The 55,229-nt window shown below is 66.3% G+C and carries 57 protein-coding genes, 1 tRNA gene and 1 pseudogene (2 of these 59 running past the window's edge); 36 read left to right on the forward strand and 23 right to left on the reverse strand.

Going from position 1 to position 55,229, the window contains the following annotated elements; genetic code table 11:
* The 3 genes from ASG27_RS17015 to ASG27_RS17025 all read right to left on the reverse strand — a co-directional run.
* Positions 1-1,330 carry the 5' portion of a tripartite tricarboxylate transporter permease gene (locus ASG27_RS17015; protein WP_056418778.1) on the reverse strand. 182 nt of this gene lie to the left of the window's left edge, so only the first 1,330 of its 1,512 coding nucleotides appear in the window; the start codon lies at positions 1,328-1,330; its stop codon lies off the left edge, out of view.
* 12 nt (positions 1,331-1,342) lie between these two features.
* Positions 1,343-1,861: a tripartite tricarboxylate transporter TctB family protein gene (locus ASG27_RS17020; RefSeq protein ID WP_056418780.1), complete on the reverse strand. Its 519-nt coding sequence runs from the start codon at positions 1,859-1,861 to the stop codon at positions 1,343-1,345.
* Between the two features lie 109 nt (positions 1,862-1,970).
* Entirely contained in the window at positions 1,971-2,930 is a 960-nt protein-coding gene (locus tag ASG27_RS17025; RefSeq protein ID WP_056169924.1) for a Bug family tripartite tricarboxylate transporter substrate binding protein, read from the reverse strand.
* Between the two features lie 277 nt (positions 2,931-3,207).
* On the opposite strand from ASG27_RS17025, the gene ASG27_RS17030 reads away from it, so the two are divergent.
* Genes ASG27_RS17030 through ASG27_RS17040 form a run of 3 tightly spaced genes read left to right on the forward strand, consistent with a single transcriptional unit; the run spans position 3,208 to position 5,821 of the window.
* Positions 3,208-3,906, forward strand: coding sequence for a response regulator transcription factor (locus ASG27_RS17030; protein WP_056169927.1), 699 nt, complete (start codon positions 3,208-3,210; stop codon positions 3,904-3,906).
* Positions 3,903-5,396 carry a sensor histidine kinase gene (locus ASG27_RS17035; RefSeq protein WP_056418788.1) on the forward strand — a complete coding sequence of 498 codons (1,494 nt, stop codon included), beginning with the start codon at positions 3,903-3,905 and terminating at the stop codon, positions 5,394-5,396. The genes ASG27_RS17030 and ASG27_RS17035 overlap by 4 nt, the downstream gene beginning before the upstream one ends.
* Positions 5,393-5,821 (forward strand): RNA-binding S4 domain-containing protein, encoded by a 429-nt coding sequence (locus ASG27_RS17040; RefSeq protein ID WP_056418791.1) that lies wholly within the window; start codon positions 5,393-5,395, stop codon positions 5,819-5,821. The genes ASG27_RS17035 and ASG27_RS17040 overlap by 4 nt, the downstream gene beginning before the upstream one ends.
* A 318-nt stretch (positions 5,822-6,139) precedes the next feature.
* On the opposite strand, the gene ASG27_RS17045 is transcribed toward ASG27_RS17040, so the two are convergent.
* On the reverse strand, positions 6,140-6,319 hold the full coding sequence (locus ASG27_RS17045; protein WP_056418794.1) for a CsbD family protein: 180 nt from the start codon (positions 6,317-6,319) through the stop codon (positions 6,140-6,142).
* A 435-nt stretch (positions 6,320-6,754) separates the two neighbouring features.
* On the opposite strand from ASG27_RS17045, the gene ASG27_RS26020 reads away from it, so the two are divergent.
* Positions 6,755-7,324 carry an IPTL-CTERM sorting domain-containing protein gene (locus ASG27_RS26020; protein WP_235504076.1) on the forward strand — a complete coding sequence of 190 codons (570 nt, stop codon included), beginning with the start codon at positions 6,755-6,757 and terminating at the stop codon, positions 7,322-7,324.
* 377 nt (positions 7,325-7,701) lie between these two features.
* The gene (locus ASG27_RS17050; protein WP_056418797.1) at positions 7,702-7,950 is read left to right on the forward strand and encodes a hypothetical protein; all 249 of its coding nucleotides are present in this window, start codon (positions 7,702-7,704) and stop codon (positions 7,948-7,950) included.
* Positions 7,951-8,575: 625 nt separating this feature from the next.
* On the opposite strand, the gene ASG27_RS17055 is transcribed toward ASG27_RS17050, so the two are convergent.
* The 7 genes and pseudogenes from ASG27_RS17055 to cysS all read right to left on the reverse strand — a co-directional run bounded on the left by ASG27_RS17055 (position 8,576) and on the right by cysS (position 15,381).
* A tRNA-Ser gene (locus ASG27_RS17055) sits at positions 8,576-8,668 on the reverse strand.
* Positions 8,669-8,710: 42 nt separating this feature from the next.
* Positions 8,711-8,887 (reverse strand): annotated as a pseudogene (locus ASG27_RS26835) (ACT domain-containing protein); the annotation flags it as partial.
* Between the two features lie 133 nt (positions 8,888-9,020).
* Positions 9,021-9,986, reverse strand: coding sequence for a tRNA lysidine(34) synthetase TilS (gene tilS / locus ASG27_RS17060; protein ID WP_056419171.1), 966 nt, complete (start codon positions 9,984-9,986; stop codon positions 9,021-9,023).
* A 189-nt stretch (positions 9,987-10,175) separates the two neighbouring features.
* Positions 10,176-12,026 carry a methyl-accepting chemotaxis protein gene (locus tag ASG27_RS17065; protein ID WP_056418801.1) on the reverse strand — a complete coding sequence of 617 codons (1,851 nt, stop codon included), beginning with the start codon at positions 12,024-12,026 and terminating at the stop codon, positions 10,176-10,178.
* A 169-nt stretch (positions 12,027-12,195) separates the two neighbouring features.
* Entirely contained in the window at positions 12,196-13,173 is a 978-nt protein-coding gene (locus tag ASG27_RS17070; protein ID WP_056418804.1) for an acetyl-CoA carboxylase carboxyltransferase subunit alpha, read from the reverse strand.
* Positions 13,174-13,279: 106 nt separating this feature from the next.
* The gene (locus ASG27_RS17075; protein WP_056418807.1) at positions 13,280-13,954 is read right to left on the reverse strand and encodes a DNA-3-methyladenine glycosylase family protein; all 675 of its coding nucleotides are present in this window, start codon (positions 13,952-13,954) and stop codon (positions 13,280-13,282) included.
* 47 nt (positions 13,955-14,001) lie between these two features.
* A complete protein-coding gene (gene cysS, locus ASG27_RS17080) occupies positions 14,002-15,381 on the reverse strand; it encodes a cysteine--tRNA ligase (RefSeq protein ID WP_056418810.1) in 1,380 nt (459 codons plus the stop codon).
* Positions 15,382-15,594: 213 nt separating this feature from the next.
* Here cysS and ASG27_RS17085 point away from each other — a divergent pair, with 213 nt between their 5' ends.
* The 10 genes from ASG27_RS17085 (at position 15,595) to ASG27_RS17130 (ending at position 25,152) form a co-directional block, all read left to right on the forward strand.
* Positions 15,595-16,725, forward strand: coding sequence for a L,D-transpeptidase Cds6 family protein (locus ASG27_RS17085; RefSeq protein ID WP_056418813.1), 1,131 nt, complete (start codon positions 15,595-15,597; stop codon positions 16,723-16,725).
* Positions 16,726-16,803: 78 nt separating this feature from the next.
* Positions 16,804-18,087, forward strand: coding sequence for a L,D-transpeptidase family protein (locus tag ASG27_RS17090; RefSeq protein ID WP_056418816.1), 1,284 nt, complete (start codon positions 16,804-16,806; stop codon positions 18,085-18,087).
* Positions 18,084-18,665 (forward strand): peptidylprolyl isomerase, encoded by a 582-nt coding sequence (locus ASG27_RS17095; RefSeq protein ID WP_056418819.1) that lies wholly within the window; start codon positions 18,084-18,086, stop codon positions 18,663-18,665. The genes ASG27_RS17090 and ASG27_RS17095 overlap by 4 nt, the downstream gene beginning before the upstream one ends.
* Before the next feature lie 45 nt (positions 18,666-18,710).
* The gene (locus ASG27_RS17100) at positions 18,711-19,217 is read left to right on the forward strand and encodes a peptidylprolyl isomerase (protein ID WP_056418821.1); all 507 of its coding nucleotides are present in this window, start codon (positions 18,711-18,713) and stop codon (positions 19,215-19,217) included.
* A 70-nt stretch (positions 19,218-19,287) separates the two neighbouring features.
* Positions 19,288-20,100, forward strand: coding sequence for a UDP-2,3-diacylglucosamine diphosphatase (locus ASG27_RS17105; protein WP_082486023.1), 813 nt, complete (start codon positions 19,288-19,290; stop codon positions 20,098-20,100).
* A 49-nt stretch (positions 20,101-20,149) separates the two neighbouring features.
* Complete coding sequence (locus tag ASG27_RS17110; RefSeq protein ID WP_056418823.1) at positions 20,150-20,980, forward strand: zinc-dependent peptidase; 831 nt, start codon at positions 20,150-20,152, stop codon at positions 20,978-20,980.
* Positions 20,981-21,171: 191 nt separating this feature from the next.
* Positions 21,172-21,879, forward strand: coding sequence for a helix-turn-helix transcriptional regulator (locus tag ASG27_RS17115; RefSeq protein ID WP_235504068.1), 708 nt, complete (start codon positions 21,172-21,174; stop codon positions 21,877-21,879).
* A gap of 9 nt (positions 21,880-21,888) precedes the next feature.
* Positions 21,889-22,887 carry an ornithine cyclodeaminase family protein gene (locus ASG27_RS17120; RefSeq protein ID WP_056418829.1) on the forward strand — a complete coding sequence of 333 codons (999 nt, stop codon included), beginning with the start codon at positions 21,889-21,891 and terminating at the stop codon, positions 22,885-22,887.
* Between the two features lie 80 nt (positions 22,888-22,967).
* Entirely contained in the window at positions 22,968-23,951 is a 984-nt protein-coding gene (locus tag ASG27_RS17125; RefSeq protein WP_056418830.1) for a threo-3-hydroxy-L-aspartate ammonia-lyase, read from the forward strand.
* A gap of 28 nt (positions 23,952-23,979) precedes the next feature.
* Entirely contained in the window at positions 23,980-25,152 is a 1,173-nt protein-coding gene (locus ASG27_RS17130; RefSeq protein ID WP_056418833.1) for a DSD1 family PLP-dependent enzyme, read from the forward strand.
* A 1,044-nt stretch (positions 25,153-26,196) separates the two neighbouring features.
* Here ASG27_RS17130 and mdeB read toward each other — a convergent pair.
* The gene (gene mdeB / locus ASG27_RS17135) at positions 26,197-28,869 is read right to left on the reverse strand and encodes an alpha-ketoglutarate dehydrogenase (RefSeq protein ID WP_056418837.1); all 2,673 of its coding nucleotides are present in this window, start codon (positions 28,867-28,869) and stop codon (positions 26,197-26,199) included.
* A 102-nt stretch (positions 28,870-28,971) separates the two neighbouring features.
* On the opposite strand from mdeB, the gene ASG27_RS17140 reads away from it, so the two are divergent.
* Positions 28,972-29,439: an Lrp/AsnC family transcriptional regulator gene (locus ASG27_RS17140; protein WP_056418840.1), complete on the forward strand. Its 468-nt coding sequence runs from the start codon at positions 28,972-28,974 to the stop codon at positions 29,437-29,439.
* Positions 29,440-29,485: 46 nt separating this feature from the next.
* Here ASG27_RS17140 and ASG27_RS17145 read toward each other — a convergent pair whose 3' ends face one another.
* On the reverse strand, positions 29,486-30,499 hold the full coding sequence (locus ASG27_RS17145) for an AraC family transcriptional regulator (RefSeq protein ID WP_056418842.1): 1,014 nt from the start codon (positions 30,497-30,499) through the stop codon (positions 29,486-29,488).
* 75 nt (positions 30,500-30,574) lie between these two features.
* Here ASG27_RS17145 and ASG27_RS17150 point away from each other — a divergent pair, with 75 nt between their 5' ends.
* The gene (locus tag ASG27_RS17150; RefSeq protein ID WP_156370804.1) at positions 30,575-31,843 is read left to right on the forward strand and encodes an MFS transporter; all 1,269 of its coding nucleotides are present in this window, start codon (positions 30,575-30,577) and stop codon (positions 31,841-31,843) included.
* Between the two features lie 75 nt (positions 31,844-31,918).
* Here ASG27_RS17150 and ASG27_RS17155 read toward each other — a convergent pair whose 3' ends face one another.
* The 6 genes from ASG27_RS17155 to ASG27_RS17180 all read right to left on the reverse strand — a co-directional run bounded on the left by ASG27_RS17155 (position 31,919) and on the right by ASG27_RS17180 (position 36,314).
* Positions 31,919-32,821: a DUF3014 domain-containing protein gene (locus ASG27_RS17155; RefSeq protein WP_056418845.1), complete on the reverse strand. Its 903-nt coding sequence runs from the start codon at positions 32,819-32,821 to the stop codon at positions 31,919-31,921.
* 251 nt (positions 32,822-33,072) lie between these two features.
* Positions 33,073-33,744: an alpha/beta hydrolase gene (locus tag ASG27_RS17160; protein ID WP_056418847.1), complete on the reverse strand. Its 672-nt coding sequence runs from the start codon at positions 33,742-33,744 to the stop codon at positions 33,073-33,075.
* Positions 33,745-33,801: 57 nt separating this feature from the next.
* Positions 33,802-34,620, reverse strand: a complete 819-nt coding sequence (locus ASG27_RS17165; RefSeq protein WP_156370806.1) for a DODA-type extradiol aromatic ring-opening family dioxygenase — start codon at positions 34,618-34,620, stop codon at positions 33,802-33,804.
* Positions 34,621-34,816: 196 nt separating this feature from the next.
* Positions 34,817-35,239 carry an alternative ribosome rescue aminoacyl-tRNA hydrolase ArfB gene (gene arfB, locus ASG27_RS17170; RefSeq protein ID WP_056418854.1) on the reverse strand — a complete coding sequence of 141 codons (423 nt, stop codon included), beginning with the start codon at positions 35,237-35,239 and terminating at the stop codon, positions 34,817-34,819.
* Positions 35,240-35,288: 49 nt separating this feature from the next.
* Positions 35,289-35,783, reverse strand: a complete 495-nt coding sequence (gene aroQ / locus ASG27_RS17175; protein WP_056418856.1) for a type II 3-dehydroquinate dehydratase — start codon at positions 35,781-35,783, stop codon at positions 35,289-35,291.
* Between the two features lie 189 nt (positions 35,784-35,972).
* On the reverse strand, positions 35,973-36,314 hold the full coding sequence (locus ASG27_RS17180) for a hypothetical protein (protein ID WP_056418859.1): 342 nt from the start codon (positions 36,312-36,314) through the stop codon (positions 35,973-35,975).
* 174 nt (positions 36,315-36,488) lie between these two features.
* On the opposite strand from ASG27_RS17180, the gene ASG27_RS17185 reads away from it, so the two are divergent.
* From ASG27_RS17185 to ASG27_RS26840, 7 genes are all read left to right on the forward strand, one after another.
* Positions 36,489-38,324, forward strand: a complete 1,836-nt coding sequence (locus tag ASG27_RS17185; protein ID WP_056418862.1) for a glutamine--tRNA ligase/YqeY domain fusion protein — start codon at positions 36,489-36,491, stop codon at positions 38,322-38,324.
* A gap of 130 nt (positions 38,325-38,454) precedes the next feature.
* Entirely contained in the window at positions 38,455-38,838 is a 384-nt protein-coding gene (locus ASG27_RS17190; protein WP_056418865.1) for a hypothetical protein, read from the forward strand.
* Between the two features lie 19 nt (positions 38,839-38,857).
* Positions 38,858-39,055 (forward strand): hypothetical protein, encoded by a 198-nt coding sequence (locus ASG27_RS17195; protein ID WP_056418867.1) that lies wholly within the window; start codon positions 38,858-38,860, stop codon positions 39,053-39,055.
* Positions 39,056-39,128: 73 nt separating this feature from the next.
* Positions 39,129-39,458, forward strand: coding sequence for a hypothetical protein (locus tag ASG27_RS17200; protein ID WP_442854095.1), 330 nt, complete (start codon positions 39,129-39,131; stop codon positions 39,456-39,458).
* A 43-nt stretch (positions 39,459-39,501) separates the two neighbouring features.
* On the forward strand, positions 39,502-39,969 hold the full coding sequence (locus ASG27_RS17205; RefSeq protein WP_156371530.1) for a hypothetical protein: 468 nt from the start codon (positions 39,502-39,504) through the stop codon (positions 39,967-39,969).
* Positions 39,970-39,996: 27 nt separating this feature from the next.
* On the forward strand, positions 39,997-40,377 hold the full coding sequence (locus ASG27_RS26025) for a DUF2750 domain-containing protein (protein ID WP_082486025.1): 381 nt from the start codon (positions 39,997-39,999) through the stop codon (positions 40,375-40,377).
* A gap of 583 nt (positions 40,378-40,960) precedes the next feature.
* The gene (locus ASG27_RS26840) at positions 40,961-42,100 is read left to right on the forward strand and encodes a hypothetical protein (protein ID WP_156370808.1); all 1,140 of its coding nucleotides are present in this window, start codon (positions 40,961-40,963) and stop codon (positions 42,098-42,100) included.
* A gap of 190 nt (positions 42,101-42,290) precedes the next feature.
* On the opposite strand, the gene ASG27_RS26845 is transcribed toward ASG27_RS26840, so the two are convergent.
* On the reverse strand, positions 42,291-42,764 hold the full coding sequence (locus tag ASG27_RS26845; protein WP_156370810.1) for a hypothetical protein: 474 nt from the start codon (positions 42,762-42,764) through the stop codon (positions 42,291-42,293).
* 191 nt (positions 42,765-42,955) lie between these two features.
* Entirely contained in the window at positions 42,956-43,897 is a 942-nt protein-coding gene (locus tag ASG27_RS17210; protein WP_056418873.1) for a M14 family metallopeptidase, read from the reverse strand.
* 193 nt (positions 43,898-44,090) lie between these two features.
* On the opposite strand from ASG27_RS17210, the gene ASG27_RS17215 reads away from it, so the two are divergent.
* From ASG27_RS17215 to ASG27_RS17235, 5 genes are all read left to right on the forward strand, one after another.
* Positions 44,091-45,479, forward strand: coding sequence for a S1 family peptidase (locus ASG27_RS17215; RefSeq protein ID WP_235504069.1), 1,389 nt, complete (start codon positions 44,091-44,093; stop codon positions 45,477-45,479).
* Positions 45,476-46,462 carry an FHA domain-containing protein gene (locus tag ASG27_RS17220; protein WP_056418879.1) on the forward strand — a complete coding sequence of 329 codons (987 nt, stop codon included), beginning with the start codon at positions 45,476-45,478 and terminating at the stop codon, positions 46,460-46,462. Before ASG27_RS17215 ends, ASG27_RS17220 begins: the two co-directional genes overlap by 4 nt.
* 113 nt (positions 46,463-46,575) lie before the next feature.
* Positions 46,576-46,905, forward strand: coding sequence for a hypothetical protein (locus ASG27_RS17225; protein WP_056418882.1), 330 nt, complete (start codon positions 46,576-46,578; stop codon positions 46,903-46,905).
* Positions 46,906-47,033: 128 nt separating this feature from the next.
* The gene (locus ASG27_RS17230) at positions 47,034-47,351 is read left to right on the forward strand and encodes a DUF2322 family protein (protein ID WP_056418885.1); all 318 of its coding nucleotides are present in this window, start codon (positions 47,034-47,036) and stop codon (positions 47,349-47,351) included.
* Positions 47,352-47,519: 168 nt separating this feature from the next.
* Positions 47,520-48,011 carry an SRPBCC family protein gene (locus ASG27_RS17235; RefSeq protein ID WP_056418889.1) on the forward strand — a complete coding sequence of 164 codons (492 nt, stop codon included), beginning with the start codon at positions 47,520-47,522 and terminating at the stop codon, positions 48,009-48,011.
* Positions 48,012-48,111: 100 nt separating this feature from the next.
* Here the strand turns inward: ASG27_RS17235 and ASG27_RS17240 are convergent, their stop codons facing one another.
* Positions 48,112-48,897: a transporter substrate-binding domain-containing protein gene (locus tag ASG27_RS17240; RefSeq protein WP_056418892.1), complete on the reverse strand. Its 786-nt coding sequence runs from the start codon at positions 48,895-48,897 to the stop codon at positions 48,112-48,114.
* A gap of 290 nt (positions 48,898-49,187) precedes the next feature.
* Between ASG27_RS17240 and ASG27_RS17245 the strand changes: the two genes are divergently transcribed.
* The 3 genes from ASG27_RS17245 to ASG27_RS17255 all read left to right on the forward strand — a co-directional run bounded on the left by ASG27_RS17245 (position 49,188) and on the right by ASG27_RS17255 (position 50,742).
* Positions 49,188-49,436 (forward strand): hypothetical protein, encoded by a 249-nt coding sequence (locus ASG27_RS17245; protein ID WP_056170038.1) that lies wholly within the window; start codon positions 49,188-49,190, stop codon positions 49,434-49,436.
* 144 nt (positions 49,437-49,580) lie between these two features.
* Complete coding sequence (locus ASG27_RS17250) at positions 49,581-50,036, forward strand: helix-turn-helix transcriptional regulator (RefSeq protein ID WP_235504070.1); 456 nt, start codon at positions 49,581-49,583, stop codon at positions 50,034-50,036.
* Positions 50,029-50,742 carry a nucleotidyl transferase AbiEii/AbiGii toxin family protein gene (locus ASG27_RS17255; RefSeq protein ID WP_056418897.1) on the forward strand — a complete coding sequence of 238 codons (714 nt, stop codon included), beginning with the start codon at positions 50,029-50,031 and terminating at the stop codon, positions 50,740-50,742. Before ASG27_RS17250 ends, ASG27_RS17255 begins: the two co-directional genes overlap by 8 nt.
* A 72-nt stretch (positions 50,743-50,814) precedes the next feature.
* Here the strand turns inward: ASG27_RS17255 and ASG27_RS17260 are convergent, their stop codons facing one another.
* Complete coding sequence (locus ASG27_RS17260) at positions 50,815-52,110, reverse strand: phospholipase D-like domain-containing protein (RefSeq protein WP_056418903.1); 1,296 nt, start codon at positions 52,108-52,110, stop codon at positions 50,815-50,817.
* A gap of 134 nt (positions 52,111-52,244) precedes the next feature.
* Between ASG27_RS17260 and ASG27_RS17265 the strand changes: the two genes are divergently transcribed.
* From ASG27_RS17265 to ASG27_RS17280, 4 genes are all read left to right on the forward strand, one after another.
* A complete protein-coding gene (locus ASG27_RS17265) occupies positions 52,245-53,180 on the forward strand; it encodes a M23 family metallopeptidase (RefSeq protein ID WP_156370812.1) in 936 nt (311 codons plus the stop codon).
* A 126-nt stretch (positions 53,181-53,306) separates the two neighbouring features.
* A complete protein-coding gene (locus ASG27_RS17270) occupies positions 53,307-53,843 on the forward strand; it encodes a pseudouridine synthase (protein WP_056418909.1) in 537 nt (178 codons plus the stop codon).
* 200 nt (positions 53,844-54,043) lie between these two features.
* Positions 54,044-54,454, forward strand: a complete 411-nt coding sequence (locus ASG27_RS17275) for a PaaI family thioesterase (RefSeq protein ID WP_056418912.1) — start codon at positions 54,044-54,046, stop codon at positions 54,452-54,454.
* A gap of 173 nt (positions 54,455-54,627) precedes the next feature.
* Positions 54,628-55,229: the 5' portion of an IclR family transcriptional regulator gene (locus ASG27_RS17280; protein ID WP_326938725.1), read on the forward strand. 370 nt of this gene lie beyond the right edge of the window; 602 of the gene's 972 nt are visible here — the first part of the coding sequence; the start codon lies at positions 54,628-54,630; its stop codon lies off the right edge, out of view.

The raw sequence follows: 55,229 nt of genomic DNA on the forward strand, positions 1-55,229 counted from the left end.
CGAGGATCATGCCCACCACCACAGGCGCTGCAGGGAAGTCGAAGCGGCGCATCACCACGCCCAAGAGGCCGATGGCGTACAGCAGCACCAGGTCGAACGCGCTCTGGCGCATGCCGTACACGCCCAGCGTGGCGAACACCAGAATGCCCGCGTACAGGTACGACTTGGGGATCTTGAGCAGCTTGACCCACAGGCCCACCAGCGGCAGGTTCAAAATCAGCAGCATGACGTTGCCGATGTACATCGACGCGATCAGCGCCCACACCAGTGCGCCGTTGCTGCTGAACAGCTGCGGGCCGGGCTGGATGCCGTAGTTCTGGAACGCGCCCAGCAAAATCGCCGTGGTGTTCGACGTGGGGATGCCCAGCGTGAGCAGCGGGATCAGCGTGGCCGTGATGGCTGCGTTGTTGGCGGCTTCGGGGCCGGCCACGCCTTCGATGGCGCCGGTGGTGCCGAACTCTTCCTTGTGCTTGCTCAGCTTCTTCTCGGCCGCGTAGCTCAGGAAGGTCGGGATCTCGCTGCCGCCGGCCGGCACGGTGCCGAACGGGAAGCCGATGGCCGTGGCGCGCAGCCACGCGGGCCACGAGCGGCGCCATTCTTCCTTGGTCATGTGCGTGCTGGTCAGCTTGTTCTGCGTCTCTTCGGTCTTGCCTTCGTACATCACGTTGTACAGGGCTTCGCCCACGGCAAACAGGCCCACCGCGATCAGCACCACCTCGATGCCGTCCATCAGCTCGGGCACACCGGCGGTGTAGCGGGCTTGTGCGGTGAGCTGGTCGATACCGATCAGGCCCAGGGCCAGGCCGACGAACAGCGCCACCATGCCGCGCAGCGTGCTCTTGCCCAGCACCGCGCTCACGGTGGTGAAGGCCAGCACCATGAGCATGAAGTACTCGGGCGGGCCCAGGCGCACGGCGTATTCGGCCACCACGGGGGCGAAGAAGGTCACGAGCACGGTGGCGATGGTGCCCGCCACGAACGAGCCGATGGCCGCGGTGGCCAGCGCCGCACCGGCGCGGCCGTTCTTGGCCATCTTGTTGCCTTCCATGGCCGTCACCATGGACCCGGCCTCACCGGGCGTGTTGAGCAGGATGGAGGTGGTCGAGCCACCGTACATGGCGCCGTAGTAGATGCCCGCGAAGAAGATCATCGATGCGGTGGCTTCCACCTTGACGGTGATGGGCAGCAGCATGGCCACGGCCACTGCGGGGCCGATGCCGGGCAGCACGCCCACGGCGGTACCGATGACACAGCCCACGAAGGCCCACATCAGGTTGATGGGGGTGGCTGCAGTGATGAAGCCCTGCAGCAGAAGGTTCCAGGTATCCATGGTGTGCGGGCTTTACAGCCATCCCGTGTTCGTGAGGCCGGGCAGATTGATCGCCAGCAATTGGGTAAACATCCAGAACACCGGCGCGGCCACGGCCACACCGATGAAGAGGTCCTTGATCCAGGCCTTGGCGCCCAGATCGAGCCTGCCCTCGGAGCTCTTGAAGCCCCGCACCGCGAGCACGAAGCACAGCGCACAGCTCAGGATGAAGCCGATGGTGGTGATCAGCAGCGCATTGAGCAAGAGGCCTGCGGACACCCAGACGAAGCCCTTCCAGTGGGCCTGCTCGTCGCCAGACGCTTCTTCCAGCTCACGAAAGCCGCCCGTGCGGGCATGCAGGATGGACAGTGCCCCGCAGAACACGAGCACGATGGCCACCACCCAGGGAAAGAAATTGGGGCCCACGCCGCCATAGCCCGCCTCGGAGCTGATGGAGGTGGCGCCCCAGGCCAGCAGGCAGCCCAGCACCAGAACGCCGGCGCCGACCACCGTCTGCAAGCCCGTGGAGCGAGAGGAATGTTGTTGTGTCATGTTTTTATTCCGCGAAAACAACGACAGGGCTGCGTGGAGCCCTGAATTGCGCGCTGCCCGGTGCGGCGGCGCAGCGCAATGCATGCGCCGCCCCCGGGCGTGCAGCCGGTCAGATCATTCCGGACTTGGCCATCGTGGCGCGCAGGCTGGCGAACTCGGCATCCACGAAGTTGGCGAAATCATCGCCCGCCAGCCAAGCCGGCGTCCAGCCGTTCTTTTCCATGGCGTCCTGCCAGGACTTGTGCTTGTAGGTCTTGGACAGCGCGTCGACCAGTTCCTTGCGCTGCTCGGCGGTGATGCCGGCTGCGCCGTACACGCCGCGCCAGTTGCCGATCTCCACATTGATGCCCTGCTCCTTGAGCGTGGGCACGTTCACGCCCTTCAGGCGCGTGGCAGAGGTCACGCCCACGGCGCGCATCTTTCCGGCGGTGATGTATTCGGCGAACTCGCTGTAGCCGCTGCCGCCCACGGTGACGTTGCCGCCCAGGATGGCCGCAGTGGCCTCACCGCCCCCACGGAAGGCCACGTAGTTGATCTTGGCAGGGTCCACACCCACTTCGCGGGCGATCATGGCCGCTGCGATGTGCTCGGTGGATCCACGGGAGCCGCCGCCCCACTTCACGCTGCCGGGGTCCTTCTTGAGCTGGTCGACCACGTCCTTCATCGACTTGAAGGGCGAGTTGGCCGGCAGCACGAACACGTTGTATTCGCTGCTCAGGCGCACCAGGGGGGTCACCTTGTCCAGGCCGACCGGTGGCTTGCCGGTGATGATGCCGCCCAGCATCACGGCGCCCATGGTCATCAGCGCGTTGGGGTCGCCCTTGCTGGCGTTGGCGAACTGGGCCAAGCCGATGGCGCCGGCAGCGCCGCCCTTGTTGTCATAAGTGACCGAGCTGGCCACGCCGGCATCCTGCATGGCCTTGCCCAGGGCACGGCCCGTGGTGTCCCAGCCACCACCAGGGTTGGCAGGAATCATCATCTTGATGGCTGCCGCGGCATGGGCAGACAGCGGCAAGGCACCCACGGCCGCCATGGCGGCCAGGGACTTGAGGAAGGTATCGCGACGCATCAGAGTCTCCTTATGGTTTGTCGAACCTGTCGATGATGCGCGCCCTGCCTGTCAAACGGCTGTCCACAAAGTAAGGGAAAACCCCCTGAGGCGCTGCGCGCCTTCCCCCCTGAAGGGGGACGCACCCGGTGGCCTGGCAAAGCCAGTTCCACGGGTGCACTGGCCTTGGGGTGCGCTGGTACCGCAGCGGGGCTGTCGGTAGATAGACTCTGTGAAGGGCCGGAGATGCCTTTTTGCAAATCTGGCTGGATGCACACAGCCAGCCCGTCACAGTGATATGGTCCCGCGCATGAAATTGCTGCTCGTAGAAGACGACCCCACCATGCAGGCCACGCTGCACCGGGCCCTGACCCGGCGCGGCATGGAGGTGACGCCCGTGGGCGACGGGCGGGCTGCGCTGGCGCAGTGGGCCGCCCAGCCGCCCGATGCGGTGGTGCTGGACCTGACCCTGCCCGGGCTCGACGGCCTGCAGGTGCTGCAGCAGGCGCGCACGCGCGGCCTGCGCACGCCGGTGATCATCCTCACCGCGCGCGGCACCGTGGGCGACCGCATCATGGGGCTGAACTCGGGCGCCGACGACTACCTGCCCAAACCCTTCGACCTGGACGAACTCGAGGCCCGGCTGCGGGCGCTGGTGCGGCGCAGTGCGGACCCGGTGGCCAACACCGCCCTGCCCCCCAGCATCCTGCAGATCGGGGCCATCCGCTACGACACCAACAGCGGCGCCATCTACCTGAACGGCGAGGTCATGGAGCTGACCCCGCGCGAGCTGGCCCTGATGCACGCCCTGCTGGCCCAGCCCGGCCACGCGGTGACCAAGGAGCGGCTGTACGAGCTGGTCTTCCCCGGCCAGCTCGACGTGCAGTACGAAGCCATCGAGGTGGTGGTCTACCGGCTGCGCAAGAAGCTGGTGGGCACGGGCCTGACGCTGATGACGCTGCGCGGCCTGGGCTACCTGCTGCGGACGGACGCATGACGGACCGCGAGGCACCCACCGCCACGGCCCGCACGCCGCGGGAGCCCCGACCGCATTCGCTGCGCCGGCGCCTGCTGCTGGGCATTTTGGTGCCCGTGGCGGTGTTCATCACCTACAACACCTACAGCCTGTACCACCAGACCCTGGCCTCGCTGCACACGGCTTACGACCGTACCCTGCTGGCGTCGGCCAAAAGCATCAGCGAGCAACTGGACGTGACGGGCTACGACGACAACGCCCACCTGCGCGCCACCGTGCCCTACTCGGCGCTGGAAGCGTTCGAGGCAGACAACCAGAGCCGCATGTACTACCGCGTCTCCAACCTCAAGGGCGAGGTGATCTCGGGATTCGACGAACTGCCGCTGTGGCGCGGCACCATCCCTACCCGCCCGCCCTATGCCGCGCTGGTCGATTTTTATGACGACACCTTTCGCGGCCTGCCGGTGCGCGTGGCCGTGCTGCTGCAGCCGGTGGCCAGCTCCAGCGGGCGCGCCATGGCCGTGATCCAGGTGGCAGAAACGCTGGAGGTGCGCGAAACCCTGGCGCTGCAGATCCTGCGCAACACCCTGCTGCGCCAGGCGCTGCTGATCGCCGTGGTGGCCTTGACCGTGGCACTGGTCGTGCAGCGCGCCACCAACCCGGTGCGCCAGCTCAGCCACCAGCTGCAGGCCCGCAGGGAGGGCGACCTGAGCCCCATCGCCGCCCCGTCCGCCCCGCGCGAACTGCAGCCGCTGATCGACGCGACCAACGAAGTCATGCAGCGCCTGCGCCACCTGCTGCGGCACCAAAAGCGCTTTGTGCGCGACGCATCACACCAGTTGCGCACGCCGCTGGCCGTGCTCAAGACCCAGGTGCAATCGGCCCTGCGCGGCGACGTGGAGCCGCGCCAGGCCCTGCACGAGATCAGCGACACGGTCGACCGCGCCACGCAGCTGGCCAACCAGATGCTGGCCCTGGCCAAGGTGGAGCAACTGCGCCAGCAGAGCGCGCCGCCCATCACGCGCATGGACGAGATACTGCGCACGGTCGCGCTGGAAATTTCTCCGCTGATCGCCCAGCGCGACCTGGACTTCGGAATCCACACCGAGGTGGCGCGCGTGCAGGCGCACGAATGGATGCTGCGCGAGCTCAGCCGCAACCTGCTGCACAACGCCGTGCGCCATGCGCCGCCGGGCAGCGAACTGACCGTGGACCTGCGCACCGACGGACGCCATGTGGCGCTCACGGTGAGCGACCACGGCAGCGGCATCGACGACGAACTCGCAGCGCGCCTGTTCCAGCCCTTCTCCGCCGGTGACGTGCGCACCGGCAGCGGCCTGGGTCTGGCGATCTGCCACGAGATCGTGCAGGCGCTGGGCGGCAGCATCGTGCTGACCAACCGCATGGCAGGCAGCCGCGTGGCGGGCCTGGACGCCGTGGTGCGCCTACCCCTGTCGCAACCCTCGGCTGACAATGCTGACGCCGCACACACGGCACAATCTGCTGCATGACGACCATGATGGAGACAATGCGCCTGGACAAGTGGCTCTGGTGCGCCCGCTTTTACAAGACACGCAGCCTGGCCACGGAAGAGATCGTGAAAGGCCGCGTCACCGTCAACGGCCAGGCGGTCAAGCCCGCGCGCGACCTGCGCTGCGGCGACACGGTGGCTCTGCGCCAGGGCCCGGTGGCCCGAACGGTGCTGGTGCGCGGCCTGAGCGGCGCCCGGGGCCCCGCGCCCGTCGCACAGCAACTCTACGAAGAAACTCCCGACAGCATTGCCACCCGCGAGCAGGCGGCAGAGCAGAGGCGCCTGGCACCAGAACCCGCAGCCACCCTGCAGGAAGGCCGTCCCACCAAACGCGACCGCCGCGAGATCGCTCGCGTCGGAGCCCGGGGCTGGGGTGATCGGTGGAGTGCTTCGATCGAAGAGTGATGGCGGGCTGATGCCCTCTGGCAGCAGAAGCCCTTTTTCGTTCGAAGCCCTTGGTGGGGTTGAATCACGGCGAATGCGTCGTGGGCCGTTGGGCCAATAAACACGTGCAAACGTGAACACGAACGCTGCGGGTCAAGCTGCGAATCATTCGACGGCTTGATGGCGTGGCGTGCTGCACGCCCCATCTCGCGCTCAACCTCGCCGCAACGCCAACCCCTTACCAAGCGCCAACAGCAAAGCCCTGCGCATCGACTGCGGCAGGGCTTGCATCGTCATGCTCCAGGACCAGGTCCCCGAAGCATGCAGTTCAAATCAAGGTTACTTCGCAGCGTCCTTGATCGCTTCCTTGGCGTCGCCATAGTTCTTCTGCACGTTGCCTTCGACTTGCTTGGCGGCCCCCTTGGCTTGTTGCTCGGGGCTGTTGATCACTTCGCCCGTCTTTTGCTGAACCTTGCCAGCTACTTCCTTCAGTGCGCCCTTGACTTGATCGGTGTTCATGGTGATTCCTCCAGAGTTTGTGCAAAGCAAAATGGCCTTGCATCACCGACAGGTTAGGTGCGGGCGGGCTACCACGAAGCGAGTCAAAACCGCTGGGTGACGTCAGCTTGAGCCTACGCCCTTGTGGGTCTGGCTAAACGTAGCTCTGGGCGAAGGCAATCTGCATCCAATGGATCGGGAATGCCGCTGCGCGGACGCCGCGCAACAAATGCCCTGTGACCCACGATTCACAGGGCATGTTCTGGCGGAAACGGAAGGATCGGTCAGCTCCATTGTGGTGAGGAGCCGAACGGATCGACACCAGTTTGTGGGCCATATGCAGTTGCTGGCTACCGATCCGTCAATCCCTTGCCTCATATACTCGCCGCTGCATAAAAATGGGATCAAGAAATGCAGTTCTCGCGCGCAATATCAATCGGAGCAGTGGCAAGCGTGATGCTTCTCAGCACGTTCAGACTTCACGCTCAAACCATCTCGCAACCTGTGGGTATCGCGACATACGGGGTGGCTGGAACTGGGCAGAGCTTCACGGCTACTTTGACGGGTGTAGTCAATCGTATCGACGTTCGCAGCCGTACAACAGGGGGCGGAACTCTGTACATCTACAACGGCGCCAATGGTAGCGGCACGGTCGGCGCAGTGGGTGCGCCCGCTTACACCCAGGCTGTTGCGCTGACCGACTCTGGAAGTGACGCAGCAGGGTTTTCGTCCCTCGTCCTCACTACGCCTTTTCCTGTGACCGCCGGTTCTCAGTATTCATTCGCGTTGAGCGGATTTGCGTTGTCTGGTACCAACACGAATCCATACGCTGGCGGTACGAAGTTAGACGATTTCGCAGGTCCCTCGCCCAGCCAAGATATCCCATTTCAAATCTTTGAAGCACTTGCGGCCCCAGCTCCCGCCACTTCCGCGGCCATCCCCACCCTGTCCGAATGGGCGCTGATCAGCATGTCTGCAATCTTTGGGCTGTATGGCGTCGCACGGCTGCGGCGGCGCCGGTATTGAGCGTCAGACACAACTCATTGGCTCAAAACCCGAAATCCCAAACGATCCACGAACGACTCGCGGGGCGGCGCGGGGCTTGGCGCAGGTATCGAGCGGCACACTCGAAAAAATCGACTCATGAAGCAAGCGGGCGCGGCGGGGTCTAGACCGCGCGCCCGGGAATGGGTCGCGCGGGCCAGAGCGCGCTGGCCGGGTGGCCGGAGCGCGGCGATGGGGCCGGACGCCAGGCGTGCCGCCGAGGGCATTCAGCGGGGCCGGGTAGGCGCAGCGGAGGGCCAAAAAAAGCCCGCGCTGGGCGGACTGTGGCGTGCCGGGGCGGGCTGCAGCGCAGGGCGGGAGCGGCGGCTTGTGCTTCCTCCAGGACTTAGGGCTTTGACGTGCAGACCGTGCGGCCGGCCCAGGTGTCGATGGCGTGGACCATGCGCGCCTGCAGCGGAGCGATTTCATTGCGGGCCAACGCCACCCTTGCTCATTGTCAGTTGCTCGCGCATCTTGTCCACATCGCCCTGGGATTGCGCGGCATCGGTCACGTAGAGGATGAAGCCGGCGTGGCTGCCGTTATTGTAGTAACGGCGGCGGAACAGCTGGCCGATTCATTCAGCATGGCCGACTGCAGCGCCAGGTAGAGCGGAACGGCAGGCTGTTGATTTCCTGTTGAATGTCCTGCTCGCGCAGCTGGAACATATCGTGGCGCGGAAATTCGTGCGGGCTCCGCAGGTCCGTGACGAAGAAGAAGCGGCCCGCCTCGAGGCCGCGCCGGACGTACTTGCCCAGCGCGGGGCGCAGTTACCAGCAGATCGCCCAGCCGGTTGCGACGTCGCTCCAAGCAGGCATCACCCAGCACCATGTAATCCAGCGCGAACCCGCCGAAGGCCTGAACGCTGAGAATCTGCAAAGGGATGAAGGTGCTGGATAGAACGTTGATCTTGAAGCGCAGCGCGGATTCCAGGTGCGCCCCCACGCGCAGCAGCCGAGCCGGTGCAGCGAGGCTCACGAGGGAGATCGCACCGATCCTGTTCGTTGGGGATGCAGCACCAACAAACCGTGCGGGTGATGATGATTCGCGACTACGTGCGCGGTGGACTGCGTCTGCCGAATGCGGCCAGAATCTCACTGCTGTCAACACGTCTCTGGGAGCCCTATAGAGCCACCGTATAAGGTCATTAAGGCATAGCGTTGGTGCCGGACCTTAAAGCGCCGATCCAAAAGAGAAAAGCCCCAAGCAGATCAACTACTTAGGGCTTTCACATCTGGCGGAAACGGAGGGATTCGAACCCTCGATGAGGCTCTACACCCCATACTCCCTTAGCAGGGGAGCACCTTCGGCCACTCGGTCACGTTTCCAATCCAACTATTATGCCTCATTTCGGAGGCGGTTCTGACGGATCAGGCGGTGTGCGGGTGCAGCTCGACGGCCTTGTGCAGGCTACACGGCCAGCTCCACGTACTTTTCGTCGATCACGACCAAGGTCTTGATGTTGGCGGAGGAGATCATCTGGATGCTGATGCCTTCTTCGCTCAGCACGCAGAACGCTTTACAGGCACGCCCACGTGGCTGCGCAGCAGAGCCCATCGACGTGCGGCCGTGTTTGTGAAAGATCAAATGCCGCTGGATTTTGGGGTGTGACGAATCCGGGGACACGGCGCAGTGGTTGGGGAAGAACAGGTTTTGGCGCGCCGCCGCTTTTTGGACAGATCAGCGGACCAACACCTGGGGACTGCACCAATCGAGGTGGGCACCGTTTCGCACCACGAAGCCCCGCCCTACCTTGATGTGGATGCGGTGGCCCCGTGTGGTGCAGGCCGCGACCTGGCCCAGCAGCTCGTGGAGCTGCGCCGCGGCGGGCGTGGTCTGGTGGACGGTACGCAGCCAGTGCCGCAGCACGTTGGCCTGGCGCGCCCGACCCAGGCCCTGCAACAGCTGGATCGAGGGCGGCGTGCCCACCCGTTGCGCATCTTCGAGAGCCAGCTCGTCCAGCAGCTCTGCGGCCTGCGCTGCGTTCGATGCAGACCGCGCGAAGGTGTCGCGAAACGCGGGGAAGGCGGCCTCGAGGGCGGGAAGAAGCTGGGCGCGGATGCGGTTGCGGGTAAAGCGCTCGTCGGTGTTGGTGGGGTCTTCCACCCAGGTGCGGCCCTGGGCGCGCAGCCAGCTGCGGACATCGGCCGCGGACACCTGCAGCAGCGGGCGGTGCCACTGCAGGCCCGACCGCTCCCATTGCGCAGGCATGGCCGCCAGCCCGGCCACACCGGCGCCGCGCGACAGGGCCAGCAGGACGGTCTCGACCTGGTCGTCCGCATGCTGCGCCAATGCTATTGATTTAATAGCTGCTGGCGCTTGTGTATCCAGCGCTACCGCATCCAAAGCCTTGTACCTGGCCTGCCGGGCAGCGTCTTCGGGGCTTTGGCCGGGCGCGGGCCGCGCATCCAGGCGGCGGATGGCCAGCGGCACGTTCAGGTCCTGGCACAGGGCCACGCAGTGGTGCTCGAAACCGTCGGCCGCTGCCTGCAGCCCGTGGTGGACATGGACGGCGCGGACCTGGCCCGGCCAGCGCCGCGCGCACGCCAGCAGCAAGGCCGTGGAATCGGCACCGCCGCTCAGGCCCACGGCCACGGGGAGCGCAGGCGCGAAGGCCTGCATCGCAGCGTCGAAGGGCAAGGTCACGCCCAGCCCCTGGCCGGTGCAGCCGCCGTACACCCGCGGCGACCAGCACAGCCCACGACACCACGATTCACACGACAGCCATCCATGGTCGAATTATCACGGTGCCCAGTGCACCGCAGCACGAACGCAGCAAAACGCCGACGGCGCGGTCCGCAGCCAGCCGTGGACTGCAGCAGCCCTCAGCAGCCGTCAGCCGCCCGGAGGCGCCAGGCGCGGCGCTGCGTGCGCCGAATCGGTGGACAGCCGGAACGTACCCACCACTTCGGACAGCCGCACCGACTGGTCCTTGAGGCTTTGCGCGGCGGCGGCGCTCTGCTCCACCAGGGCGGCGTTCTGCTGCGTCATCTGGTCCAAGTGCGCCACGGCCTGGCCGACCTCGCCGATGCTGGTGCTCTGCTCGTTGGTCGACGCAGTGATCTCGGCCATGATGTCCGTGACGCGCTGCACCGAGGTCACGATGTCGGTCATGGTGGTGCCGGCGTCGTGCACCAGCCGCGAGCCATTTTCGACCTGCTCGACCGACGTGTTGATCAGTGTCTTGATCTCGCGTGCAGCCTCGGCGCTGCGCTGCGCCAGGCTGCGCACCTCGCCCGCCACCACGGCAAAGCCCCGGCCCTGCTCGCCGGCACGCGCGGCCTCCACGGCCGCATTCAGCGCGAGGATGTTGGTCTGGAAGGCGATGCCGTCGATCACGCCGATGATGTCGTTGATCTTGCGCGAGGCCGCGTTGATCTTGTCCATGGTGGTCACCACGTTGCCCACCACCGCACCGCCATGCTGGGCCACGCTGGATGCCTGGGCGACGAGCTGGTTGGCCTGGCGGGCGGCATCGGCGTTCTGCCGTACGGTCTCGGTGAGCTGCTGCATCGACGCCGAGGTCTCCTGCAGGCTGGACGCGGTGAGTTCGGTGCGCCCGCTCAGGTCCTGGTTGCCGGTGGCGATCTCTTCGGCCGCCACGCGCACCGACCCGCTGGCCTCGCGGATCTGGCCCAGCACGCCCGAGAGCTTGCCGGCAAAGTTGTTGTAGCTCGACGCAATCTGCGCCAGCTCGTCCTCGCCGTGGGTGTCGATGCGGCGCGACAGGTCACCGTCGCCCTCGCCCACCTCGTGCATGGCATCGCGCACCTGCGTCAGGCGGCGCAGGCGCTGCGTCAGCACCGCTGCCAGCAGCGCGACCGCAATGGCCAACACCACGATGCTCGACACGACGGACGTGGTCAGCATGGCGCGGATGGGGGCCATGGCTTCGCTTTCATCGAGCGCCACCACCAGCATCCAGCTCGTGCCCGCGATGGGGACCACCGTGAGCAGCCGCTGGCGCCCGCCGATGTCGATGCCCAGCAGCTCCCGGCTTTTGGCGGCGGCCTGCAGCTTGTCGGACGTGAGGGCGGGTGCCAGGTCGCTCAGGGGCTTGAGTGTGAGCGCTGCATCAGGGTGGGCAATGATCTTGCCGTCGCTCGACGCCATGAAGCCAAAGCTCTGGGGCGTGGGCCGCACCGATGCCACGGTGGCCACGACGGACTCCATGGACACATCGCCCGCAGCCACCCCCTTGAGGGCCGACCCCGCCCCCACGGGCGACGCGAAGGTGACGACCAGCTTGCCGTCGGATGCGGAGATGTACGGCGGCGTGATGACCGGGCCGCCAGCCGCAGCGGCCTGCTTGTACCAGGGCCGGGCGGTCGGGTCGTAGTCGGCCGGGAGGTTGCGCGTTTCCGAAAAGACGTATTTCTTGTCGGCAAAGCCGAAGTAGAAGGTGGAGAACTTGCCCGCGTCGCGCAGCAAGGCCAGTGTCTTGACCGGTTCGGGCTCGTCGAAGGCAGTGACGGAGGCCGCGACGATCAATGCCTTACCACGCCCCCACTCCTCGATGGTTTCCACGTGGCTCTTGGCGGTAGCCAGGCTCTCTTCGATAAGGCTGTCCCGCGCCTGGCTGCGCGCCACCAGGAAATTGGCCACGGTCAGCACCAGCAGCGCCAGCACCAGGCAGGCCGACGACAGTGCAAGAATCTGGCCTTTGAGCGACTTGAGCAGCGACATGGACACTCCTGCATCCCCCGGTGGTGGGGGGCATGACCATGCTACATCCGGTTGCAACCTCTGCGCCAGAGGTTACACGCGCACCCACAGACCGCGTTGGCCCCAAACGACAGACGGCCCCGAAGGGCCGTCTTTGCGGGGCGCCGCCGCGCGGCGCTGCACCGGGGGATCAGCGGCTGTCCGCCTTGGTGTCGCTGAAGCGGCCGTAGCTTTGCAGGCGCTCGTAGCGGCGGTCCAGCAGGTCCTTGACCTTGAGGTCGGCCACCTGGCGGTAGGCATCGCCCAAAGCACGCTTGAGGAAGGCCGACATCTGCTTGTGGTCGCGGTGGGCGCCGCCCACCGGCTCGCTCACGATCTTGTCCACCAGGCCCAGGGCCTTCAGGCGGTGGGCGGTGATGCCCAGCGCGTCGGCCGCTTCCTGGGCCTTGTCGCTGGTCTTCCAGAGGATGGACGCGCAGCCTTCGGGGCTGATGACGGAGTAGATCGCGTACTGCAGCATCACGACCTGATCGCCCACGCTGATGGCCAGCGCGCCGCCGGAGCCGCCTTCGCCGATGATGGTGGTGATGATGGGCACTTCCAGTTGCGCCATCTCGAAGATGTTGCGGCCGATCGCCTCGGACTGGCCGCGCTCTTCGGCATCGATGCCCGGATAGGCGCCGGGCGTGTCCACGAAGGTGAACACGGGCAGCTTGAACTTCTCGGCCGTCTTCATCAGGCGCAGGGCTTTGCGGTAGCCCTCAGGCTTGCTCATGCCGAAGTTGCGCGCAGCGCGCTCCTTGGTGTCGCGCCCCTTCTGGTGGCCCAGCACCATGCAGGCGTGGCCGTTGAAGCGCGCCAGGCCCCCCACGATGGACAGGTCGTCCGCATAGTGGCGGTCGCCGTGCAGCTCGACGAAGTCGGTGAAGATGTCGCGCACGTAGTCGAGTGTGTACGGACGCTCGGGGTGGCGGGCGATCTTGGTGATCTGCCAGGGCGACAGCTCGCTGTAGATGTCCTTGGTGAGCTGCTGGCTCTTCTTGCTGAGCTGGTCGATCTCTTCCGAGATGTCGACGGCACTTTCGGTCTGCACGTAGCGCAGTTCTTCAATTTTGGACTCGAGTTCCGCGATGGGCTGTTCGAAATCCAGAAAGGTCTTTTTCGCCAACGTTGTTCTCCTAAGGGCTCACGCCGGTGAGCGGCGGCCACGAATGGCCCGCACTGTAACCGACATGTAACGAGTTTGCATAAGCGCGTCAGGCGGCGTCAGCCGTTCAATAAGCCACCGGCAGGGGGTCGAGCGACCGCCAAATATACCAAGTTGCCACGCTGCTCCAGGGCTTCCAGGCTTCGGCCACTTCGCGCGCATCGCTGCGGCTGACCGGATCGCCCGAGAAATAGTTGTGGCTGATGCCGGCGATCAACCCCGGGTCGTCCAGGGGCAATACGTTGGGCCGCATCAGATAGAAGATGAGGAACATCTCGGCGGTCCACCGGCCAATGCCGCGGATGGCGACCAATTCGGCAATGATGGCCTCGTCGTCCATGGCCGCCCAGTCCTTCACGTGGAGCTTGCCGCTCTCGAAGTGGATGGCCAGGTCGACGAGGTAGTCGACCTTGCGGGCCGACAGGCCCGCGGCGCGCATGTCGTCGATCTTGAGCTTGAGCACGCTGGCGGGCTTCATGCCCCGCGGCAGCAGCGCCACGAAGCGCTCCCACACGGCCTGCGCCGAGGTGACCGACACCTGCTGACCGACGATGGAGCGCGCCAGCGTGACGAACGCGTCGCCCCGCGTGCGCAGCGCGGCGTCGCCGAACTGCGGGATCAGGCGCTTCATCACCCGGTCCTTCTTCACCAGGTGCTTGCAGGCCTCGGCCCAGTAATCCGGCGTGGCCAGCACCAACGGCGGCGCCGCGGCATCCACCGCTATCTTTTTAGTAGCTGCCACCGCTTACCCCACGTGCGACAGGCGCATATTTCGCATCAGACACGGGCTCACTGCGCGGCTTCCCACGTGGTGCCGGCGGCGGAGTCCTTGAGGACGATGCCTTGCGCCAGCAGCGCCTGGCGGATGCGGTCCGCCTCGGCAAAGTTCTTGGCAGCCTTGGCGGCGGCGCGGGCGGCGATCTGCGCTTCGATGTCGGCACCGCTGGCACCGGCACCCGCCTGCAGGAAGGCCTTGGGGTCGCCCTGCAGAATCCCCAGGCAAGCGCCCAGGGCCTGGAGCAGACCGGCCAGTTCGGCCGACCGGGTCTTGTTGACCTCGCTGGCCAGGTCGAACAGAACGGCCACTGCCTCGGGCGTACCGAAGTCTTCGTCCATCGCTGCCTTGAAGCGGGCGGCGTAGGGGTTCGTCCAGTCGATGGCGGGGACTTGTGCAGGTCCTACCAGGCTCAGTGCGGTGTACAGGCGCTTCAGGGCCTGGCGGGCGTCGTCCAGGTGCGCATCGCTGTAGTTCAGCGCGCTGCGGTAGTGGGCGCGCACGATGAAAAAGCGCACCGTCTCCGCGTCGTAGGTCTTGAGCACGTCGCGGATGGTGAAGAAGTTGCCCAGGCTCTTGGACATCTTCTCGTTGTCCACCCGCACGAAGCCGTTGTGCACCCAGAATTTGGCCAGCGGCTTGCCAGTGGCGCCCTCGCTCTGGGCGATCTCGTTTTCGTGGTGCGGGAACTGCAGGTCGGCGCCGCCGCCGTGGATGTCGAAGGTCTCGCCCAGCGTGGCGCCGCACATGGCCGAGCACTCGATGTGCCAGCCGGGGCGGCCGGAGCCGAATTCGCTGTCCCACTTGGCCTCGGGCGGCTCCTCGGGCTTGGAGGACTTCCACAGCACGAAGTCGAGCGGGTCTTCCTTGCCGTCCAGCACGGCCACGCGCTCGCCGGCGCGCAGTTCATCGAGCGACTTGCCCGACAGCTTGCCGTAGCCGTCGAACTTGCGCACGGAGTAGTTCACGTCGCCATTGCTCGCGCGGTAGGCCAGGCCCTTGCCTTCCAGCTGGCCGATGAGCGAGAGCATCTGGGGCACGTACTCGGTGGCGCGGGGCTCGATCGAGGGCGGCTCGATGCCCAAGAGGCCGATGTCCTGGTGCATGGCCGCAATCATCTCGTCGGTGAGCTGGCGGATGGTGATGCCCCGCTCCAGCGCGCGCTTGATGATCTTGTCGTCGATGTCGGTGATGTTGCGCACGTAGGTCACGCGCAGGCCGCTGGCCTTGAGCCAGCGCTGCACCACGTCGAACGCCATCATCATGCGGGCGTGGCCGATGTGGCACAGGTCGTAGATGGTCATGCCGCACACATACATGCGCACATGGCCGGTTTCGAGCGGGGAAAAGTCCTCCAATGCACGCGACAGCGTGTTGTAGATGCGCAAACTCATGGGATTTCAGTAACGGGGGATGGGTGGTGGGTGAAGCGAAATTCACCCGGCAGCAGGGGGCAAGGGCCCCCGGCGGGGGGTTGGCCCGGTGGGGGCCTACAGCGAAATCACCCGCGGCAACAGCGTTCCGTCATGACAAACCCCCTCAGCTACAATCCGCCGCAGTATAAGCCCCCGCTCCTGCGGGCCGCTGCCCAACTCCCGGAATTCCCCATGAAGCCAGTCCTCCGCACACTTCCACGACTCCTGCGCCTGGCGGCGCTGACCGCGCTGCTGGGCGCGGGTGTGGCGCATGCCGACGACTACGCAGACATCGCGCAGTTGCTCAAGACCGGCAAGTCCGCCGAAGCGCTGGCCAAGGCCGACCAGCGCCTGGCCGCCAACCCGCGCGACCCGCAACTGCGCTTTTTGCGCGGTGTGGCACAGGCCGACAGCGGCAAGCCCGCCGACGCGATCACCACCTTCACCAAGCTGACCGAAGAGTACCCGGAGCTGCCCGAGCCCTACAACAACCTGGCGGTGCTCTATGCCAACCAGAACCAGCTGGACAAGGCCCGCACGGCGCTGGAGATGGCGATCCGCACCAATCCGAGCTACGCCACCGCGCACGAGAACCTGGGCGACATCTACGCCAAGCTGGCCAGCCAGGCCTACAACAAGGCCCTGCAGCTCGACGCCACCAACGCCAACTCCGTCAAGCCCAAGCTGGCGCTGATCCGGGAGCTGTTCTCCGCCGATGCGGCCAGCAAGACGGGCCGCCCGGCAGCCGCTGCCGCGCCGTCCCCCGTGGCGGCTGCAGCGCCCCGCCCTGCCCCGGCCCCATCGCCAGCTCCCGCAGCTGCACCGGCCCCTGCGCCAGTGGCTGCAGCCACGCCAGCGCCTGCGCCCAAGGCCGCGCCAGCCCCTGCGCCCGTGGCCCCCCCCGCAGCTGCTCCGGCTGCCGCTGCGGCATCGCCCGCTCCGGCACCGGCGCCTGCGGCGGCCGAGGCCGGTGCGTCCGACGCCTCCGTGCAATCCGTCAGCGCTGCCGTGCAGGCCTGGGCCGCTGCCTGGGCCGCCAAGGACATGAGCGCCTACCTGGGCGCCTACGACAAGTCTTTCGACCCACCGGGCCGCCAGACCCGTGCCGCGTGGGAGAAAGAGCGCGAAGCGCGCATCGTGGGCAAGTCCAAGATCAGCGTGCGGGTGTCGGACCTCAGCGTCGCGGTCAGCGGCGACAAGGCCACGGCACGCTTTCGCCAGGCCTACAGCGCCGACTCGCTCAACGTCACCAGCCGCAAGACGCTGGACCTGGTGAACCACAACGGCCGCTGGGCCATCGTGCGCGAAGCCACGGGCGGCTGATCGTGGCACCGCACACAGCGCCTGCGCCTGCCGCGCAGGCGTTTTTTCATTTCTGCCACCCCTGAACCAAAGACACGCATGCTGGTGGAGCTGACCGCACGACGCCGCCGGGCCGCGGCCGCAACCTTGCTGGCCGTGGCCATGGTGCAGGCCGGCCCGGGTTCGGCCCTGGCCCAAAGCCACAAGCCGCGTCGGGCCGCCACCGAGCCCGCACCGGCGGCCAAGCCGGTCGAGCTGCGCGACGGCCAGGCCGAGTCGCGCCTGCTGGCGGTGTACAGGCTCATCGGCGAAGGCCGCCAGCGCGAGGCCCTGGCACAGGCCGAAAGCCTGGCACGTGACTACCCCAACTTCCAGCTGGCGCAACTGGCCGTGGGCGACCTGATGATGTCGCGCACCCGGCCCATCCGCCGCATGGGCGATGTGCCCGAGCCGGACTCCACCCGCAGCATCCAGGCCGCCAGCGTGCTCGAAGAGCTGCGCAACGAGTCGCGCCAGCGTGTGGACGCGCAGCGCAGCCGCCCGCCCGCGAACACCATCCCGGCGCAGTTCCTGGAGCTGTCGCCGCGCTCGCGCCATGCCATCGCCGTGGACGCATCCCGCTCGCGCCTGTACCTGTTCGAGAACACGGGCAAGGGCCTGCAGCTGGTGGCCGACTACTATGCGTCCGTCGGCAAGCTGGGCACCGAAAAGGCCACCGAAGGCGACCAGCGCACGCCGCTCGGGGTGTACTTCATCACCAGCCGCCTGGACCCCGCCACCCTCAAGGACTTCTACGGCGCCGGCGCCCTGCCCATCAACTACCCCAACCCGCTGGACCAGAGCCGCGGCAAGACCGGCAGCGGCATCTGGCTGCACGGCACGCCGCCCGACCAGTTCGCGCGCGCCCCGCTGGCCACCGACGGCTGCCTGGTGCTGGCCAACCCCGACCTCGAACGCATCCTGCGCACGGTGGAGCCCCGCTCCACGCCCGTCGTCATCGCCCGCCAGCTGCAGTGGGTGGCGCCGCACAGCGTGAGCGCCGAACGCAAGTCGTTCGAGGCCGTGCTCAACGCCTGGCGCAGTGCCAAGACCCAGGGCGACATGACGCGCCTGCTGGGCTTTTACGCACCCGACTTCCAGACCTACCGCAAAAAGCCGCTCGAAGAGTGGACCGAGGTCCTCAAGGCCGAGACCCGCGCGCTGCGGGGCCGGGAACTCCATCTCAAAGACAAGTCTTACCTTCGGTGGACAGATTCCGCCGACACCATGGTGGTAACGTTCGGCGAAGTCGCCGAAGGCGCCCGCACGGGCCCGGTCAAGCGCCAGTACTGGGCGCGACGGGGCCAACAATGGCAGATATTTTTCGAAGGAGTGATTGGATGATTTCCAGAAGAAATTCGACCCTGGCGCTTGCCAGCATTGCGCTGGCAGCTACTTTTTCAGCAGCAAATGTGCAGGCGCAAGAGGCCCCCAAGGTCAAGCTGGCCACCTCGATGGGCGACATCGTCGTGCAACTCGACCCTGCCAAGGCACCCAAGACGGTCGAGAACTTCCTGGCCTACGTGAACGACAAGCACTACGACGGCACGGTGTTCCACCGCGTGATGAACGGCTTCATGATCCAGGGCGGCGGCTTCACCGCCGACATGCAGCAAAAGCCTACCAAGCCCCCGATCGCGCTCGAAGCCAACAACGGCCTCAAGAACGACACCTACACCATCGCCATGGCGCGCACGGCCAACCCCAACTCGGCCACCTCGCAGTTCTTCATCAACGTGAAGGACAACGCCATGCTCAACGCCCCCAGCCCTGACGGCCATGGCTACGCCGTGTTCGGCAAGGTGGTGAGCGGCACCGACGTGGTCGACAAGATCAAGGCCGTGGCCGTGGGCAACAAGGGCCCGCACCAGAACGTGCCCAACACGCCCGTCACCATCAACTCCGCCACGCTGGTGAAGTGAGCCTTTTTGTTGATCCATTGATTCATTGATCGAAAGAACCTTGCCATGAGCAACCCCCAAGTCGAACTGCACATTGCCGGCTACGGCGTCATCACCCTCGAACTCGACGAAGCCAAGGCCCCCAAGTCGGTGGCCAACTTCCTGTCGTACGTGAACAAGGGCCACTACAACAACACCGTGTTTCACCGCGTGATCCCCGGCTTCATGGTGCAAGGCGGCGGCTTTGAACCTGGCATGACCCAGAAGGGCACCGACGCGCCCATCGAGAACGAAGCCAACAACGGCCTGAAGAACGCCAACTACACCGTGGCCATGGCCCGCACCAGCGACCCGCACTCGGCCACCGCCCAGTTCTTCATCAACGTGGCGGACAACGGCTTCCTGAACCACACCGCACCGTCGGCCCAGGGCTGGGGCTATGCCGTGTTCGGCAAGGTGGTCGGCGGCGCCGACGTGGTCGACAAGATCAAGGCCGTGAAGACGGGCCGCAAGGGCTTCCACGACGACGTGCCGAAGGAAGACGTGATCATCGAAAAGGCCGTCGCGCTCTGAGCACGACATTCCCCTTGAGCGCTGCGGCGGCCCCGGTTGCGGGGCCCGCGTACATCACGCAGCGCAGGGGATGACCGACACAAGCACTAGCCCCAGCATTTTTGTGACCACGACCGTGCCCCGGTTCGAGGAGCTCATCGCTCCCTCGCACTGGCGCACGGTCGAATTCATTTCGGACCTGCATTTGCAGGCCAGCGAACCCGCCACCGTGGCGGCGTTCGAGCACTACCTGCGCACCACAGAGGCCGACGCGCTGTTCATCCTGGGTGACCTGTTCGAGGTGTGGGTGGGCGACGACGCCATCGACGAGCCCGGCAGCTTCGAGGCCCGGGGCTGCGCCGCCCTTGGCGCAGCATCGCAGCGCAGGCCGCTGTACTTCATGCACGGCAACCGCGACTTCCTGACGGGACCCGCATTCCTGCAGCGCACCGGCATGACCGGCCTCGCAGACCCCACGGTCCTCGTGTTCGGCCACCAGCGCATCGTGCTCAGCCACGGCGACCTGCTGTGCCTGGACGATGTGGACTACCAGCGCTTTCGCATCCAGGCGCGCAGCAGCGCCTGGCAGGACGCCTTCCTCGCCCAGCCCCTGGCCACGCGCCGCACCCAGGCCCGCGGCATCCGCCAGGAGAGCGAAGCCAAGAAGCAGTCCGGCGTCACCTACGCCGACGTGGACGGCCCTGCCGCCATCGGCTGGCTGCAGGCCGCCGGGGCCAGCACGATGGTGCATGGGCATACGCACCGCCCCGCAGAGCACACCCTCGCACCCGGGCTCGCTCGCGTGGTACTCAGCGACTGGGATGCGGCCGCATTGCCCCCCCGGCTGGAAACACTGCGTTTGTCGGCCCAGGGCTTGGAACGCATCGCACTCGACCCCAGGTAGGCTGTGTATTGACTTCCGGGGCCTGCCTTTGTCGGCATGCCCTGACACCATGCCCCCCATCCTCAACCGGCTCTGGCGCCACGTGCGCGCCACCGTCGCCCCCGTGCCCGACATCTCGGCCGCACTGTGGTTGCAGACGCTGCAGCGTTATCCCTTCCTGTCTGCGCTGTCACTGCACGACCAGTCCAAGCTGCGGGCGCTGAGCGCCCTGTTCCTGCACGAGAAGCGGTTCCACGGCGCCCACGACCTCGAGGTCACCGACGCCATGGCCATCGACATCGCCGCCCAGGCCTGCCTGCCGCTGCTGCACTGGGGCGACCCGGCCAAGGCCCTCAAGTGGTACGACGATTTCGTGACCATCGTGCTGCACCCGGGCGAGGCCGTGGCGCGCCGCCAGGTCGTGGATGAAGCCGGCGTGGTGCACGAACAGGCGCAGGTGCTGCTGGGCGAGGCGATGGACCGCGGCCCCATCATGCTCAGTTGGCAACACGTCGCCAACGCGGCCGAGAACACCGAGCGCGGGCACAACGTGGTGGTGCACGAGTTCGTGCACAAGCTCGACATGCGCAGCGGCGAGCCCAATGGCTGCCCGCCATTGCCATCCGGCTTCATGGGCACGCGCACCGGCCGCGCCGCCTACGAGGCCTGGTGGTCCGCCTGGGAGCCGGCGTACGAGCAGTTCCGCGAGCGCGTGATCATGTCCGAACGGTTCGGCGCCGAGCGGCCCTGGCTGGATGCGTACGGCGCGACCTCGCCCTCCGAATTCTTTGCTGTGGCGTGCGAGGCGTACTTCGTCAACCGGCCCCGCTTTGCGCAAGAGTTTCCGTCGCTGATGCCGGTGCTGGACGCGTTCTTTCAGCGCCCCGTCCACACGGACTGACACGCGCTGTGCCGCAGCGGCGTGCCGCTTTGCACGTTGACCTGCGCAGCGTTGCATTGCGGTGGATACGACGGAGCTCTGTCGTCGGCAATGTCCTCATTCCTGCGCACAGAGACCCGATGACTCGCCTTCGCGATAGGGCCTGGATTCCAGATTTTGACAATTTGTCCATTTTTGGATAAATTGTCGACATGACCCGCCCAACGTCCTCCACAGCCTCGACGCCTTCCACGCCACCAACACCCCGTCAACGGACTGCACGGCCAGCGCGCCCCCGCACCGCCGAGCACACGGTGCTGCTGTCGCAGATCGAGCAGGTCGCGCAGGGCCTGGCCGCCACCTTCGCGCCGTTTTGCGAGGTGGTCGTGCACGACCTGCTGGACCCGGGGCAATCCATCCTCGCGATCCACAACAACCTCTCGGGCCGGGCCGTGGGCGAGCCGACGACCGAGCTGGGCCTGGCGCGCATCGCCGACCCCGACTACCCCCAGGTGATCGCCAACTACGCCAACCAGTTTGCCGACGGGCGACAGGCCAAGAGCACGTCGGTGGGCATCAAGGATTCATCGGGCGAGTACATCGCCGCGCTGTGCCTGAATGTGGACCTCACGCTGTTTCGCAGCCTGCAGAGCGTGGTGGGGCAGTTCACCGCCATCGACGGCGACACGGGGCTCACCGAGTCGCTCGACCCTGCGGGCGCCGATGCCATCCGCCTGCGCATCGACCAGTTCGCGGCACGCCTGTCCACCGCGCCGCGGGCGCTCAAGGCCAGCGAGCGGCGCGCGCTGCTGCGCGAACTGCGCGACTCGGGCAGCCTGGAGGTGCGCCGCGCCATGGAGGTGGTGGCGCAGCACCTGGGCGTATCGCGCGCCACGGTGTATGGCGACGTGGCCAAGTGAGGTGAAGGCATGAGCGCCCACCCCACCACCATCGACCGCGCACAGGCCGGCCTGCGGCTGCTCGACACCCACCAGGTCAACACGCTGCTGCAGCCGCACGATGTACTGACTGCCGTGCGCGAGGCCTTCACCCTGCACAGCCAGCGCGCGGGCCGCGTGTTCCCCGTGGTGCGCGAGGCGCTGGCCACGGGCGGTGTGTTCGGCATCAAGTCGGGCGATGTGCCCGCCCAGGGGCTGCTGGGCTTCAAGGCCGCGGGCTTCTGGCCCGCCAACCGCGCGCGGGGCGGCGAGCCGCACCAGGCCACCGTGATGCTGATCGACCCTGCCACCGGCCGCCCGCTGTGCGTGCTGGACGGCAATGCCATCACCACCGAACGCACGGGCGCGGCCGGCGCACTGGGGCTGCAGCACCTCGCACGGGCTGACAGCGAGCAGCTGTGCCTCTTCGGCACCGGCGTACAGGCGCGCGTGCAGCTGCGCTATGCGCTGCAGGTGCTGCCCGCGCTGCGCCGGGTGCGCTATGTGGCGCATGGCGGGCAGCGCAACCAAGGCTTCGAGGCGGCGTTGGCCGACCGCTGCGACATCGCCCTGGCCACCGATGCGAATGCCGCCGTGGCCACGAGCGACGTGGTGATCACCGCCACGCCCGGCGGTGGCGCGCTGTTCGACGCAGCGGCCGTGCAGCCGGGCACCCACATCAACGCTGTGGGCACCGACACCCAGGGCAAGCGCGAGCTGCCCGAAGGCCTGCTGGAGCGCGCCCGCGTGTTCGTGGACGACGCCGCGCAAGCCCGCCAATTGGGCGAGCTGCAATGGGCGCCGCCCGGCCTGCCCTGCACCGAACTGGGCGATGTGATCACGGACCAGGTGCAGGCGGCGCGCGGCGCGCAGGACATCACCGTGTTCGACATGACGGGCCTGGCCCTGCAGGACCTCACCGTCGCCCGCATGCTGCACACGCACGCCCTGGCGCAGGGCGTGGGCACTGCGATGGCCTGGCCGTGGTGACAGGTACCGGCCCCCCGCCCCCTCCCCTCTCTTCATTTCCGCTTCCATCCCGCTTTCAACCACCAACACCCATCGTTGCCATGACCTCTACCACCCCCATTGCAAACAGTCTCCCCACTTACGACGACGTCGTGGCTGCCGCTGGCCGCATTGCAGGCGTTGCGCACCGCACGCCCGTGCTCACCTCGCGCATCCTCGACGAGGAGATGGGTGCCCAGGTGTTCTTCAAGTGCGAGAACCTGCAGCGCATGGGTGCGTTCAAGTTCCGCGGTGCCTACAACGCGCTGGCCCAGTTCGACGCCACGCAGCGCAAGGCCGGGGTGATCGCGTTCTCGTCGGGCAACCATGCACAGGGCATCGCCCTGGCCGCGCGCGAGCTGGGCATGCCCGCCACCATCGTCATGCCGCAGGACGCCCCCGCCGCCAAGGTCGCGGCCACGCAGGGCTACGGCGCCCAGGTGGTGTTCTACGACCGCTACACGCAAGACCGCGAGCAGATCACCCGCGACCTGGCCGAGCGCGATGGCCTGACCATGATCCCGCCGTACGACCACGCCGACGTGCTGGCCGGCCAGGGCACCGCTGCCAAGGAGCTGTTCGAAGAGGTGGGCGAACTGGACGCCTTCTTCGTCTGCCTGGGCGGCGGCGGCTTGCTGTCGGGCTCGGCCCTGGCCACCCGTGCACTGTCGCCAAACTGCAAGCTCTACGGCGTGGAGCCCGAGGCGGGCAACGACGGGCAGCAGTCGTTTCGCAGCGGCTCCATCGTGCACATCGACACGCCCCAGACCATTGCCGATGGCGCGCAGACACAGCACCTGGGCAACATCACCTTCCCCATCATCCGCCGCGACGTGGACGACATCCTCACCGTGAGCGATGCCCAGCTGGTGGACGCCATGCGCTTTTTTGCCACGCGCATGAAGCTGGTGGTGGAGCCTACGGGCTGCCTGGGCTTTGCGGCGGCGCGTGCACGGGGTGCAGAACTGAAGGGCAAGAAGGTCGGCGTGTTGATCAGCGGCGGCAACGTGGACATGGAACGTTTTTGCGCCCTGCTCGCCGGCTGAGCCAGCCACACAACGAGGACCCTTTGCCATGCAAGAAGCACCCACCACCTCCCCCGCGATCCCCCTGTCCCAGGTCGATACGCCCGCTGCGCTGATCGAGCTGCCACGCATGCAGCGCAACATCGCGCGCATGCAGGAGCGCATGAACGCACTGGGCGTGCGCTTTCGCCCGCACGCCAAGACCGCCAAGTGCCCGGCCGTGACCCAGGCGCAGATCGCAGCCGGCGCGCAGGGCATCACGGTGTCCACCCTCAAGGAGGCCGCGCAGTTCTTTGCCCACGGCATCACCGACATCCTGTACGCCGTGGGCACCGTGCCGCACAAGCTGCCCCAGGTGCTGGCGCTGCGCCGCCAAGGCTGCAGCCTGAAGATCGTCACCGACAACGTCGCCGCAGCCCAGGCCATCGTGGACTTTGGCCGTGAGCACGGCGAGGTGTTCGAGGTGCTGATCGAGGTGGACACCGACGGCCACCGATCGGGCATCCGCCCCGACGAAGCCGCGCTGATCGACGTGGGCCGGGTGCTGCACACGGGCGGCATGCGCCTGGCCGGCGTCATGACGCACGCGGGCGGCAGCTACGACCTGAACACCCCCGAGGCCCTCACCGCCCTGGCCGAGCAGGAGCGCGCCGGCTGCGTGCACGCGGCCGAACGCCTGCGCGCGGCGGGCCTGCCCTGCGCCGTGGTGAGCGTGGGCTCCACGCCCACGGCCCTGTCGGCCCGCGACCTCACGGGCGTGACGGAGGTGCGTGCGGGCGTGTACGTGTTCTTCGACCTGGTGATGCACAACGTGGGGGTGTGCAGCACCGACGACATCGCGCTGAGCGTGCTGACCACCGTGATCGGCCACCAGGTGGACAAGGGTTGGGCCATCGTCGATGCCGGCTGGATGGCCATGAGCCGCGACCGGGGGACGCACAAGCAGTCGCGCGACTATGGGTATGGGCAGGTGTGCGATGTGGATGGGGCTGTGCTGGACGGGTATGTGCTGAGTGGTGCGAACCAGGAGCACGGGATTCTGTCGCTGGTCGGGGGTTCTGATGCGCCGGGCCTGGAAGATATTGCGCGGCGGTTTCCGGTGGGAATGCAGTTGCGGATCTTGCCGAACCATGCGTGTGCGACGGGGGCGCAGTATGGGGAGTATCGGGCGGTGGACGGTGGGGTGGTGGTGGGGGAATGGGGGCGGTTTGGGGGGTGGTGAGCTTTGGTTGGTGTGTGGCTTTGTGGTTTGTGGGCATGGTTGCCGTGTGCCTTTGCGAGGGGCGGGGGCCGGGGTGTGCGCCCGGCGGCGCAGTAACTTTCTCTTGCGTCGCCAAGAGAAAGTCACCAAAGAGAAGGCGACCCCCAGTCTGCGTCCCCCATCGCCCGTTGGGCGAAGGGGGCAACCTGCGATGCTCGGTCGTAGGGTGGCGTCGCAGAACTCGCTGCGTTTGGCCGCAGGCCAAACTACGCTCAAACATCTGCGACGAGTCAGATCACGCAGTGCGTGTGTCCTGCGGCACACGCACCCACCCCACGCCCTGCGCTTCTCGGCGCAGCCAGCAGGGGTGGGGAGCGGGCTCCACACGGGCCATTGCTTCGCTCGGCCCGGGTTGCCTCGCTGCGCTTCGGCCTGAGCAGGACGGCCGCGCCAGTGTTGTGGGCAGCGCGCGATGCGGCACGGTCGCTTCGCGATCTGGCGTGTCACAAATGCTGGAGAAGCGGCGGGCAGTTGTCTACAGACGAAGTATGGATTTATGGAGCCTTGGTCAACTCGCAGCCCATCGGCTCGGGCAGTGCGACCGCACCCACCCTGTGGGCAGCGCGCAGCGCGTCCCCCACCCCAGGCGCCGCTGCCCAGGCAGCAGCCGGGTGGTGTTCACCCCCTGCTGGCTGCGCCGAGAAGCGCAGGGCCGGGGGTGGGCGTGTGTGCCGCAGGACACACACGCTTCGTGATCTAGCTCGTCGCAGATGTTTGAGCGGAGCGGGGCCACAGGCCCCGCGCAGCGAGTTCTGCGACGCCACCCCCGGCCCGAGCATCGCAGGTTGCCCCCATCGCCCATCGGGCGATGGGGGACGCAGACTGGGGGTCGCCTTTTCTTTGCCTTCTTTCTTTTGGCGACGCAAAAGAAAGAAGGTGCGCCGCCGGGCGCACACCCCGGCCTCCGCCCTCAGCCCAAGCACAGCCCCTGCAAACGCAGGTGATGCAGCTGATCGGAAAGCAAGAAACCTCGCCCAATCGGCAACGCAGACAGCACCCGACCCGTCACCGGTTCGCTGCAGCCCCCATCGCAAACTTCGCAGCCCGCACCACCGCCTCCGCATCCACCCCAAAGAACGCACGCAACGCCGCCCGCGTATCGCTGCGCCCGAACCCATCCGTCCCCAACGTCAGGTACTTGCGCCCCTGCGGCACGAAGGCGCGCACCGTCTCGGGCACGGCACGCACATAGTCGGTCGCAGCGATCACCGGTCCGCTCGTGGCGGCCAGTTGCGCTGCAAGCCAGGGGGTCCCCGGCTCATCTTCTCCCGCGATGGCACGCTGCTCGCACGCCACGCCGTCGCGTGCCAATTCGCTCCAGCTGGTCACGCTGATCACCGTCACCTCCACGCCCTCGGCAGCCAGCAACTCTGCCGCCTTGACTACCTCGGTGAGGATCGCGCCCGAGCCCAGCAGGGTCACGGTTTGAGGTGAAAAAGCCCCCTGTCGCTCGTCCAGCAAGCGCGGATAGCTCCCAAAAACATAGCAACCACGCAGCACACCCTCTGCCGCACCAGCGGGCAGGTCCGGCTGCGCGTAGTTCTCGTTCATCAGCGTCACGTAGTAAAAAACGTCGCGCTGCTCGGTCACCATCTCGCGCATGCCGGCGTCGATGATGACGGCCATCTCGCCCGCGTAGGCCGGGTCGTAGGCCTTGCAGTTGGGGATGGTGGCCGCCACCAGGTGGCTGCTGCCGTCCTGGTGCTGCAGGCCCTCGCCGCCCAGCGTGGTGCGGCCCGACGTGGCGCCCAGCAAAAAGCCGCGCGCACGCTGGTCGGCGGCGGCCCAGATGGCGTCGCCCACGCGCTGGAAGCCGAACATCGAGTAGTAGATGTAGAACGGCAGCATCGCCAGGCCGTGCACGCTGTAGCTGGTGGCCGCGGCCGTCCAGCTGGCGATGGCGCCGGCCTCGCTGATGCCCTCTTCCAGGATCTGGCCGTCCAGCGCCTCGCGGTAGCTCAGCACCGAGCCGATGTCCTCGGGCGCGTAGCGCTGGCCCACGCTGCTGTAGATGCCGACCTGCTTGAACAAATTGGCCATGCCGAAGGTGCGCGCCTCGTCGGCCACGATGGGCACGATGCGCGGGCCCAGCGTGGCGTCCTTGAGCAAGCTGCCCAGCATGCGCACGAAGGCCATGGTGGTGCTCATTTCCTTGCCATCGGCCTGCAGCGCGAACTGTGCATAGCCCTCGATGGCCGGCACGGGCAGCGCCTCGCAGGCCGTCTCGCGGCGCGGCAGGTAGCCGCCAAGGTTCTGGCGGTGGGTGCGCAGGTAGCGCATCTCGGGGCTGTCTTCCGCGGGCTTGAAGAACGCGAGGCTGGTGGCCTGCTCGTCGGTGAGCGGCAGGTTGAAGCGGTTGCGGAACTCGATGAGGTCGGTCTCGTCGAGCTTCTTCTGGCTGTGCGTGGTCATCTTGCCCTGGCCGGCCGTGCCCATGCCGTAGCCCTTCTTGGTGTGCGCCAGGATCACGGTGGGCTGGCCTTGGTGGCGCGCGGCCGCGGCATACGCGGCGTGGATCTTCACCAGGTCGTGCCCGCCGCGCTTCAAGCGGTCGATCTGCTCGTCCGTCATGCCCTGGGCCAGGGCCGCGAGCTCGGGGTTCTGGCCGAAGAAGTTGTCGCGGTTGAAGCGCCCGTCCTTGGCGGCAAAGGTCTGCATCTGGCCGTCCACCGTGCCTTCAAGCGTGCGCACCAGCGCACCGGTCAGGTCGCGGGCGAACAGGCCGTCCCAGTCGCTGCCCCAGACCAGCTTGACCACGTTCCAGCCCGCGCCGGCGAACAGCCGCTCCAGCTCGTCGATGATGCGGCCGTTGCCGCGCACCGGGCCGTCCAGGCGCTGCAGGTTGCAGTTGACCACCCAGACCAGATTGTCGAGGCCCTCGCGCGCGGCCAGGGTCAGCGCGCTCATGCTCTCGGGCTCGTCCATCTCGCCGTCGCCGAACACGCCCCAGACCTTGCGCTGGCTGCAGTCGAGCAGGTTGCGGTGCGTGAGGTAGCGCATGAAGCGCGCGTGGTAAATGCTGCTGATGGGGCCGATGCCCATCGACCCGGTGGGAAACTGCCAGAAGTCCGGCATCAGCCAGGGGTGCGGGTAGCTCGACAGGCCCTGCGCACCCGCGCCCGGCGCGGTGAGCTCCTGGCGGTAGTGCATCAGGTCCTGCTCGGACAGGCGGCCTTCGAGGAACGCCCGCGCATACACGCCCGGCGCGCTGTGCGGCTGGAAGAACACCAGGTCGCCCCGGTGCTGCCCCTCGCCCACGCCTTCGCGGGCGCAGAAGAAGTGGTTGAAGCCGCTCTCGAACAGGTCGGCCGCGCTGGCGTAGCTGGCGATGTGGCCACCCAGTTCGCCATACGCCTGGTTGGCGCGCACCACCATGGCCAGCGCGTTCCAGCGCACGATGGAGGCCACGCGCTCTTCAACAGCCAGGTCACCGGGGAAGGCGGGCTGGTCCTGCGCGGCCACGGTGTTCACATATGGCGTGTTCAGGTCCGGCTGCCAGCCGATGCGCTGCGTGCGCGCCAGCCGCACCAGCTCTTGCAGGATGTGGCGCGCGCGCTCCGGGCCTTCGGTGGCCACCAGGGCCAGGAAGGCGTCGCGCCACTCGGCGGTTTCCTCAGGATCGATGTCGGGGACGGCGCCGGGCGCCAGCAGCAGGTTGTGGGGTGTGAGCGCGTTCATGCAGAGCACTGTAGCCATGCCCACCCCGAATGAGTTGCCGTTTTGCAGCCGATGCAGCGCAATACCAGCAGCTTATGCCGCAAAAACAATAAACTGCAGCATATGAAACTCGATACCCTGGACCTGCGCATTCTGGCCGAGCTGCAGGCCGATGGCTCCCTGTCCAACGTGGAGCTGGCGCGGCGTGTGCACCTGTCGCCCTCGCCGTGCCTTGCACGGGTGAAGGCGCTGGAGGCCGCAGGCGTCATCAGCCGCTATGTGGCGCTGGCCAACGCGGCGGCGCTGGGGCTAGGGCTCAACGTATTCATCAGCATCAGCCTCAAGGCGCAGAGCAAGGAGGCGCTGGCCGACTTCGAGCGCCGCATCGCGGAGCACGACGAGGTGATGGAGTGCTACCTGATGAGCGGCGACAGCGACTACCTGATCCGCGTCGCCGTGGCCGACATTTCGGCGCTGGAGCGGTTCATCGTGGAGCAGCTCGCCCCGATGCCCGGTGTGGAAAAGATCCGGTCGAGCTTTGCGCTCAAGCAGGTGCGCTACAAGACGGCGCTGCCGCTGCCCCGGACATAGCGTTCGGGCTCCAGCGCCCTGCCCTTCCTCCATCGTCCATCGTCCATCACTCCGCACGCGCCGTGCTGGGGGGCTGGCCGATGATCCTTTTGTATGCGCGGCTGAAGGAGGCTTCGGACTCGTAGCCCAGCCGATGGGCCGCCACGGCCACGCGCATGCCGTCGCGTGCGATCCAGCGGCGCGCCTGCGACATCTTCACCTTGGCCACGTAGCGCGCCGGGCTCTCCCCCATGGTCCGCGTGAACGATTCCGAAAAGCTCGAGCGCGAGGCACCCATCAGGTCGGCCAGCAGCGGCACGTTCCAGTCGCGCTCGGGCTCGGCGTGGATGGCCGCGATCACCTTGCCGATGCGCGGGCAGCGCACGGCGGCGATCCAGCCCGTGGGGCTGTTGCAGCTGCATTCCACCCAGGCGCGGATGATGCTGGCCGCCAGCGCGTCGGCCAGGCGCGCCAGGATGGCGCAGGCGCCCATGCGGTCCTGCGCCACCTCGCGCTCCATGGCGTCGAGCAGCACGGGCACCGTGGTGTCGCGCCGGGCCAGGTCGCCGGCCATCATCACCGCGGGCATCATGGCCATCAGCGGGTGCAGCGGGTCGAGGTTGAAGCGCAGCGCGCCGCTGAACAGCACGTCGGGCGCCAGCGGCGGGGGCGGCGCGACCGGGGCCCCCCGGGGTGCGCGGCCCGCATCGCGGCCGTCCACCAGGTAGATGTTTTCAGACACGGCCTTGCGCGCCAGCGAGTCGATGTCCACCGGCGGCACATCGGGCGAGCTGGCCAGCACATGAAATGTGCCGTGCGGCAGCAGCACCGCATCGCCCATGGTCAGGCGCTGCCATTCGGTGCCCGGCGTGCGCAGCCAGGCGCCGCCGTGGCCAACGAAGTGAAACCGCGCCGAGCGCTGCGCCGGAAAAGCGATGGCCCAGGGCGGGTGCAGCACGCAGCGGCCATACTCCACGCCGTCCAGGCGCAGGCCGAGCAGGATCTGGGTCAGCAGGTCCGGCGGCTCCACCCACGGCGGCTGCGGCACTTGGTCAAACGGTCTGGATGAAAAGTCAAGCATTTCGGCTTTTACGGCATGGAAACGCCGACATCTTATCCCTAGCATGGACGTCCGTTCCAACCCAAGGCTTTGCCCGTGTCCTCCTCTTCTTCCTGCTCCACCTGCCTGGATGCGCCCGTGGGCGCCGTGGCCGATGCCGATTCCGTATCTGCATCGGCGTTCGAACCCGTCCCGCACGCCACCCCCGAGCCCGCCGAGGCCCGCTGGGCGGCCGTGGCGTCCATGGCGCTGGGCGTGTTCGGCCTGGTCACGGCCGAATTCTTGCCCGCCAGCCTGCTGACCGCCATGGCCAGCGACCTGCGCGTGAGCGATGGGGCCGCGGGCCAGGCGGTCACCGTCACCGCGCTGGTGGCCGCCGTGGCTGCGCCGTCGCTGCCGCTGCTCACGCGCCGCATCGACCGGCGGCTGGTGATGATCGCCTTCACGCTGCTGCTGGTGCTGTCCAACGTGATGTCCGCCCTGGCCGGGAGCCTGGCCACGCTGCTGGTGGCGCGGGTACTGCTGGGCGTGGCGCTGGGCGGCTTCTGGTCCATGTCGGCGGCGCTGGCCATGCGGCTGGTGCCGGCCTCGCTGTTTGCGCGGGCCATGTCGCTCATCCTCACCGGGGTGTCGGTGGCCACCGTGTGCGCGGCGCCCATCGGCGCGTGGATGGGCGACCTGTGGGGCTGGCGCAGCGCCTTCATCGCGGCGGGCGGCATCAGCCTCGTCACGCTGGCGGTGCAGCTGGTGGCCCTGCCCGCCCTGCCCCCGCGCGACAACCCCAACCTCAAGGTGCTGGGCGAGCTGCTGCGCCGCCCGCCGGTGCGCGTGGCGCTGCTGGCGGTGCTGCTCGTCATCTCAGGCCACTTCGCAGGCTTTACCTACATTCGCCCGCTGATGGAGCAGGTCACGCACCTGTCGGTGGCCACCATCACGGCCGTGCTGCTGGGCTACGGCGTAGGCGGCTTCTTCGGCAACTTCGTGGGGGGATGGATCGCGGGGCGCAGCGAGCGCCAGGCCATCGTGGCCGGTGGTGCCGTCATTGCCGTGCTGGCCGCCGTGCTGCTGGTGGCTGGGCAGTCGGCGGCCATCACGGCGGTGGCGGTCACGCTGTGGGGGTTTGCGTTCGGCGCGTTTCCGGTGGGCTTTCAGACCTGGATCGTGCGGGCCGCGCCCGACCAGGCGGAGGGCGCGGGCGGGCTGCTGGTGGCGGCGTTTCAGATCGCGATTGCCAGCGGCGCCATCTTTGGCGGGCTGATGGTGGACCACGTGGGCGCACTGGGCGGGCCGGCGTTTGCCCTGGCAGCGCTGACGCTGGGCACCTTGCTGACCCTGCGCCACGGCCCACGGCCGGCGCAGGCCTGACCCGCCGCAGGGGTTGGAGCCCCCAAGCCCATCCCCACCGCACAGCCTGCCGCCACGGCCCCACGCAGCGCGGGACTACGGCACGGGCTTCCGGGCCACCGCGCCCGTGGCGACGCGCTGGCGCACTTCGCGGATCAGCGCCTTGGCCCGCGCCGCGTTGGCGGGCCCCATGCGCACCAGGATCTTCTGGCCGCTCGACAGGGCCTGCAGCGCCGGGTCGGCAAACTCGTAGCGCACCCAGGGCCGCAGGTCGGGCACGTCGGTGTTCACCGGCAGCAGCTTCACGCGCAGCGGCTCCTTGGGCTCGGGCGCGAGCAGCAGGTGGTCCAGCACGGCCACCAGGCGGTCGTTGAAGTAGCGCCGGGGATAGCCCACTTCTTCATACGCCTGCTGGAACAGCGGGTACAGCCGTGCATACAACGCCACCGCGGCGTCTAGCGGCACGGCCTCGGCAAAGGCCAGCACCGCGCTGTAGCGCGCTGCGTTGGCGGGGGCGATGGTCTGCGCGCCCTCGGCGCCCTCCACCGTGAAGCGCTCGGGCGTGGGCTGCACCGGCCACATGCGCGATGGCGCCTGGGCGCGGCCCAGGTTGTCCACCGTGGCGACCACGCAGCGCACAAAGCCTTCGGTCCACAGAAACCTGGCCACCTTGTCGCGGCCCAGCAGTTCGCCGAGCAAGGCCGTCACACGGGTGTCCGATTCCGCCAGGGGCGGCAAAGCGGTGTCGGCGGGCGCGAGGCCATCGACCAGGTTCTGCGGGCCCGAGGCTTCGGGCATGGGGGGTGCAGCCGCAGGGGCTGCGGGCGCGCTGGCCACAGGCGGCGGTGGTGGCGCGGGCTGAGGCTCCGCGGGGCGCAGCCAGAACCACCACGCAGCGCCCGCGATGGCCGCGCAGCCCAGGGCTGCGAGGGCGACTTTGGGCAGGGGCGATGCACCCTCGGGTGCGGGGCGAAACTCGGCGGTGTCGTGATCGGGCATCGGGTCTCCTGTGGCGGTGCATGGGGCACGCCCTGGGTACGACGGCGTGGGCCGCCATGCGTTCCCGTGCGGGGTGCAATGCCCATTGGAAACCGCGCCTGCGCCCGGTGCGTAACGCCATGTACCCGCTGGGCGATGCCGGTGCCTTCCCAGACCTCGCCACGCCACCGCTGCGCGATCGGCACGGCACGGGCAGCCCTGCGGTGCGCAGGAGGATGTGGGTGTGCTGGCCTATCCCCCCGCCCGCCGGGTCAGAAAGCCGCCGGCGGGCCGGCCAGCGAGTCCAGCCAGGTCACGGTGGCGGACAGCTCCGCCGGGCGGATCTCGTGCGCGCCTGGAAACTCCCGGTACGTGACCGCCACGGGCAGCGGGCCCATGTGCTGCGCGATGGCCTGTGCGTGGGCCAGGGGGATCACGTTGTCGTGCGTGCCGTGGCTCAGCCACAGCTGCTTGCCCCGCAGCGCATCGGGCGGCGCGGCCAGGGGCAGCACCTGCGCCAGCAGGCGGCCGTGCCACACCATGGCCGCCTGCATCAGCGCGGGCTGGGTCAGCAGCAGCGACAGCGCCATGATGCCGCCCTGGCTGAAGCCGCCCACCACGACGCGCTCTGGCGGAATGCCCAGTTGCTCTGCGGCGAACGCGATGGCCTGGACCACCAGCGCGCGGCTTTGCGCTTCTTGCGCCTCGTTGATGGTGCGCTCGCCGTTGGGCTCGATGGAAAAGTCGAACCACGCGTGCGAGCCCGGCCCCATGCGAAACGGTGCCCGCAGGCTCAGCACATGAAAACGCTCGGGAATGTGCGGCGCCAGGCCGAACAGGTCCTGCTCGTTGCTGCCCACGCCGTGCATGAGCACCAGCAGCCAGGGCCGGGGCGTGGTGGCAGCGGCCGGGCGCTGCAAAAAGGTGAGCGGTAGATCAAGCATGGATGAGCGGCAGGGCCGATTTGGAAGATGAATGGGTGGATGGACGAAAGGGCTGCGTCAATGCACGGGCTGCAAGGCAAACGCATCCATCGACAGCATGCTGTACATCACCTCGCGGCTCAGGTAGTGGGCCTGCAGATCGTCGCCCGCTGCGCCCAGCGCAAAGAAGATGGGCAGGAAATGGTCCTCGGTCGGGTGTGCACGGCGCGCATGCGGGGCCTCGCTGCGGTAGTTGAGCAGTGCCTTCATGTCGCCCCGCGCCAGGGCCGCTTCGATCCAGCGGCTGAACTCCAGCACGTAGGGCGCGGGCTCGCGCTCGCCGCCAAAGAACTCGGCCAGGTTGTGCGTCATGCTGCCCGAGCCGATGACCAGCACGTTCTGGTCGCGCAGGCTGCGCAGTGCCGCGCCCAGCGCGTACACCTCGGCCGGCCCAGCGCCCACGGGCAGGGCCACCTGCACCACCGGCACATCGGCCTGCGGGAACAGATGCATCAGCGGCACCCAGGCACCATGGTCGAACGGGCGGGCCGCGTCGCCCTGCGCCGCCACGCCGGCGGCTTGCAGCAAGCCCAGCACCTCCTGCGCCAGCGCGGGCGAGCCCGGGGCCGGGTATTGCAGCTGGTACAGCGCGGGCGGAAACCCGCCAAAGTCGTGCCAGGTCTCCGGCTGCGGGCCGGTCATGACCTGCGGCGAGCGTGCCATCCAGTGGGGCGACATGATGACCACGCCGCGCAGCCCCGGGTACTGTGCCTTCAGGCTGTCACCCCACTGCGTGAGCGCGGGGCCGGTGGTGCCGGCGTCCAGCGCAAACAGCGGCGCGCCGTGCGAGACGAACAGTGCAGGAACAACAGGGGAAGCAGGGGCGTTGGCAGACATGGCGATGTCCTTTGGATTCATTGCGTGGGGGGGATGCATTGAATGTAGGACCGACAGCCCGCGATACCAAGCCCTGTGCATCAGACAGATCGTTCCACGGGTGGTGCTAATGAGCCGGTAAAAACTGCCAATGCGCCGGGCAACAAAACATCGCCACCCAACAACGTCCACCTGTCCGGGGTCCGTCAACAGCCCCTCAGGACCCATCCTTCACCCGGCCGCGCAGCGCCTTGGTTTCGCTGCGCTGGCTCTTGCCCGCCAGCCGCCGCTGCTGCGAGCCATAGGTCGGCCGCGTGGCACGCCGCACGCGGGGCGGCACGGCGACCGTGTTGACCAGCGCGTTCAGGCGCTGCAGCGCGTCCGTCCGGTTCTGGTCCTGGCTGCGGTACTGCTGCGCCTTGATCACCACCACGCCGTCCTGCGTGATGCGGCTGTCGCGCAGTGCCAATAGGCGCTCCTTGACCCCGTCGGGCAATGACGACGCCGCCACGTCGAAGCGCAGGTGCACCGCGCTCGATACCTTGTTGACGTTCTGCCCACCCGCGCCCTGCGCCCGCATGGCGGTGATCTCCACCTCGTCTTCGGGCACTTCCAGTGGCGGGGTCGGTGCGGTGGTCATGCGAGTGCCCGCTTGCCGTGCGAAAGTGTGCCCGGGGGTACCACTGCGCTCAGGCGGCCGCCTGGGGCTGCAGCTGCGCCAGCCCGTCGATGGCCAGGCCATAGCCCAGCACGCCAAACCCGCACATCACGGCCTTGGCGGCCGCGGCCATGTACGAATGGTGCCGGAAGGATTCGCGGGCGTGCACATTGCTGATGTGCAGCTCGATCAGCGTGATGCCCGTGCCCTTGGTGGCATCGTGCAGCGCCACGCTGGTGTGGGTGTAGGCCCCGGCATTGATCACCACGCCGGCCAGCTCACCCGCCGCATGCAGGCGGCCCGCTTCATGGATCCAGTCGATCAGCGCACCCTCGTGGTTGCTTTGGTGAAACCGCAGCGCAAAACCATGGCGCGCGCAGGCGTCGGCGCACAGTTTTTCGACATCGGCCAGGGTGTGTGCGCCGTACACGGCAGGTTCACGCGTGCCCAGCAGGTTCAGATTGGGGCCATTGAGGACAAAAACGGTTTTCACAGGGCATGCACTCCGAGGGGTTGCACCCGCCATGCAGCGGGCAAAGGTGCCAAATTATGCTGCGCCGCCACCTGCGCGCCCCCAAAGAAAAAGCGGCCCGAAGGCCGCTGTAAAAGGCAGCCTGTGCAAAGACGCTGCCTGTGAGCGACTGGCGCCCAAGAGGTTTTGGTTACAAAGTACGGCAGCCGTGCCGGTCAGGACCGGCTGCCGGGGCGGGGCCGATCAGCGGTCCCAGCGGCCGTAGCCACGGTCGTGGTGATGGTGGCGGTGGCCTCGGTAGCCACGGTCACCGTAGTACACCACGGCGGGTGGAGGGGCGTAGTACGCTGGAGGGGGCGCGTAATACACAGGCCGTGGGGGCGCGTAGTACACCGGTGGGGGCGGGGCCACATACACCGGGGCTGGTGCGTAGTAGCCATTGCTGGCCCCCACCACCACACCCGGCACGCCAATGCCCACCGACCAGTTGACGTCGCGGGCCTGGGCGGCGCCCGCGCCACCCAGCAATGCCAGCGCTACGCCTGCGGAAGCTGCCAAGGCATAGATAGAACGGGATTGAGTCATACGGATATCTCCTGTTGGAATGAGGGTAGCCAGCCAAATGGACTCGCCTCACCGGTACATAACGCACCAAGTAGGCAAAAGGATGGCATAAATTTGTCTTTACGTTGTGTCCGGAAGTACATTCGCCCGTTTCCATGCGTAAACCATCACGAAACCGGGCCCTAAAATGGCCCGATGAGCACCCAAAACCCCGTCAATCCAGCCGCCAACACACCGGCTGCCGCCACCGCGACAGCCCCGGAAGCCGTCAAGCCCAGCAACTTCCTGCGCCAGATCATTGAAAGCGACCTGGAAAAAGGCACCTACGCCGCCCGCCGCTGGGGAGGCACCCCGGGCGACGCCGCCCACCACGCGGCGGGCCAGCCCGACCCGGCCAAGATCCGCACCCGCTTCCCGCCCGAGCCCAACGGCTACCTGCACATCGGCCACGCCAAGAGCATCTGCATCAACTTCGGCCTGGCCCGCGACTACGGCGGCGTGTGCCACCTGCGCTTTGACGACACCAACCCCGAAAAAGAAGACACCGAATACGTCGACAGCATCATCGACGCGGTGAAGTGGCTCGGTTTCGACTGGAACGGCCACCCCAGCGCCCCGCCCTACCAGGCCAGCGACTACTTCGACTTCATGTACCGCGCGGCCGAATACCTGATCGAAGCCGGCCACGCCTATGTGGACGAGCAAACCGTGGAGCAGATGCGTATCAACCGCGGCGACTTCGGCAAGCCAGGCGTGAACAGCCCCTTCCGCAGCCGCACCCCGGCCGAAAACCTGGCCAAGTTCCGCGAGATGAAGGCCGGCCTGCACGAAGACGGCTCCATGGTGCTGCGCGCCAAGATCGACATGGCCAGCCCCAACATCAACATGCGCGACCCGGCCATCTACCGCATCCGCCGCGCCACGCACCACAACACGGGCGACACCTGGTGCATCTACCCGATGTACACGTATGCGCACCCCATCGAAGACGCGCTCGAGCAGATCACCCACAGCCTGTGCACGCTGGAGTTTGAAGACCAGCGCCCCTTCTACGACTGGCTGCTGGAGCGCCTGACGGAAGGCGGCCTGCTGAGCAACCCACCCCCCCGCCAGTACGAATTCGCCCGCCTGAACCTCACCTACGTCATCACCAGCAAACGCAAGCTCGCCCAGCTGGTGTACGACCACAAGGTCAGCGGCTGGGACGACCCCCGCATGCCCACCATCGTCGGCCTGCGCCGCCGCGGCTACACGCCCGAATCGCTGCAGGTGTTTGCCGAGCGCATTGGTGTGACCAAGAGCGACAGCTGGATCGACTACAGCACCCTGGAAGGCTGCCTGCGCGAAGACCTGGAGCTCAAGGCCTTCCGCGGCATGGCCGTGCTCAACCCCGTCAAGCTGGTGCTGACCAACTGGGACGAGGTCATGGGCGCGGGCCACCTGGAGCCCTGCACCCTGCCATCACTGCCCCACCCCCCCGAAGGCGTGGAAAGCCCCGAGCGCCACTTCACCATCGGCAAGGAAGTCTGGATCGAACGCGAAGATTTTGAGGAAGTGCCCCCGAAGGGCTACAAGCGCTTGTTCCCGGGCAACAAGGTGCGCCTGAAGGGCGGCTACGTCATCGAATGCACCGGCTGCCACAAAGACGCCGACGGCACCATCACCGAAGTGCTGGCCACCATGGTGCCCGACACCAAGAGCGGCACCCCCGGCGCCGACAGCGTGAAGGTCAAGGCCGCCATCACCTGGGTGGGCGTGGCAGACGGCGTGAAGGCCGAGGTGCGCATGTACGACCGCCTGTTCCTGGAAGCCCAGCCCGATGCGGGCGGCAAGGACTTCATCGAAAGCCTGAACCCGAACAGCCTGAAGGTGGCAACGGCCATCGTGGAGCCGTCGCTGGCCAAGGCCCAGCCGGACGACAAGTTCCAGTTCGAGCGGCACGGGTACTTTGTGGCGGACCGGCTGGACCACCGGCCGGGCAAGCCGGTGTTCAACCTGGCGGTGGGGTTGAAGGATGGCTGGGGCAAGTAAGTCCCGGCGCAGCACCGCCAGTCAACGCCATGTTCTACCTCGACCTCTTTGCCGCATTGCACCGTCACGGGGTTGAATATGTACTGATTGGCGGGCTGGCTGTAGCACTGCATGGGTCGAGCGCAACACCATGGACATCGATGTCTGCGTTGTGGTGTCGCCCGACAACATGCAGCATCTGATCAACGCTGCGCTTGAATTGAAGCTACGGCCCGTTCTTCCAGTCCCGCTCCACACGTTGGCACAGATCGACCCCCTCAAGGACTGGCACGCGCAGCGCAATCTGCAATCCTTCGCCCTTCGCACCGATGAGCTTTCAGGGGTCACACTGGATGTACTGCTCTTTCCTCCCGTTGACCCGCGAGGCATGTGCGAACGCGCCATGCACCTCGACGTCCCAGGCGTCCCTGTGGCGCTGGCCCATGTTGACGACCTCATCGCTCTCAAGCAAAGTGCGGGTCGCCCCATTGATTTGGCCGACATTGCACATCTGCAACGCCTGATGCCAAAGTAGTCGGACCACCCATCCAACCATGACCCCCACCGAACGCAACGCCCTGCGCGATGAACGCCGCTACTACGTGAGCGACGAACGGTTGCGCGCTTTTGGACAATTGAGCGTCTTGCAACGGCTGCAATGGGTGGAGCAATGCTCGCAATTTGTTCGCGTGGCACAAGCCGCGAAACAGGCGCAAGAGCAAGAAGCCCTGCGCTCGGCGCCCGCCCATTGATCGAGGCTGCCTATTGGCCGTGAAATCCCAAACGCCATCAGCCCCAAGCCGCCTCGACAGCGTAAAGGCCACGGTGGACACCAACATCGCCATGCCTGCAACCCAACCTCCTACCGCCAACCCCACCTTCGCCCACGTGCCTCCCGGACCGGTGGCAGGCCCCTTGCAGTTGCTGCCCGTCAGCGAAGCAGTGGTGGCGGTCCACACCGCCGATGGCGCACATGTCGGCTCACTCAAAAAGGTCGGTGGTGTCTGGAAGTTCAAAGCGATGGGCTACGGCGCTGCCGGGGGCATGGAGCCTGGCCACGGCCCGTTGACCGATCGGCACAACATGCAGTTCGCCACGCCCGATGCGGTCGAGGTGAGCTCCCGGTTGCTGGGCGCCTCAGGCAACACTCTTTAAGCAGCTGCGCATTCCGGTGATGATGACCGGTCAGTCCAGCGCCATGAACGCCCGCAGCAGGCGCTCAATCATTGGCCGCAAACGGCAAGAACCGGACATTAGTGCGTCCCACCCAAAAGAGGCTTTTTTGAGACCATCTGACCAACTCGTTGACCTTGCGAAGCGAGCCGAACACAGGCTCAGCGTGGTTTTCGACGCGCCCGAAGTCCTTCCTTTCGCTGCGAAAGCGATTGTACTGATTGGTAGTTTTCCAGCCATGCGCGAAGACTTCGAGCGTGAATTCAAAACGATGCGGGCCTACGCGCCGAGAGAGTTCGTACAGGTCTGCATGCACGCGCTACGGTGGCCGGAGTTGCGGTCCTTCTTCGAGCAGCAGTCCCGCTTGGCAATCGCTCAGAATGACTGGCCGGCCATAGCGGACTACGGCAAGTACCTTGACGCCTTCGAGGATGATTGGGAGGACGCCGGGACGTTCTACTGTCGGTACTTCGTTGAATCGGCCAACGACTGACTTCGGCCAATTGCAGACTTTCAATCTATGACTCAATCCGCACCGCAAGCCTGGGCCTTTTACCGTGAAGTTGCCATCGCAAAGACGCTATGGACAGTAGAGGACGATGTTGGGTATCCAGCCCCAATGACAGCGGAGGGGCGTCGTGCTCAGCCCTTCTGGTCATCTCAATCGCGGGCTGCAAAGGTTGTTGCCGAAGTTCCTGCGTACGCAGCTTTCTCGCCGGTTGCCATTACCTGGGACAGTTTCTGTGAAACATGGGTGCCAGATCTAACGCAAGACGGACTACTTGTTGGGGTGAACTGGAGTGGTCCGCGAGCGACGGGCTTCGATATGGAACCAGAAGAGTTGAAGCGCAACGTGCAAGCACTCATTGAAGCGCCTGAGCGCAAAGCCCCTGCGGCATAGGGCTACATTCGGCCAACAGCCGACACGGGAGCGCATGCCCCAGGCCGTCACTGGACGTTCTTTTCGCCCTGTAAATTGCTAAAGCCCTCATGTCCACACACGTGCATTCGTTCCCATCTTGGCCGTTCGCTGTGCCCATCGAAACGACCGCTTTTTGTACAGCGAAGGTTGTGCATGGTCGGTTTCCCGTTCTACAGGTCTCCCATGACTGGGAAGGTGATTGGCAGTTTCTGGATGCGACGACTGAGCAACCAGAGGATTGCGTCATCGTCTGTCTGGGTTGCGTATATGAGAAAGACCAAACGCTAAGTCAAATTGCGGACCTCCCGGCTGGCTGGAGTGCATGGAGAACTCAGGTCGGTGGTTCTTGGGAGCGAGGTGAGAATCCGCAATACGACGAAAGCGATGATGGAGATGGTGAGCCGTAGGCTCCAGTCGGCCAAGAGCGGAAATTCGGAACATGCTCGGCTGCAAGCCCGAAACCGGACATCGATCCCCATCGGAGGAATTAGGATGCCAAACGGAACTGTCATCAGCCAAATCGGCCACCCTTGTTAGCCGAAACAATCACACTGTGCAAAAAATGAGCAAACGAATTCACTTTGCGCCAAGCGACCACGGCTACGAGATTCGCGGTGGAACCTTCGATGGAAGGATATTAATGCTGGGCGCTACAGACGTGAGCGACACAATTGTCGGAGGGGTCACTTTCACAAACTGTGAGTTCAGAATGAAGCGGGTAGCAAAGACGGACTTTAACTTCGATGCAACCTGCCTGAACTGCGACTTCCATCTTCCTAAACGCGTTTCCAACCGATACATGGATAGGCCCAAATTGGACGGATGCAGGTTCCACGGTCACTACGTGGGCTTCGACTTTGGACCGAAATTTCGGGTGGGGATAATCGGACCTAGCCCAGGAAATTTGCGCAACTGCGATTTTTCGTCGGCAAGACTTCATCTGTGTGCGTTCTATGGGACTTCACTGTCAGATCACAAGTGGCCTGGTTGGCCTCATGTCTTTCTCGACTATTCAAACGGGGCAAGCTGGGCTCATCTACTTGCAAGTTCTCCGATACCAGATCGGCTGAAAATCATTCTTCAACTAAGACCCGAACTCATTTCCGAGGACTCTTCGGTCAATTCAGAATGCATTGTTTCGGTCTATCTACCTGAGATCGGAATAGACCCGGAGGCGCTTTGGCCACTAATACAAGATACACCTGAGATATGGTTCCCTGAGAAAGATAAAAAGTCGAAAGTCGATGCTCACGCTGTTCGATCGGCTCAACAGAAGAATGCTGACGTGGCAGATAAGTTGGCGTGGGAAAGAAACCGGCTAGTACCCTTCAATTTACTAACCCGTTGCTGGCTGACAGAGGTTCGGCCGACTTCCGACGGAGATTCAATTGAATTGGTATTTAACACGACATACCTTCAGTCTCGCGTTCCGGATGCACCGCCAGAAGTGAGGCTGGTACTTGAGCATGCAGACGTGGCTCTGCGCACTCCAACCGAGACTAAAAAATTGGTCGGCATGGTTGAGAAGTACATGCCAATGAGTGCATTACTTGAAGAAGAGGCTGTAGTTCTGAAGCCTCATAGGAAAGAACGAGGTCAAGTGATTCTCAACTTCGATAGCTGCGTAGCTTTCGAGCAGACGGGTATCTCATTGGACATCGAAAAGCTCGGAGACTATGTGAATCGCTATTGGCGTCAATAGCTTTTTCGACGCATCCGATGATGCCCATCTAGACATGTCATCCGACGCATAGACAGTATCGGTTACATCGCTCCTAGCTTGTCATCTGGGCACACAGGGAATGACTGATCTGGTGCTACTCCGACGACGGCTCAGGGCCCATTGCAGTCCGTCGTGATAGAGCGAAAAAATGGCGGCGAGCCCTTCTGGTTCAACGGCCAAAGTGACCTAACTCGCCAGGCCAGTACGGCGGCAATCCTTCTCGCTTAATGCGTTCGTCCAAACGGTTACGGGAGCTCGGCTTGTCACTCCTCCACCCGTCAGGTGCGTAGAGGCGAACGAATGGGAGCTGAAATGGAGAAGCAAGCCACGAGATGCCATCTTCCAGTTGTTTGTAGTGCAGGACATAACAACCGTAGTTGTTCTCCTCTGCTGCACCAACAAAAGGCGGCAGCCATATCATCTGCATACCTTCTTCAAATGGGGTATCGGGCTCGCAGCCGAGCTCGACGAACCTTTTGCCGACCTGGGCAATGACTGCCGATCCTTCTGACCATCCCTCGAAAATCGCCGCCGCCGACGGCATGAATCCCAAGTCGTCTAGGTACTCGTAACTGTGGAGATGGTAGTTTTTGACGCAATCTGCGCCACCAAAGAATTTCTCCCAGAGTGCATTTCTTTTCATCTTGTGATTCTGTGAAATGTGACCGACCGCTTCTGGCCGAATTCTGCACCACAAGAGCTCTGGGACCGGGTATCGGCGACCTGTCCTCTCTGCCAGCAGAGCTGGTTAGATCCAAGTGGACGCAGTGCTCAGATTTGTCCGGCATGCGCAGCAGTGCCGCGCAAGCCCTGCCGCCCCGGAGAAAAAAACACTCACGCCGACGCGCTGGCCACCACAAACTCCACCGCCGCACACACCGCCGCCACCTGCGCCTCAATGCACTGCTCCGGCGTGGCCCGCGCACTGTCCGGATACACCTCCGTCGTCGTGGTGTAGCGCGCCCCGCTGATGCCCGCGCACAGGCCCCACTGTTTCATCGGGTAATGGATCACGCCATGCGCCACCATCGGTGAACCGATGATTTCCCCCTGGTCATCCGCAGGTGCGATGTGCGTCACCCGGCTCACCGCGTCGATGATCGCCTGCTGAAACGCAGGCTGCGGGTTGTCGGTGTCGTCCACCAGATAGAACCCGTCGGGGATGCTGCCGGGCTCGAACACCTTGCCGTCGCGCGCGGCCACGGCGGGGCGGTATTCGGATTCGTCGGTGTCGGTTGTTTCGTGCAGGTCGATGTGGGCCGCCCACTGGCCGCGCAGCGGGGCCACCAAGCGGATCAGCGCGGCAGCTTCTTGCGCGGGTGAGCCTTCGCGAAAGGACCGGTTGGGGTCGATGGCGTCGAAGTTCCAGCGCTGAAATCGCTCGTACGCCCAGGGGCTGACGCAGGGCACCACCAGCAGGTTGGCGCGGCCGGCAAAGCGCTCGGCCTGCGTATCCACAAAGCGGAGCGCGCCGTGCACGCCGCTGGTTTCGTAGCCGTGCACGCCGCCGGTGACCAGCACGCTGGGCAGGCTTTCGCTCCATTTGCGGCTGCGCAGGGCCCGCAGGGGAAACCGCTCTGCCGCATGGTGGGCGTCGGCATAGACGACATCGCCGTACATCTCCACATCGAAGCGGCCGCGCAGTGCCTCGATGGCGGTCAGCACGTCGTCGGCGTAGCTGCGCCGGCGCACCTGGCGGGCGCGCCATTGGTCGCGCTCTGCGGCGCCCCAGGGCTGGCCGGGTGTGCCGATGGGGTAGGAATGGGTGTCTGGCATGGCGGTGGTGTGGCGTGTGTAAAAAGCGAAATGGGGGTGCGTGGCGTGGGGTGGCTAGACCGCCCGCGCGGAGCACGGTGCAGAGCGTTCATAGAATACCCCGATGCCTCTTCCCCTGCCCTGGCCGCTTCGGCTTGCCACACCCGTCGTTTTCTTGCTGGCCTGCATGTCGGCCCACGCACAGAAGGCGCCCATGACACCGCCTGCCCCCACCACCCCTGCCAGCGCATCGGCGGCACGCCCTGCAGGCGGGCTGCCGCCTGTGGCACCCGGCCTTGCAGCGCCGTCATCGCCTGGCGGCGAAGCAACCGGCAGTGCAGACCCTTCCACAGCAGGTGCGGCCGTGCCGGTGCCCGCCACAGCGCTGTCGCGCGACGCACGGCGCATCTACGAGCTGTCGCGCGACAAGCTGGTGCAGATCCGCACGCTGCTGCGCAATGCCGACACGCAGGCGTCGATCGGCTCTGGGTTCTTCGTTTCCGCCGATGGCCTGATCGTCACCAACTTCCATGTGGCCAGCCAGCTGGCGCTGGAGCCCGAGCGGTATCGCGGCGTGTACGTGACGATGGAGGGGCAGGAAGGCGACGTGGAACTGCTGGCGTTCGATGTGCAGCACGACCTGGCCGTGTTGCGCACCAAGGCCCGCACCGCCGCGGCGCCGGTGCTGAGCTTTCGGCCCGCCACCGAGGCCCTGGCGCAGGGTGAGCGCATCTATTCGCTGGGCAACCCGCTGGACATCGGGTTTGCCGTGACCGAGGGCACCTACAACGGGCTGGTGCGGCGCAGCTTCTACCCGCGCATTTTCTTTGGCGGCACGCTCAACCCCGGCATGAGCGGCGGCCCGGCGGTGGACGATGCCGGGCGTGTGCTGGGTATCAACGTGGCCAAGCGGCTCGATGGGGAGCAGGTCAGCTTCCTGATTCCTGCCGAGTTCGCGCAGGCGCTGGTGCAACGCGCAGCGGCCGCCGAGCCCATCACCCAGCCCGCGTACGGCGAGATGACCCGGCAGCTGACGGGCCATCAGCAGTTGCTGACGGACCGGTTCCTGAAAGCACCGTTTCGCGAGCAGCGCCATGGCAACTACCGCGTGCCGGTGCCGGACGACGCACTGGCCCGGTGCTGGGGCTCGGGGCGCGACCCGGCCTTTCCCGGCCTGAACCTGGAGCGCACACAGTGCCGGGCCGACAGCGATGTGGTGGCGGGTGACTTCAACACCGGCGCGGTGCGCCTGGCCTACGAGACCTACAACGCCCCGACCCTGGGCGCCGCCCGGTTCGGCCGCATGTACTCGCACAGCTTTGCCAACGAGCAGTTTCTGCGGCGCGGCAACCGCCAGCAGACGGCGGTCGACTGCTCCGAACGTTATGTGAACCCCGGCAGCCTGCCGATGCGGGTGGTGATCTGCATGTCGGCCTACCGCAAGCTGCCCGGCCTGTACACCATGACGGTGCTGGCCGCAAGCACCAACCAGCCCACCCAGGGCGTGCTGGGCCGCCTGGACGTGCAAGGCATCGCTTTCGACAACGGCATGAAGCTGGCAAGCCACTACCTCAAGGCGTTCCGCTGGGAGGCCGCACCATGATGCCGACCCTGGGACTGATAGAAGCCTTTGACCGCCACGGCGCACTGTTGGCGCGCGCTCCCATCACGCGCTGGCCTGTGACCGTGGGCCGGGGGCTCGACTGCGACCTGGTGCTGGACGACCCCTTCGTCGCCCCCACGCACCTGCGCATCGACCGGGCGGCAGACGCCTCCCGCGAGGTGCAGGTCGAGGTGCTGGAAACGCGCAACGGCGCACGCCTGCAGCGCAAGCACTACCGCCAGGGCGAACGCTTTGGCTGGCCCCACGGCACGCCTGTCGACCTGGGCCATACCCACATCGCTCTGCGCCTGGCCGACACGCCCATTGCCGATGAACAGCCGCTGCCGCAGTTTCCGTGGCGCACGGTGGGCACCACGGCCGCGCTGGCGGCCCTGGTGCTGTTCGCGGGGCTGGGGGAGTCGTGGCTGGATGCGCGCGACACCTTGCAGTACTTCAAGGATGTGCCTGGCGTGCTGCTCACGCTGCTGGTGGCGATGGTCGTGTGGTCGGGCGTGTGGGCAGTGGCCAACAAGGTGTTTGCGGGCTCCCTGCAGTTCTGGCGCCATGTGCGCATTGCCTGCGCTGCGGCACTGGCGATGGACGCAGTGCAGCTGCTGGCCCATGTGATCGCATTCGCTTTTTCGCTCGAGATTTTTGCGCAGTTCGCCAGTCTGCTGCTCGTGCTGACGCTGGCCGGTGCGCTGTATGCCCACCTGGCCGCCGTGCTGCCGCGTCGCCGTGTGGGCCTGGCCTGGACGGTGGCCGCCGCGATCGTACTGGGCGTGCCGGCATGGCTGGGGGCGCAGTGGCTGAACAACATGCGGCTGTCTTCTGTGCTGTACATGAGCAGCCTGTTCCCGCCCAGCCTGCGCGTGGCCCCTGCCGTGCCGGTGGACCAGTTCCTGCAAGAGACCGAATCGCTGCGCGGCAAGCTCGACCGCCGCCTGCGCGACGACGGCCAGGGGAATGATGACGACGAGTGAACAACCGGTGTGAACAATCGGCCCGGCGCCACGGCCACAGGCCTGAAGCGCCGCGCCCCACCGGCTACCCCCGTCCAGCCCACCAGCCCACCAGCGCCCACGCAACCACCCCCATGCGCCGCCGCAAACTCCATCACCACGTCTACGTCATCGAGCTATCGAAAGACGTGCTGCTGGAGCCACGCTTTCGCAAGAGCAATCCTGGCTACATCGACGGCAAGCCCTGCGTGTACGTGGGCATGACGGGCCTGGACCCGGACGTGCGGTTCGACAAGCACAAGGCCGGCATCCAGGCCAACCGGTTCGTGACGCAATACGGCCTGCGCCTGCTGCCCGACCTGTACGAAGGCTTCAACCCCATGAGCTATGAGGATGCGCTGGACCGGGAGATCGAGATCGGCATCGACCTGCGCTCGGCCGGGTTCGGGGTGTGGCAGGCTTGATGGCAACACCCCGAGCGAGCGATGTGCACCCGGCATCATGCGCCAGCATCAATGCTCCTCATTGAATAGCGTTCATCGCTTACCAGTAATGCGTTAGCGGCATTTTTTTTACTCCACCCATCTTTTTTATGAACTTCTCAACCCGCCTCGAGCAACTCCCCGCCACCACCCACCTCGCCGCCCTGCAGCTGCTGGATGCCGGCGACGAGGTCGTGGCCACCATTGAGAACAAGCCCGGCCAGACGGGCTCCTTGGTCGTCTACGCCGCGCTGGCGGCCCTGTACGGCGGCAGCATCACGCCCGCCGCCGCTGCGCTGGGGCTGGAGTGGTATGCAGAGCACACGGCAGACGCCAAGGCCTTCCCTGGCAAGCACCCCAACATCGACCGCCTGCTGGCCTGGGCCGAGGGCAGCGAGAGTTTCCGCGTGCGCACCGTGGCCGCCTGAGGCCGGGGCTGGACAGCGCCAGGCGTCCAGAAAAAAATGCCGGCGCCGGTCACCAGTTGTCGAAAACGGCCTGCCCCGTTCGTCGTAGGAATGTGAACAGCTGCGGGCCCCGCTGCTGCCCACCTTCTTCATCCACCCTGAGTAGTTGACACCCCAAGGAGACCGCCCATGACGACCAGCAACCCGACCGACAACAGCAGCCACAGCGCCGCAGCCGGCGGCACTGCCACCCTGCACCGCGTGCTGCGCGCTCCGCCAGAGCGGGTGTACCGCGCCTTTCTGGACGCAGACGCGATGTGCAAGTGGCTGCCGCCCCACGGGTTCACCGGCCGGGTGCTGAGCCTGGATGCCCGCGTGGGCGGCACCTACCGCATGCAGTTCACCAACTTCGGCAACGGCCAGACGCATGCGTTCGGCGGCGAATACCTGGAGCTGGTGCCCGGCGAGCGCATCGTGCACACCGACCGCTTCGACGACCCCAACCTGCCCGGCGAGATGCGCACCAGCATCGTGCTCAAGAAGGTGCTGGTGGGCACCGAGGTGTCCATCGTGCAGGCAGGCATCCCCGCCGTGATCCCGACCGAGATGTGCTACCTGGGGTGGCAGGAGTCGCTGCAGCTGCTGGCGCAGCTGGTCGAGCCCGACATTCCTGCCGAGTGATCTGCAGCACCCGCACGCCGGCCGGTGCTGCGGCAACCGCGCCCGGCGCAGGGCGCGGGCTTGTGCTGTCAGGCAGGCGCCACCATCGTCATCATCCGTATCACTTGAGCCACTTGTCGGCGGCCTGCTTGAGCACGCCCCGGCTGTCCACCTGGCCCCAGACGAAGTTCATCACCCGGGTGTAGTCCGCATCGTCCTTGGGCAGCATGAAGCCCAGGTAGCTCTTGGGCGTGAGCGGCGCGTCGATGAAGGCGGCGTGAAGGCGCGGGTCGGCCTTGCTGTAGACCACGGCTTCGTAGGTCTCGGTGATCATCACGTCGCCCTTGCCTTCGGCGATCAGCGCAGGGATCTCGGCGTTCTTGTCGTGCGTGCTGACCTGCGCGGTCTTGAGGTTTTGCAGCACGAAGGTCTCGTTGGTGCCGCCGGGGTTCTTGATCACGCGCACCGTGGGCTTGTTCAAGTCGTCCACGGTGTTGTACTTGGCCTTCTCGGCCGAGCGCACCAGCGCTACCTTGCCGAAGGGCGCATAGCCCGGCAGCATTTCGATCAGGCGGATGCGCGCCACATTGCGCGTGATGCCGCCCACCGCGATGTCGAACTGGTCGGCCTGCAGGTCCTTCATCAGGTTGGGCCAGGAGGTCTGCACGTATTCGATCTTCACGCCCAGCTCCTTGGCCATCGCCTCGATCACGTCGATGTCATGGCCCGAAAGGCCCGCGTCGGTCTTGATGGCAAAGGGCCGGTAGTCGCCCGGCGTGCCCACGCGGATGACCTTGGTCTCCAGGATCTTGTCGAGCCGGGGGCCGGCCTGCGCGGCCTGGCTGAAGAGGGACAGGCCCGCCACCAGGACGGTGGCAGCCACGGCGAGTGTTTTCTTGGTGATCATGATTTTTGAAGCGCTCCAGGAGGGGGATGGACAACCGTCCTTTGGGGGCCGCGCGGCAAACGCTGCACCGGCAGGACGCACAAAAAGAATACGCCAGCCACTAGCATCAACCATGCCGTGCAGGCGCCCAATGATGGCACCGGGCACGCACTGCCACCGTGCTGGGTTACCCTGCAAGCCCGATCCGCTGTTTCACCGGTGGATCATCATCCATGGATCGACCGTCGACCATGGCACTGCGAATCGATCGACCTGCCCTGCGCAGACGACCCCATCACACAAGGAACACCATGAAAAAACTCAACGTCACCATCCAGCTTGAAATGACCGTGCCCGACGACTGGCAACTGGTCGAGACCTCCGAAGGCACGCCCGTGATCCAGATGGCCGAAGGCAAATTCCTGGACATCGCCATCGAGCCACTGTTCGCATCGGACCCGGAAGACATGTGGAGCAGCAGCGAAACCGATGACGAGCTCAACGACGTGCTCGACATGGTGGAGAGCGAGGAAGTGGCGTACGAGTTTGTGACGCACTGACTCCACAGCACTTCGGCACTGGCACGCTTTGCTTTAGAAATCGTTTCTCATTGTTGACAAAAATCGCATTTTGCAAATAACGAGAATCAAATGCCATCTCCAGCGCCTCTTGCCTCAGAGCACACTGCATCCCATCTGCAAGCCTTGGGCGAGCAACTGCGCGCCCGGCGCAAGGCCCTGCACCTGAGCGCCACGGTCACAGCAGAATCTGCGGGTATATCGCGGGTTACCTTGCATCGCATCGAAAAGGGCGAACCTTCGGCGACCATGGGCGCCTGGTGCAACGTGATGAACGCGCTCGGCATGGTCCCGGCCCTGGTGGACCCTGCCAGCGGCCCTGCGGGTGCGCAGCTGCCAGGAACATTGGCAGGCTGGATTCCCGCTCGCATCCGGCTGGCTGACTATCCCCAGCTCAAGGCGCTGGCTTGGCAGGTGCATGGAACCGATGCACTGACACCCACTGAAGCGCTCGATATCTACGAGCGCAACGCACGCCACCTCGACTTGAGCGCCATGGCGGACAACGAGCAGGCACTGCTGAAAGCGCTGCGCCTGGCTTTCTCGGCCGTTGGCGACGGTAACGCCATCCCCCATGTTTGACAGGCCGCACCACCAGCGCATTGCCCATGTGCTGGCATCCCTGAACGGCGCTGTCCTCCGCCAGCATGGCTGCCTGTTCGGCGGGGGTACCTGCATCGCACTGCGGTATGGCGAATACCGTGAGTCCGTGGACATCGACTTTCTGGTCTCTGACCTTGCCGGGTACCGCGAGCTGAGGCAACTGCTCACAGGCCCAGACGGGCTGGCACCTATCACCCACGAACACGCCACGCCGCTGGTTGCGCAGCGAGAGATACGTGCAGACCAATATGGCATCCGCACACAGGTGCAGATGGACGGGCAGGCGATCAAGTTCGAGATCGTGCGCGAAGGCCGCATCACGCTCGCACCGCCAGGGCCCGAGGATGTGGTCTGCGGCGTCAGCACGCTCACCCCGCTGGACCTGGCAGCGTCCAAACTCCTGGCCAACTCGGACGGACAGGCCGATGACGGTGTCTTCAGCCGCGATGTGATCGACCTGGCCATGATGGACCTGCGGTTGCCCGCACTGCGCAAGGCAATGGCCAAGGCCGAAGAGGCATACGGCACATCGATAGCGCGCGACCTGGGCAAGGCGATTGACCGGCTTCAGAACCGCGTGGGTTGGCTGGACCGCTGCATGCAGGCCATGGGTATGCACGGCAGCCCGAAGGCGGTGGTCTGGAAAATAGTGCGCGCACTGCGCAGGGTTCTGCCAGCGGCGTGACCCCACATGCGCCGGTGACGGCATCTGCGCAAAGTCCACTGCGCTCGAGCGACAACCACGCCGACGCATCCCTTACAACTGCGAGCGCAGCAGCCCCGTCATCTTCTCGTGCAGCTTCTCCCTCAGCGGCCGCTCCAGCCAGTCTGCGTGCGTCACGCGGCGAGACCGCTTGATGTCGTCTTCGAACACCAGCGTCTGCCGCTGCGCGAACTTCGCGTCGTAGACGTTCAGGTTCGCCTCGTCGTTCAGGCGAAACGACCGGTTGTCGAAGTTGGTGGAGCCCACCGACACCAGCAGCTGGTCCACGATCATCACCTTGCAGTGGTACATGGTGGGGCGGTACTCGTAGATCTCGGCGCCGGCCTGCAGCAGGTCGCCCCAGGTGGCGCGGGATGCGGCCTTCACGGTTTCGGTATCGGTATGTTCGCCGGGGGTGACCAGGCGCACGCGCACGCCGCGTTTCAAGGCGTCCATCAGCAGGTTTTGCGTGAGCTCGTCGGGCACGAAGTACGCCACCGACAGGTCGATGCTGCGCTCGGCCGCGGTGATGGCCAGGTGGTACATGAGCTGCATGCTCTCGCTGCCGCTCGACGGCGAGCTGGAGAACATCTGCGCCTTTTGCGTGCCCACCGGCGCGATGGCCGGAAAGTACGCATCGCCATGCAGCACCTTGCCCGTGACCTTGAGCCAGTTGTCGAGGAACGTGGCCTGCATCTGCGCCACCGCCGGGCCGCGCACCAGGTAGTGCGAATCGCGCCAGTGGTCGGGGTTCTGCGCATTGCCGGTCCATTCGGGCGCGATGCCCACGCCACCGGTAAAGCCCACCTGCCCATCCACCACCAGCAGCTTGCGGTGGGTGCGGTTGTTCAGGCGCGCCAGGTTGTACCAGTGCGGCTCGTGGAACTTCTTGATCTGCACGCCCGCCTGCTCCATCTCGGCCAGGTAGCTGTCTTCCATCTTGGCGCTGCCCACCCAGTCCAGCAGCACATGCACCTGCACGCCGGCCTGGGCACGCTCGCTCAGCGCGTCGGCAAACTGCTTGCCGATGTCGCCCGACCAGTAGATGTAGGTTTCGAAGGTGACGCTCTTTTGCGCAGCCTTGATGGCTGCCAGCATGGGCGGAAAGATCTGGTCGCCGTTGAGCAGCTCGGTCACCTCGTTGCCCCCGACGATGCCGGGGCCCAGCAGGCTGCCCAGGGCGCGCTCGAACTGCGGGCTGGCGGTGCTGTAAAGCCGGGGCAACTCGTGCTGCACCTTCTTTTCACCGGCGGTGAAGTTCAGGGCCAACAGCACGGCAGCACCGGTGACCAGTGCGGTCAGGAAGACGATGAGGGGGGTGGAGAAGCGGCGGGGGCCAGCGTGGGGCATGCAACAGATTGTGGCGGGGGGCCGTGCCGGACGATGTAGGCCGACACCGCAGCGGCGCGGCGGCACAATCGCCGGTGCACGCCCTGCGCGTGCTGGCCCCACCACCGACCCACTCAACGCCTTCATTGCCCACCGTGCCCCAGACCACCAGCCTCCTCACGCCCCGCCCCCTGCCCGCACTGACCCGCCGCAGCGCCTTGATCGGCGCAGGCGGCCTGCTGGCTCTGCCCGCCACCGGCTGGCTGCATGCCAAGCCCCTGCCGCCAGCGCCTGCCGTGTGGCCCCACGCACTGCCAGTGCCCGGCGGTGTGGCGCGGCTGTCGCTGGGCCCGGCAGCCACGCGGCCGGTGGCGCATGTGCGCCAGGGCGATGTGGATGTGCCGGTACTGGTGCTGGGCGATGCCATCGAGTGGACGGCCGTGGTGGGCATACCGCTGGCCGCAGAGCCGGGCGATGCCTTCATCACCGTGCAGCCCGCGGGCGGCAAACAACGCGAAGGCAGCGCGCGCCAGGTGCCGTACCGCATTGCGCCCAAGCAGTACAAGGAGCAGCAGCTCAAGGTCGCGCCCGGCAAGGTGGACCTGTCGCCCGAAGACCAGGCCCGCTACGAGCGCGAGCGCGACCACCAGGCCGTGGTCGTGGCGGCCTTCACTGAACAGCCTGCGGGCCAGGCGCTGGCATCGCTGCGCATGCGCGTGCCGGTGCCGGGGCGGCGGTCCAGCTCGTTCGGGCTGCGGCGCGTGTTCAACGGCCAATCGCGCAATCCGCACAGCGGCATGGACATCGCGGCAGGCACGGGCACGCCCATCGTGGCGCCTCTGCCGGGCCGGGTGATCGACGTGGGCGACTACTTCTTCAGCGGCGGCAGCGTCTGGCTCGACCACGGCCAGGGCCTGCTGACGGTGTACGCCCACCTGAGCAGCATGGACGTGCGCGTGGGCGATATCGTGAAAACCGGAGAGGCATTCTGCAAGGTGGGTGCCACAGGCCGCGTGACGGGGCCGCACCTGCACTGGGGCGTGATGCTCAACCGCGCGATGGTGGACCCGGCGCTGTTCGTGCCGGCGTAGCCGGCTTTCGACCTCTCGACCTGTCAATCTGTCGCCGCACTCCATTGCCGACACTATGGATTTGATAGCTGCCAGCGCTTACCCAATGCGCGGTAGACACCTTTTTATTCAGAACGCTGCCACCGCATGACCTCGCGCCTCATCCGCTTCAACAAACCCTATGGCGTGCTGAGCCAGTTCACGGCCGAGGGCAAGTGGCAGGGCCTCAAGGACTACATCGACCTGCCCGGCGTGTACGTGGCGGGCCGGCTGGATGCGGACAGCGAAGGGCTGCTGCTGCTCACCAACGACGGCCCGCTGCAGGCCCGCATCGCCGACCCGCGCTTCAAGATGGAGAAGACCTACTGGGTGCAGGTGGAGGGCATCCCCGATGCCGCCGCGCTCGCCACGCTGTGCAACGGCGTGGTGCTGAACGACGGCCCCACCCTGCCCGCCCGGGCGCGCCTGCTGGACCCGGCCCCCACGGTCTGGCCGCGCAACCCGCCCATCCGCGAGCGCAAGGCCATCCCCACCGCGTGGATCGAACTCGTCATCCGCGAAGGCCGCAACCGCCAGGTGCGGCGCATGACGGCCGCCGTGGGCTACCCCACGCTGCGGCTGATCCGCGCAGCCATCGGGCCGTACTCGCTGCAAGGGCTGGAGCCCGGCACCTGGGCCGACTGAGGCACCGGGCCCGCGCGGGAAAGTCACCGCGGCCCGGCCCAGCCACGGCTTGCACGGGGTGCAAAACGCTGCCCACCATCGCCGACCCGAAGCCTCGTACAGCAACAGCACAGCATCGCCTATTGTACTAATACAATCATATTTCAATCATACAATTGCTTCCAAGCCGCCTGCCAAGCCACCAGGCGAGAGGAGTCGCATTGCCTGATACCCCTTCACCCCCAGGCCCCGGCTGGAAGGCGCGCAGCCTGACAGGCTTCATCCAGCATGCCGGGCCGCTGTGGGCCCTGCGTGAAGAGCACGGCTGGGCCTACGGCTTGGCCGTGGGGCCGCAGCACTCCAACCCCGCAGGGTCGGCCCATGGCGGCGCCTTGCTGACCCTGATGGACCACACGCTGAGCACCGTGGCGTGGGAGGCGTGCGACCGCACCGCCTGCGTCACGCTGCAGCTCGACTCGCACTTTGTAAGCCCTGTGCGACCGGGCCAGTTCGTCGAGGCGCGCGCGGCCGTGCTGCAGCGCACCGGCAGCCTGGTCTTCATGCGCGGCGAGCTGCGCGCGGGCGAAAGCCTGGTGCTCACCGCCCACGCCCTCATGAAGGCGTTGAAGTGATGGCGCCGAAGCAAAGCCGTTGACGTAAAGCCGTTGAAGTGAAGCCCCTGACCGTGCCACGGCTGGGGCGTCACCCTTGAAGTAACCCAACCTGCCGCGGATCGCGGTGGCCTGCAGCCCCTCTGCGGCTCTTCGTCTGCCAGCCCGTTGTAACCCCGACCCAGGAGCACGCCATGGACATTCCCGCCCCCCACAGCCTGATGGCCCTGTTCGGCGCCCCGCTGCACCCTGGCCCTGCCGACGCACCTGCGGACGGCGCGACGGGCGGTGCGGCAAGCCGGGGCGCAAATGGGTTTACCCTCGCCGGGTCGAAGCTCACGAACTCCCCCATGGCCACCCGCTCCCAGTCCGCCTTGCCGCCCGCCGCATCCCCGCCCGCCAAGGGCGTGCGCGTGCGCCCCGTCCCGGCCGTCACGCGCTCCATCGCCATCCTGCGGCTGCTGGGCGAGCACAAGCAGCCGCTCACGCTCAAGACCGTGGCGCAGGAGCTCGACCTGGTGCCCAGCACCTGCCTGCACATCCTGCGGGTGCTGGTGTCGGAAGACCTGGTCACGCTCGACCCGGCCACCAAGCGCTACGCCCTGGGCACCGGCATGATCAGCCTGGCCCGCAGCGTTCTGGAAGGCGGCGGCTTCACGCAGCTGGTGCAGCCCGTGCTCGACCGCCTGGCTGCGCAATTCGGCGTGACGGCCATGGGCGTGGAGATCACCGCACGGCAGACGGTGATGGTGCTGGCGCTGTCGCGCTCCAGCCAGCCGTTTCGGGTGCATACCGA

Source organism: Acidovorax sp. Leaf191 (genome assembly GCF_001424425.1).
Lineage (GTDB): Bacteria > Pseudomonadota > Gammaproteobacteria > Burkholderiales > Burkholderiaceae_C > Acidovorax.

What these genes read in the sequence shown, in the direction of transcription:
- cysS (WP_056418810.1), bottom strand. Translation starts at nt 15,381, where the DNA reads ATGAGTTTGCGCATCTACAACACGCTGTCGCGTGCATTGGAGGACTTT.
- ASG27_RS17270 (WP_056418909.1), top strand. Translation starts at nt 53,307, where the DNA reads ATGACCTCGCGCCTCATCCGCTTCAACAAACCCTATGGCGTGCTGAGC.
- ASG27_RS17040 (WP_056418791.1), top strand. Translation starts at nt 5,393, where the DNA reads ATGACGACCATGATGGAGACAATGCGCCTGGACAAGTGGCTCTGGTGC.
- ASG27_RS17035 (WP_056418788.1), top strand. Translation starts at nt 3,903, where the DNA reads ATGACGGACCGCGAGGCACCCACCGCCACGGCCCGCACGCCGCGGGAG.
- arfB (WP_056418854.1), bottom strand. Translation starts at nt 35,239, where the DNA reads ATGACCACCGCACCGACCCCGCCACTGGAAGTGCCCGAAGACGAGGTG.
- ASG27_RS17235 (WP_056418889.1), top strand. Translation starts at nt 47,520, where the DNA reads ATGACGACCAGCAACCCGACCGACAACAGCAGCCACAGCGCCGCAGCC.
- ASG27_RS26845 (WP_156370810.1), bottom strand. Translation starts at nt 42,764, where the DNA reads ATGAAAAGAAATGCACTCTGGGAGAAATTCTTTGGTGGCGCAGATTGC.
- ASG27_RS17240 (WP_056418892.1), bottom strand. Translation starts at nt 48,897, where the DNA reads ATGATCACCAAGAAAACACTCGCCGTGGCTGCCACCGTCCTGGTGGCG.
- ASG27_RS17145 (WP_056418842.1), bottom strand. Translation starts at nt 30,499, where the DNA reads ATGCTTGACTTTTCATCCAGACCGTTTGACCAAGTGCCGCAGCCGCCG.
- ASG27_RS17095 (WP_056418819.1), top strand. Translation starts at nt 18,084, where the DNA reads ATGATTTCCAGAAGAAATTCGACCCTGGCGCTTGCCAGCATTGCGCTG.
- ASG27_RS17245 (WP_056170038.1), top strand. Translation starts at nt 49,188, where the DNA reads ATGAAAAAACTCAACGTCACCATCCAGCTTGAAATGACCGTGCCCGAC.
- ASG27_RS17255 (WP_056418897.1), top strand. Translation starts at nt 50,029, where the DNA reads ATGTTTGACAGGCCGCACCACCAGCGCATTGCCCATGTGCTGGCATCC.
- ASG27_RS17215 (WP_235504069.1), top strand. Translation starts at nt 44,091, where the DNA reads ATGACACCGCCTGCCCCCACCACCCCTGCCAGCGCATCGGCGGCACGC.
- ASG27_RS17110 (WP_056418823.1), top strand. Translation starts at nt 20,150, where the DNA reads ATGCCCCCCATCCTCAACCGGCTCTGGCGCCACGTGCGCGCCACCGTC.
- ASG27_RS17205 (WP_156371530.1), top strand. Translation starts at nt 39,502, where the DNA reads ATGAACGCCCGCAGCAGGCGCTCAATCATTGGCCGCAAACGGCAAGAA.
- mdeB (WP_056418837.1), bottom strand. Translation starts at nt 28,869, where the DNA reads ATGAACGCGCTCACACCCCACAACCTGCTGCTGGCGCCCGGCGCCGTC.
- ASG27_RS17130 (WP_056418833.1), top strand. Translation starts at nt 23,980, where the DNA reads ATGCAAGAAGCACCCACCACCTCCCCCGCGATCCCCCTGTCCCAGGTC.
- ASG27_RS17195 (WP_056418867.1), top strand. Translation starts at nt 38,858, where the DNA reads ATGACCCCCACCGAACGCAACGCCCTGCGCGATGAACGCCGCTACTAC.
- ASG27_RS17180 (WP_056418859.1), bottom strand. Translation starts at nt 36,314, where the DNA reads ATGACTCAATCCCGTTCTATCTATGCCTTGGCAGCTTCCGCAGGCGTA.
- ASG27_RS17165 (WP_156370806.1), bottom strand. Translation starts at nt 34,620, where the DNA reads ATGTCTGCCAACGCCCCTGCTTCCCCTGTTGTTCCTGCACTGTTCGTC.
- ASG27_RS17090 (WP_056418816.1), top strand. Translation starts at nt 16,804, where the DNA reads ATGCTGGTGGAGCTGACCGCACGACGCCGCCGGGCCGCGGCCGCAACC.
- ASG27_RS17100 (WP_056418821.1), top strand. Translation starts at nt 18,711, where the DNA reads ATGAGCAACCCCCAAGTCGAACTGCACATTGCCGGCTACGGCGTCATC.
- ASG27_RS17085 (WP_056418813.1), top strand. Translation starts at nt 15,595, where the DNA reads ATGAAGCCAGTCCTCCGCACACTTCCACGACTCCTGCGCCTGGCGGCG.
- ASG27_RS26025 (WP_082486025.1), top strand. Translation starts at nt 39,997, where the DNA reads ATGACTCAATCCGCACCGCAAGCCTGGGCCTTTTACCGTGAAGTTGCC.
- ASG27_RS17140 (WP_056418840.1), top strand. Translation starts at nt 28,972, where the DNA reads ATGAAACTCGATACCCTGGACCTGCGCATTCTGGCCGAGCTGCAGGCC.
- aroQ (WP_056418856.1), bottom strand. Translation starts at nt 35,783, where the DNA reads ATGGCGGGTGCAACCCCTCGGAGTGCATGCCCTGTGAAAACCGTTTTT.
- ASG27_RS17225 (WP_056418882.1), top strand. Translation starts at nt 46,576, where the DNA reads ATGCGCCGCCGCAAACTCCATCACCACGTCTACGTCATCGAGCTATCG.
- ASG27_RS17230 (WP_056418885.1), top strand. Translation starts at nt 47,034, where the DNA reads ATGAACTTCTCAACCCGCCTCGAGCAACTCCCCGCCACCACCCACCTC.
- ASG27_RS17030 (WP_056169927.1), top strand. Translation starts at nt 3,208, where the DNA reads ATGGTCCCGCGCATGAAATTGCTGCTCGTAGAAGACGACCCCACCATG.
- ASG27_RS17125 (WP_056418830.1), top strand. Translation starts at nt 22,968, where the DNA reads ATGACCTCTACCACCCCCATTGCAAACAGTCTCCCCACTTACGACGAC.
- ASG27_RS17115 (WP_235504068.1), top strand. Translation starts at nt 21,172, where the DNA reads ATGACCCGCCCAACGTCCTCCACAGCCTCGACGCCTTCCACGCCACCA.
- ASG27_RS17260 (WP_056418903.1), bottom strand. Translation starts at nt 52,110, where the DNA reads ATGCCCCACGCTGGCCCCCGCCGCTTCTCCACCCCCCTCATCGTCTTC.
- ASG27_RS17185 (WP_056418862.1), top strand. Translation starts at nt 36,489, where the DNA reads ATGAGCACCCAAAACCCCGTCAATCCAGCCGCCAACACACCGGCTGCC.
- ASG27_RS17155 (WP_056418845.1), bottom strand. Translation starts at nt 32,821, where the DNA reads ATGCCCGATCACGACACCGCCGAGTTTCGCCCCGCACCCGAGGGTGCA.
- ASG27_RS17020 (WP_056418780.1), bottom strand. Translation starts at nt 1,861, where the DNA reads ATGACACAACAACATTCCTCTCGCTCCACGGGCTTGCAGACGGTGGTC.
- ASG27_RS17120 (WP_056418829.1), top strand. Translation starts at nt 21,889, where the DNA reads ATGAGCGCCCACCCCACCACCATCGACCGCGCACAGGCCGGCCTGCGG.
- ASG27_RS17190 (WP_056418865.1), top strand. Translation starts at nt 38,455, where the DNA reads ATGGACATCGATGTCTGCGTTGTGGTGTCGCCCGACAACATGCAGCAT.
- ASG27_RS17065 (WP_056418801.1), bottom strand. Translation starts at nt 12,026, where the DNA reads ATGTCGCTGCTCAAGTCGCTCAAAGGCCAGATTCTTGCACTGTCGTCG.
- ASG27_RS17210 (WP_056418873.1), bottom strand. Translation starts at nt 43,897, where the DNA reads ATGCCAGACACCCATTCCTACCCCATCGGCACACCCGGCCAGCCCTGG.
- ASG27_RS26840 (WP_156370808.1), top strand. Translation starts at nt 40,961, where the DNA reads ATGAGCAAACGAATTCACTTTGCGCCAAGCGACCACGGCTACGAGATT.
- ASG27_RS17160 (WP_056418847.1), bottom strand. Translation starts at nt 33,744, where the DNA reads ATGCTTGATCTACCGCTCACCTTTTTGCAGCGCCCGGCCGCTGCCACC.
- ASG27_RS17220 (WP_056418879.1), top strand. Translation starts at nt 45,476, where the DNA reads ATGATGCCGACCCTGGGACTGATAGAAGCCTTTGACCGCCACGGCGCA.
- ASG27_RS17045 (WP_056418794.1), bottom strand. Translation starts at nt 6,319, where the DNA reads ATGAACACCGATCAAGTCAAGGGCGCACTGAAGGAAGTAGCTGGCAAG.
- ASG27_RS26020 (WP_235504076.1), top strand. Translation starts at nt 6,755, where the DNA reads ATGCTTCTCAGCACGTTCAGACTTCACGCTCAAACCATCTCGCAACCT.
- ASG27_RS17025 (WP_056169924.1), bottom strand. Translation starts at nt 2,930, where the DNA reads ATGCGTCGCGATACCTTCCTCAAGTCCCTGGCCGCCATGGCGGCCGTG.
- ASG27_RS17105 (WP_082486023.1), top strand. Translation starts at nt 19,288, where the DNA reads ATGACCGACACAAGCACTAGCCCCAGCATTTTTGTGACCACGACCGTG.